Source organism: Rhodococcus sp. PvR044, assembly GCF_040548995.1.
GTDB lineage: Bacteria > Actinomycetota > Actinomycetes > Mycobacteriales > Mycobacteriaceae > Rhodococcus_G > Rhodococcus_G oryzae.
Genome location: NZ_JBEPSX010000001.1, coordinates 1,261,808 through 1,317,335, shown reverse-complemented (window position 1 = coordinate 1,317,335; position 55,528 = coordinate 1,261,808). Strand labels below are relative to the sequence as shown.

The window sequence follows — 55,528 nt, the reverse complement described above, 5'->3', positions numbered from 1 at the left end:
GCGACCCCATGGACCGGTCTGCACACTGATCTCCGCCTGATCGGCACGCAGCGACTCGGCCAGGTCGCCCGCGACCTCGCGCCACTGTCCCGGCGACTTCGGCGCGGCGTACGCGGCGATCGTGACCCGACCGTGCTCGGTCACCAGGTGCACCGCCTGCGGGGTGCCGTCCTGGGCCATCTCCACCTGGATCTGTCCGCCCTCGGGCAGCGGGACCTGCACCGACCCGAGGTCGAGCCGCGATTGCGCGGCACCCTCCGGGTCGTCGAGTTCGTCCCGGTCGTACGGCCCGCCCTCGGGCCGCTCCTCGACATCGAACTCGTCGACCTCGAACTCGTCGCCCTCGGCCTGCGCGTCGACGTCGTCGCGGAGGTCCTCGAACTGATCGAGGTCCTCGTCCACGGCCTTCTTCTTGCGTCCGAAAATCATCGTGCCCCTTCCTCGGGGAGTGCCGACACCGCGTGCAGGCTGGCATGTCCACCACTGGATCCGTATCCACCCGCGCCCCGCGTCGTCTCGTCGAGCGACTCGACCTCCACGAACGAGACCAACTCCACCCGCTGCACCAGCAGCTGAGCGATCCGGTCACCGCGAGTGATCGCAATGGGCGTGCGCGGATCGTGATTGATCAGACACACCTTGATCTCCCCGCGGTATCCCGCGTCGACCGTCCCCGGCGTGTTCACCACGGACAGACCGGACTTGGCCGCCAGTCCCGACCTGGGGTGGATCAGCCCGACGGTGCCGACCGGGAGCGCGACGGCGATTCCGGTCCCCACCAGGGTCCGCTCCCCCGGCTCGATGGTCACGTCGACTGTGGAACAGAGGTCGACACCCGCGTCGCCCGCGTGGGCACGCTGTGGGATCGGCATGTCGGGATCAAGGCGCAGCAGCTCGATGGCTGGAAGATCGCTCACGCGCACCGAGACTACTCTGGATACGTGCCCGAGAACCCTCAACCTGCCTCGACCGCCGCCACCGGTGGCAAGACCGACCCCACCGCACCGATCTACTCGGAGCGACTGTGGGTACCGCTGTGGTGGTGGGCCGCCGGCCTCGCCGTCGCCGGTCTGCTCGCCGCGGAGGTTCACATGGGCAACCCCGGCCTGCTGGCCTGGTTGCCGTACGTGCTGCTGCTGCCCTTCCCGGTGTGGGTCCTGCTCTGGTTGAGCCGGCTCCGGATCGAGGTCGCCGACGGCCCTGGCCGCGGTGAACTGCGCGTCGGCCGGGCGAACCTGCCGCTGGACGTGATCTCCCGGGTCGCGGTGGTTCCCGCCACCGCCAAGTCGGCGGCGCTGGGCAGGCAGCTGGACCCAGCCGCCTATGTGCAGCACCGGACCTGGATCAAGACGATGGTCCTGATCGTTCTCGACGATCCGGAGGATCCCACCCCGTACTGGCTGGTCAGCACCCGCAGGCCCGCCGAGCTGGCAGCACTACTGACTCCCTGACGGGTCCGGGTGCCCCGGAAACCACTGTGCCCGGCCTGCGAACAGGCCGGGCACGACTTTTGATACCAGGCCGGGGCAACTCGGTGCCCCGGTCGGATCCACTACCTCAGTAGCGCTGTCAGGCTGCGCAATCCATGCAGATGAGCACGCCACCGGCGTCGCTGGCGAGCCTGCTCCGGTGATGCACCAGGAAGCAGCTCGAACACGTGAACTCATCGGCCTGCTTCGGAACGACCCGGACCGACAGTTCCTCGCCGGACAGATCTGCTCCGGGCAGCTCGAACGACTCCGCGGTGTCCGACTCGTCGACGTCGACGACCGCGGACTGCGCCTCATTGCGCCGGGCCTTCAACTCTTCGAGCGAATCCTCCGAAACCTCGTCGGATTCCGAACGCCTCGGTGCGTCGTAGTCGGTTGCCATCTCGTCTTCCCCTCGTCTTCTCTCGTCATCGATTCCCCCGGCCACACACCACAGCCGAATACACGAATCAACCCGTGTGGCTGCATAACGCTCGGGGGCGCCGAATAGTGCCCAAAAGTTAGCGCAGGTAATATGATCTGCACCACATTTGACCCTTCCGTCCGGTCCTCCAAACGCCTGTCGTGTACGACTGCGGCCGCCAGACAATAGCCGAACTCTGGAGAAAAGTCGCGGGCCATTCACCACACGTCGGAAACTGTCTGAAAATCGACACAAACGGCGGGTCGACCGTGACATTTCCGCGACATTCCGAGTCGCGACCGCGTCGACGACGATCCCGGCGCCGCACTCTAGAGTGGGTGCGCACCGGCGCCACAATGGCGCCGATCGGCGGGCGCGGCGGAGAGGTCGGGACGAATCGTGGTTTCACTGATCACACAGGGTCACTCCACCGATGAGCAGGGCCGTCCGTTCCGCAGGCGGCGCGCCATGCCCGTCGTCGTGCTGATCAGCATCCTCGCCCTGCTCGGCTCGGTGCTGTGGGTTCGCATCCTCACCAAGGACGAGGAGGTCTCCGCCGCGGTGACGTGCAACATCCCGAGGCCGGCCTCACAGTCCGCTGACCCGAACGACCCCGCACCGCAGCCGCTCGGCCAGAAAATGGACCCGACGACGCTGATGGACGTGGAACCCACCACCCTCGCGGCGACCAGGGTCCGCGTCTTCAATGCCAACGGCGAACGCGGCCAGGCCGCACAGGTGGCCGCGCAGCTCAGTGAGTACGGCTACGCCAGCGCCCCCGACGTCCAGGTCGGCAACGACCCCGTCTACGTCGACCAGAACATGCAGTGCCACGGCCAGATCCGTTTCGGCGCAAACGGTCTCGCCGCCGCCAGTGCCCTGTGGCTGGTTGCGCCGTGCGCGGAGCTGATCGAGGACCAGCGCCAGGATGACACCGTCGACCTGGCGCTGGGCACCTACTTCAACGAGCTGCGCCCGAACACCGACGCCGAAGAGGTGCTGGCCGTACTGAAGGAGCCCGCGCCAGGAGGCATGGCCGCAGCGCCGGTCGACATCAGCCTCCTCAAGGCCGCCCGCACCGCTCGCTGCTGACGGCTCAGTCCGGGATCGGGTCGAACACACCCGCCTCGGCGAAGACCTCGTCCAACTCCGCCGCGATCCCCGGGGCCGCCGCGACCACCACCTCGCCTTCGGCGCTCATCGAATGCGGCGCGGGCGTGCGGACCCGGGCACCAGCCTCGCTCGCTATCAGCGCTCCCGCCGCCCAGTCCCACGGGCTGAGCCCGTGCTCGAAATGCGCATCGACGCGTCCCGAGGCCACCATGCACAGGTCGAGGGCCGCGGAGCCGATCCGTCGGATGTCGCGCACCTGGGGCAGCACCCGCCCGATCAATGCGCCCTGCGCCTGCCTGCGGGCCCGTCCGTAGCCGAATCCCGTCGCGAGCAGGGCCACCGACACGTCAGACACCGGGTTACACCGCAGCGCGTGCTCGGTGCCGTCCGCCTCGAGCAGCGTCGCGCCGTGGCCGAGGGCGGCCGAGTAGACCGCATCGGCCGGGACGTCCACCACCGCACCCGCCACGGAGACACCGTCGATCTGCGCGGCGACCGACACCGCAAACGCGGGGATGCCGTACAAGAAGTTCACCGTCCCGTCGATGGGGTCGACCACCCAGCGCACGCCCCGGATCTGCTCGGCCTGTCCCCCGCCCTCCTCACCGAGGATGGCGTCGTCCGGGCGCAGGCCCGCGAGCAGTCCGCGGATCAGTTCCTCGGTCTCGGTGTCCACGACGGTGACCGGATCGGTCGGGTGGCTCTTGGTGGCGACCGAGCTGTCCTCCGCGAGGACGCCCGTCGCGGCGAACACCTCTGGGCGGCGGGCACGCACGTGCCTGGCGGCGGCGACGGCCACCCGGACCGCAACGTCGCGCAGCGTGCGCGGATCGTCAGGACCGCCGGTGGCGTCATGTTGGGGGGTGGTGGGGACAGGAGCATCTGACCGCAAAGAAGGCACGCCCCATGGTGCCTCATCTCCCCACTCCCGCGTCGTCGTCCCGACGATTAGGGTTTGCGCCATGACTGAATCGACCCCAGCCCTGCCCTCCGACGACAGCAACGGCAGCAGCCGACGCGGGTTCGGCGTCGACGTCGGCGGAAGCGGAGTCAAGGGCGGCCTGGTCGATCTGCAGACCGGCGAGCTGATCGGCGACCGGATCAAGATCGAGACCCCGAAGCCCGCCACCCCCGAGGCCATCGCGGACACCGTCGCGGAGATCGTCACCCGGGCCGGCTGGGACGGGGCGGTCGGAATCACGCTGCCCGCCGTGGTCACCGGCGGGGTCGCGCGGACCGCGGCGAACATCGACAAGTCCTGGATCGGAACGGACGCGGCGGCCCTGTTCGGGCAGGCGCTCGGCGGCAGGCCCGTCACGGTGCTCAACGACGCGGACGCCGCGGGCGTGGCCGAGGACACCTACGGCGCGGGCAAGGACGTCGACGGCGTGGTCGTGCTGCTGACGTTCGGCACCGGGATCGGATCCGCGATCCTGCACCGGGGCGTCCTGCTCCCCAACACCGAGTTCGGGCATATGGAGGTCGGCGGCAAGGAAGCCGAGCACCGCGCCGCGTCCTCGGTGAAGGAGACCAAGGATCTGTCCTACAAGCAGTGGGCAGCGGAGGTCTCCCGGGTGCTCAGCACGTTCGAGGATCTGCTCTGGCCCGACCTGTTCATCGCGGGCGGCGGGATCAGCCGCAAGAGCGAGAAATGGATCCCGTTGCTGACCAATCGCACCCCCGTCGTGCCCGCTGCGCTGCTGAACACGGCGGGCATCGTGGGCGCCGCACTCGCCGCGCAGACCAGCATCGCGTCGTAACCCCCGTTGCGATAGTTACAATGGACACGTCCGGCTCTCAGCCGGCCGAACTCAACTGACCTCTCCGCCGGAAAATCACTCTGGCGTGACGCCGCACGACACCGTCACGAAAGGGCGTACGTGGCCGCCTCCGATACAAGTCAGACCGCTGAACCGAGCACCGAATCGGCGTCCGCCGCGGCGACCAACGGCACCGCCCCCGCGAAGAAGGCCGCGGCGAAGAAGGCTCCAGCCAAGAAGGCCGCTGCTAAGAAGGCCCCGGCCAAGAAGGCCGCAGCCAAGGCCCCGGCCAAGAAGGCCGCGGCGAAGAAGTCCCCCGCCAAGAAGGCGAGCAGCAAGGCCGACGGCGTCGATCTCGAGGACGCGCCCGACGAAGCCGACATGGCCGATCTCGAGGTACCCGAGGGTGACCTCGCCGTCGACGAGGTGGTCGAGGTCGTCGCCGTCGGCGAGGACGAGGAAGAAGCCGCGGAGCCGACCGACAAGGACAAGGCCTCCGGGGACTTCGTCTGGGACGAGGAGGAGTCCGAGGCGCTCCGGCAAGCCCGCAAGGACGCCGAGCTCACCGCCTCCGCCGACTCGGTCCGCGCCTACCTCAAGCAGATCGGCAAGGTCGCCCTCCTCAACGCCGAGGAGGAGGTCGAGCTGGCCAAGCGCATCGAGGCCGGCCTCTACGCCACCCAGTTGATGGCCGAGCACGCCGAGAAGGGCGAGAAGCTCCCCGTCGCGCAGCGCCGCGACATGAACTGGATCTGCCGCGACGGCAACCGCGCGAAGAACCACCTGCTCGAGGCCAACCTGCGACTGGTCGTCTCGCTGGCCAAGCGCTACACCGGTCGTGGCATGGCGTTCCTCGACCTGATCCAGGAGGGCAACCTCGGCCTGATCCGCGCGGTCGAGAAGTTCGACTACACCAAGGGCTACAAGTTCTCCACGTACGCCACCTGGTGGATCCGCCAGGCCATCACCCGCGCGATGGCCGACCAGGCCCGCACCATCCGCATCCCGGTGCACATGGTCGAGGTCATCAACAAGCTCGGCCGCATCCAGCGCGAACTGCTCCAGGACCTGGGCCGCGAGCCCACGCCAGAAGAGCTCGCCAAGGAAATGGACATCACGCCGGAGAAGGTGCTGGAGATCCAGCAGTACGCGCGTGAGCCCATCTCCCTCGACCAGACGATCGGCGACGAGGGCGACAGCCAGCTCGGCGACTTCATCGAGGACTCCGAGGCCGTGGTGGCCGTCGACGCGGTGTCGTTCACCCTGCTGCAGGATCAGCTGCAGTCGGTGCTCGAGACGCTGTCCGAGCGCGAGGCGGGCGTGGTCCGGCTGCGCTTCGGCCTGACCGACGGCCAGCCCCGCACCCTCGACGAGATCGGCCAGGTCTACGGCGTGACGCGTGAGCGGATCCGTCAGATCGAGTCGAAGACGATGTCGAAGCTGCGGCACCCGTCGCGTTCGCAGGTGCTCCGGGACTACCTGGACTAGTCGGTCCCGACCAGACGACGAATGCCCCGTCACCTCGAAGGTGGCGGGGCATTCGTGTGTCCACCGACAGTTCACCCGGCACACGCCGGGCCGTCATCGGATCCCCACCGTGCACGCCCCGCGGTGGGCGAAACTTGCCGGATGAGTGAGCAGTCCCCTCTCGCCCCGACCTCCCCGCGCGGCCCCTCCCGCCGCACGTTCCTGCGCGGCTCCGCCCTCGGCGGCTTCGCGGTCGCCGGTCTCCGACACGCCCCGTCCGCGGCCGCCGCGGCGCCGTCCGCCGATGCCGCCCGTGTCGACTACCCCACGTGCTGCCCCGGACCGTTCGCCAACGGCGTCGCCAGCGGCGACCCGCTGCCCGACCGCGTCATCCTCTGGACCCGTCTCATGCCCGAGCGCGTGGCCGGCGCCCCCGGCCCCGTGCGGTGGGAGGTGGCCACCGACCCAGCCGTGACGGCCCTCGTCCGCTCCGGTGAGCAGACCCCGGTGGCGGAGCACGACTTCACGGTGAAGGTCGACGTCACCGGCCTGGCCCCGGCCGCGACGTACTACTACCGCTTCACGCATTCCGGCGCCCACTCGATCACCGGGCGAACGCGCACGGCGCCTGCCCCGGGTGCCGCCGTCGACCGGGTGCGCATCGCCGCGATGTCGTGCAGCTCCTACTGGTCTTCGTACTGGAGCGGGTTCGAGCACATCGCCGCCAGGGACGACCTCGATCTCGTGCTGCACGTGGGCGACTACATCTACGACTTCCCCGACAAGGACGAGCTGGTGCGCTCGCGCGTCGGCTTCGCCGACATGGACCACCCGGACAACCGGGATTGGCTCGACCTCGCCGAGGTGCGCAGGCGGTACGCGCTGTGGCGCTCGGACCCCCAGTTCATCCGGGCCCACCAGCAGCACCCGTGGATGATCGTGTGGGACAACCACGACATCGACGTCGCCTACGGCAACGAGGTGAACGCGCCCTTGACCGACCCGGCGTCGGCGACCACGACCCTCTCCGACACGGTGCGCGCGTTCCACGAGTGGACTCCGACCCGGCCCGTGCGCGCCGACGGCAGCGGCGAGTTCGTGCTCGTCGACGACGGCTCCTATCCCACACCGGAGGACCCGTTGCTCGTCTACCGGACGCTGCGTTACGGCGACCTCGTCGACATCGTCGGGATCGACGCCGAGTTGCGCGACGTGCGCGGGCAAACCGCCGACTCCTCGCATCTGCCCCCCGGGCAGCGGAGCCTCCTCGGTCGGCGGCAGTACGAGTGGCTCACGGCCACGCTCACCGACTCGTCGCACCGGAATACCCGGTGGCGGGTCATCGGGAACCAGGGGTGGTTCGCTCCGACCGACATCCCGGAGGTCGTGCAGGGGGTGAAGATGCCGAAGCTCGGCATCGGCCGCTGGGGCAAGTACGCCGCCGAGCGCGAGGCGATCGTCGACCACCTCAGGGGCGCACGCGGCGAGCGGATCTGGCGGAACGTCATGGTGACCGGCGACGCGCACGGGAATTTCGCATCCGACGTGATCTCCACGGAGTACCTCGGCGACGGGTATCTCTCGGGGATACCCGGCCGCAACACCCGTAACGGTGCCGAACCGCATAACCACGGCGCCGGGGCGCTGCGGATGAGCACCGGCAACGGTGGCCCGGTGCCCACAGGCGCGGACGACCCCGCCGACGTCCGAGGCCTGTCCGTCGGTGTCGAGTTCGCCCCCACCTCGATGGGACGCGGCGGCGCCGACGACATGATCCGCGGCGCCACCGGCCTCGGGCCGGCGGAGTCCACCGAGATCGCGCGCGCCGCCGAGGCTTCGATCCTCACGCTCAACCGCAACGCCCAGTTCGTCGAGTGGGTCGACCACGGCTACGGGATCATCGACCTCGACCGCGACCGCGCCGTGTTCGAGTTCTGGTGGCAGGACAAGCACGTGCCGCGCTCGCCGGACGTCCTCGGCCACCAGATGGTGGCGTTCGCCGAGGAGGACCGATCGGCGGTGCCGCCGCGGTTCCGGGATCAGATCGATGGCGTCGAGCTGCACGGGCTGCCGTATGCGCCGACCTCCGGGGCGCCGCACGGCCCGCCTGCGCCGTGGTTCCCGCCGGAGGCCTAGACCGACCTAGACTGGATCGCGAGGTGACCCGAGATGACGACCGAAGACCGGCGGCACGACCACCCGGACACGGTGGTGTTCGGCAACACGCGGGAGATCGCCGATCGCATCATGGCGTTGCCCGATCGGGTGGTGCGGGCGCTCACGGTCGCGAAGGACCGCTGCGCCCACGGCAGCCTGAGGCTGCAGATCTTCCACAACCTCTACAACCCCGAACTCGGCATCGGCCGCTACCTCTTCGTCCCCGGCGACGACACCGAGCCGCACTGGGTGGAGACGCTCGACGGCACCGTGACGCTCCGTTGCCCGTGCTGCCAGGACGAGGTCGCGAAGGTCGGCGACGTCGTCGAGCGGTTCCGCAACGCGCGGCACAAGCGGTGAGCCCGGCGGACGACGTCAGGTCGTGAGGTAGGGGTCGCTCGACTCCCCTGACGGCTTCTGCGGCCGCCGCAACGCACTAACGAGTGGCTCGACCACCCGCGCCGCAACCGGGCCGAGGATCGCCATCAGCAGCACGTACGCGGTCGCCAGCGCCGCGAGCTCGCCCTCGACCGCGCCCGCCGCCACCGCGAGGCCCGCGATGACGATCGAGAACTCGCCGCGGGCGACCAGGGCGGCGCCCGCCCTCGCCCGGCCCATCACGGCGACGCCCTGCCTGCGGGCGGCCCACCATCCCGTCGCGATCTTGGTCGCGGTCGTCGCCACCGCCAGCAGGACCGCCCAACCGAGGACAGGCGGAATGGTGCCCGGATCGGTGTTAAGGCCGAACACCACGAAGAACATCGCCGCGAACAGGTCCCGGAGGGGCTCGAGCACCTTCGCCGCGTTGCGGGCGGTGGACCCGGAGATCGCGATGCCGAGCAGGAACGCCCCGACCGCGGCCGACACCTGCATCGCCGAGGCGATCCCGGCGACCAACAGTGCCGCGCCCAGCAGCTTGAGGAGGAAGACCTCCTTGTCCTTGCTGTCGACGATCGCCGACACGTAGTGGCCGTAGCGCAGCGCGATCACCAGCACCAGGGTGACCACGCACAACGAGATCGCCAGCGCCTGCAGGCCGCCGAAGAAGCCGACCCCGGCCAGGATCGCCGTCAGGATCGGCAGGTAGACGGCCATGGTCAGGTCCTCGAACACGAGGATCGCCAGCACGACAGGGGTTTCGCGGTTGCCGAGCCTGCCCAGGTCGCTGAGGACCTTCGCGATGATGCCCGAGGACGAGATGTAGGTGACGCCGCCCATCACGAGGGCACCGACCGGCCCCCACCCGAGCATGAACGCGACGATCACGCCCGGCACCGCGTTGAGCACGATGTCCACCGCACCCGCCATCCACGACTTGCGCAGCCCGGTGACCAGCTCGCTCGCGGTGTACTCGAGGCCGAGCAGCAGGAGCAGCAGGACCACGCCGATCTCACCGGCGAGGTGCCCGAAGTCGCCGATGCCGTCGAGCGTGAAGAACCCACCCTCGCCGAAGCAGAGGCCACCGACCAGGTAGAGCGGGATCGGCGACATCCCGATTCGGCCCGCCAGGCGCCCGAGGACACCCAACGCGAAGAACACCGCGCCGAGCTGGATCAGCGAGAGCGCGGTGCTAGTCATGGTGCCCCGGGTGGTTGCCGGAGCTCATCCGGTTGTCTTGGTCTTCGCCGGAGCTCATCCGGTTGTCTTGGTCTTCGCCGGAGCTCATCCGTGATTCTGGGTCTTCGCCGGAGCTCATCCGTGGTGCAGGATCTTGGCCGCACCGTCGAGCCCGTCCGAGGTACCCACTGCGACCAAGAGGTCTCCCTCGGTGAGGTTGAAATCCGGATTCGGCGACGGGTACACCTGTCCGGCCCGCATCACCGCCACCACCGAGACCCCGGTCCTGGTTCGCATCGCGGTCTCCCCCAGCGTCCGGCCGTCGAAGGGCGAGTCCTCGGTGATCGGCAGTTGCCGGGTGTTGATCCCCGGCAGGTCACGGTGTTCCTCCCGCAACTGCGAGACCAGCTGCGGGGCGCCGAGCAGATTGCCCAGTACAGCGGCCTCCTCGTCGGTCAGCGGCACCGAGGCGGCACAGGCATCGGGATCGTCCTTCTTCGAGACGATGAGGTCCGTCCCGCCGTCCCGATGGGTGACCACGCCGATGCGCCTGCCGGTCGACAGCTCGAAATCCTTCCGGATGCCGATCCCAGGAAGGGGAGTCACTTCCACGTTCATGACTCAACGGTAGCGCCGCGCGCGGGATCGGTGCCGCGACGCGCGATATTCGCAGGTGATCAGCGAAAGAAGAGCTGGACGGCGGCATCGCGGGCGATCAGGAATCCCGCGATGCCGAGCACCCAGCCCAGTGCACTGTCCGCATGTCTGGACAGGAAGCCGTCCGCGCGCGCCAGCCAGGGCTCGACCCGCGTGTGCGCCACGGTCCTGGCGAGGATCAGCAGGCAGGCGGGGAGCACCATCACGACGCAATAGCCGGCCAGCAGCCCCGCCGAGACCGCTGGGGACAGCCCACTCGAGATCATCAACCCGATCGCCGCGAGGTACGGCAGCATCGTGACCAGTTCGAGGGCGCCCGCGCTCATCGCCAGGACCGCGACGCCTGATCCGGAGGACTGCGCATCCAGAGCCCTTGCCCGCCACCGGGTCACCCGACCGCCATCGCCACCGCCGGCCTTCGCCCTGGAGTCGAATCGCCAGCTGATGGCGAACAGGCCGGCACCGAGCGCCAACTGCACACCGAGCGCGACGGGTCCGCGCAGCACAGACCCTGCCGCGGCGATTCCGGTCGACGCCGTCAGCAGGACCAGCACCCCCACCGCGAAGTAGAAGCCCGCGATCGCGCCCAGGTACGCGACCATCCGGCGCACCGGCGGCCGCTCCGGGGACATCAACAGCCACAGCGGGATCACCAGCGTCCCCAGGCTGGTGCTGTCCACCAGAGCGAGCGCGACGAGCCCGAGCACGAGTGCCATCTCCATGCAGACGATCATCACCAGCGCGACACCGCCGCGACATCGCCCGTACGCCGGATCCGGCGTCCTCCCTTGGGAGGACGTCACGGGGTTCTCGGTGTGCTGTGATGATGGCGTGTCACGTTGGACCGCCCTGTCCTCATTCGCGCAGAGTGCCCTGATCGCGCTCCTCGCGTTCGCCGCGGGCACCGTGCTCTACTCGACCGCCCTGTACTCGCTCGCGCCGATCTCCGCCGGGGTCCCCGTCCCGATCAGACTGGCGCTGCTGGCCGCGATCTGCGGTGCGGCCGTGTTCCGGCGGGACCGCCCGGTGCTGGCGATCTGGCTCGCCACGATCCCCCTCGGCATCGATTTCGCGCTCGGGCCGACCCTGCCGATCTGGCTGGTCTTTTCCGACCTCGTGTACGCGGTCGTGCTGTACGGCACCGCCAGGCAGTCCCGCGCCATGGTCGGCGTGGCAGCGGCGGGCACGACCGTGTGCCTGGCCATCGTGCTGGTCCTCACCAGGAGCTGGCAGCCGTTGGTGATCGGCACGATCGCGGCCTTCGCGTTCGTCGGCACCCCGCTGTGGTGGGGGCGCGCGGTGCGGCTGCACAAGGACGTCGCCGACTCCGAGCGTGCCCGAGCCGAGGCGCTGACCACCATCGCGGCCCTGGATCGGCAGGCGGCGATCGCGGACGAGCGGAATCGGATGGCCCGGGATCTGCACGACGTCATCGCGGGCCACCTGTCCGCGATCGCCATCCAGTCCGAGGCCGCCCTCGGCATCACCGGCCAGGAGTCCGACGAGCGCCTGCTCCGGATCCTGGAATCGGTGCGCGGCAACAGCATCGACGCGCTCGAGGAGATGCGCTCGATGATCGGCCTGCTCCGGACGGACATCGTCGACGAGGCGGCGGCGCCTGGCCGTCTCCGCCAGCTCGCCAAGCTGGTCGACTCCGCACAGGCCGCGGGCACCGAGGTCGCGGTGCTCGACGACCTCGCACCCGGCCAGCTCCCCACCGCCGTGGACCACACCGCCTATCGGATCGCCCAGGAGGCCCTCACCAATGCCATCAAGCACGCACCGGGCCATCCGGTCGAGCTCACCCTTCGGTCGCAGTCCGGGCAGTTGCTGATGACGGTCAGCAATCCGCTTCCACCGCGAGGGTTCCCGTCGGATCCGCCACGCCAACGCACCGGGCTCACCAACATGCGCGAGCGCACCGAGCTGCTCGGTGGCCGGTTCAGCGCGGGACCTGCCCCCGACGGCTGGCGGGTCGCGGTGTCCATCCCGGTCGACGGACCGGCGGCGGGCGCATGATCCGGGTGGTGGTCGCCGACGACCACGCCGCGATCCGGTCCGGGTTGTCGATGATCCTCGGGTCCGCCGATGACATCGAGGTGGTCGGCGAGGCCGCCGACGGCGAGGTGGCGCTCGGCCAGGCCCGCGCGTTGCGGCCCGACGTGGTGCTGATGGACATCCGGATGCCCGGCACCGACGGCATCGCGGCGACTCGGGAGATCACCGCGGCCGGCCTGGCCCATGTTCTGGTGCTGACCACCTTCGACATCGACGAGTACGTGTTCGGGGCGCTGCAGGCGGGCGCCTCCGGGTTCCTGTTGAAATCGGCGACGGCCGCGGAGTTGACGGCGGCCGTCCGCGCGGTCGCCGCCGGGGACGGCGTGCTGGCCCCACAGGTGACGCGCACCCTGATCGACGCCTTCGCGGCGGTCCCGCCGACCCCGGCGCCCCGGCCCGCGGGCCTCGAGGACCTCACCGACCGAGAGCGGGAGGTGCTCGATTGTCTGGGCGACGGTCTGACGAACCAGCAGATCGCCGGGCGCCTGTTCATCGGGGAGACCACCGTCAAGACCCATGTGTCCCGGGTGCTCACCAAGCTCGGTGTCAGCTCACGCGTCCAGGCCGCGATCATCGCCAGGGAACTCCCCGCGTCCTGAGTCCTCCTGCGTCCCGAACCTGCCGTCGGGACCGGGTCGATACGCGCGCACCCCGATGATCGCCACCGCCGGGAGCGGCCCGTACAGATGCGGGAACCGCATCGACTCCGGGTCCGTCGGCACGCCCGGTTCCCAGCGGACCTCGGCCCCGAGTCGCTCCCGGTCCAGGTACAACAGCACGAGATCGGTGCGGCCAGCGAACAGCCGGTTGGCAGGCAGGTGCACCTGTTCGATGCTCGAGAGGTGCACGAACCCGTCGGCGTCATAGGTCTCGGGCAGCCGCGCCCCCGCCCGCTGCGCCTGCCGCCACTGTTCGGCGGTGCAGATGTGTACCAGGGTGCTGTCCGGATGAGTCACCCCCGCAGGCTATCCGGGCACCCCGGCAGTGATCTACGTCACGCGCGAGGCCCGTGTTCCCTGTTAGTGAAACCACAAAGAAACGCCGACGGGAACAACTCCTGAAGCCCAAACGTCTGACAGAGTGGATTCACCGCGCCATCCCGGTGCGGCGGACCAGGCCCCAGGCACCCGGCTTCGGCCGAACGCCAGTACGGAGGAGTCATGCCCGGAACACTGACCAGCCCCCCATTGACCGCTGCCGACCGGTGCGACCGGTGTGGTGCGGGAGCCCGCGTGCGCGCGGTCCTCTCGACTGGTGGAGAACTTCTCTTCTGCCAGCACCACGCCAATGAGCACGAGGATCGACTCCGCGCGATGAACGCCACCATCGTCTCCGATGCCGTACTCGATGAGGCGACGATCTAGGCCGTCAGCCAAACCGGGCGCCCGTTCGGGGCACCCCAGTCAGCACAGAGCCCGCACCTCCCGGTGCGGGCTCTGTCCGGTTTTCAGCGTTGCCGTCTCACCACTGGCGGAGCATCGCGATCCGTTCGGTGAGCTGCTCGACCGTGGCGATCGCCGTCGGCGGACCGCCGCAGACCCGACGCAGCTCACCGTGGATCCACCCGTGCGGCTTGCCGGTCCGATGGTGCTGCATCGCGACGAGCCCGTTGAGCTCCTTGCGCAGCTCCGCCAGCTTGCTCGCGGACGAGACCCGGTCGGCCACCGCGGCGGGCGCCTGGACCGGCGCCGGCTCCCTTGCCCCCTTGTCCAGCTGACCGGCCTGACGCTCACGCAGCAGGGCCCGCATCTGGTCGGCATCGAGCAGCCCCGGCAGGCCAAGGTAGTCCGCCTCCTCGTCGCTACCCGAGAAGGTCGCCGTCCCGAACGAGGATCCGTCGTAGATCACCTGGTCGAGCTCTGCGTCGGCACCGAGCGAGGTGAACGCCTTCTCCTCCTCGCCCGGTTCGTCCTTCTGCTTGTTGGCGTCGACGAGCAGTTCGTCGTCGAGGCCGTCCTTCTCCCTGTGCGGCTTGCCGAGCACGTGGTCGCGCTGCAGCTCGAGCTGGCTGGCGAGGTCGAGCAGCACCGGCACGGAGGGCACGAAGACGCTCGCCGTCTCGCCCTTGGCCCGCATGCGCACGAACCGGCCGATGGCCTGCGCGAAGAACAGGGGGGTCGAGGAGCTGGTGGCGTAGACGCCGACGGCCAGGCGCGGCACGTCGACACCCTCGGACACCATCCGCACCGCCACCATCCACGGCTCGGAGCTCTCGCTGAACTCGGCGATCTTCTTCGAGGCGGTCGGGTCGTCGGACAGCACGACGGTCGGCGCCCGCCCGGTGCCTGCCTCGAGGATCTTCGCGTACGCCCGCGCCACCGTCTGGTCCGTCGCGATGACCAGACCGCCCGCATCGGGCATGCCACCGGCGCGCAGCTGCTGCAGCCGGGTGTTGGCGGCGGTGAGCACCGACGGGATCCAGTCGCCGTTCGGGTCGAGAGCGGTCCGCCACGCACGCGCGGTCTGCTCGGCGGACAGCGGCTCGCCGAGCCGGGCCGCGAACTCCTCACCGGCGTTGTTGCGCCAGCGCGCCTCCCCCGAGTACGCCAGGAAGACCACGGGCCGCACGACGCCGTCGGCGAGGGCGTCCGAGTAGCCGTAGGAATGGTCGGCCTTCGACCGCATCAGACCCTCGCGGTCCGGCTCGTACTGCACGAACGGGATCGCGCTGTCGTCGCTGCGGAACGGGGTACCGGTCAGGGCCAGCCGGCGGGTGGCGGGCTCGTACGCCTCCCGGATCGCGTCGCCCCAGCTCTTGGCGTCGCCGCCGTGGTGGATCTCGTCGAGGATCACCAGGGTGCGCCGGTTCTCGGTACGCACCCGATGCTTGGTCGGATGCGAGGCCACCTGCGCGTAGGTGACGACCACGCCGTGATACTCGGCGGACGTCTGCCCCGTCGAGTTGGTGAAGTTCGAGTCCAGCGCGATGCCAACCCGGGCGGCGGCCCCCGACCACTGGTGCTTGAGGTGCTCGGTGGGTGCGACGACGGTCACCTGGTCGATGGTGCGGTCGCGCAGCAGCTCCGCGGCGACCCGGAGCGCGAATGTCGTCTTGCCTGCGCCGGGCGTCGCCACCGCGAGGAAGTCGCGGGGCCCGGTGGCCAGGTATTTGGTCAGCGCGCGACGCTGCCACGCTCGGAGGGTGGCGACGGGTGCGGGTGGTGTCGATTCGGTACTACCCGTGAGCACTGTCGCTGCCGCTCCTTCTGCACTGTGTCCGTGATGCGATCGGTCGCCGTGATTCGATCCTGGAGGAGCCTAACGCCGACCACCGACGTTCCCCGCATCACCGGCGACCGCGCGTCGCGGCGTGGTCATGGACCGGCGGCGATCTCTGGTAGCGGCAGATTTCTCCCGACACGAGGGGCCTCAATGCGCGGCGATGTGGCCGCGTCGGGAATGCTGGAACCATCATGGACGAGCCGAGCAACGGAGAGCCGGGCGGCGACCAGCCTGCCGGGCGTGCCGATGCGCGCTCGGGATTCCATCCGTTCCACCGGGCCTGGCAGGTCATCGCGAGAACCGCGACGAAGGCCTGGGGCGACTCGATCTTCGGCAAGGCCGCGACGGCCGCCTTCTGGCAGACCCTGTCGCTGCCTCCCCTGCTGCTCGGACTGCTCGGCAGCATCGGCTACGTGGGCGGCTGGTTCGGCCCCGACACGGTCGAGATCATCGAGTCGAAGATCATCACCTTCAGCCGCACGGCCTTCAGCGAGAGCGTCGTCGACCAGCTCATCAGCCCGACGGTGAACGATGTCCTCGGCCAGGGCCGCCCCGAGATCGTCTCGGCCGGTTTCCTGCTGTCGCTGTGGGCGGGCTCGTCGGCGATCTCCACGTTCGTCGACTCCATCGTCGAGGCGCATGGTCAGAAGGACGTGAGACACCCCGTCTGGCAACGTATCTTCGCGCTGCTGCTCTATGTGATGTTTCTCATCGTCGCGGTGTTCGTGCTGCCGCTCGTCGCACTGGGACCCACCCTGATCGGGCAGGTGCTGCCACGATCCTGGTACTCGTTCGGGACCGAGGCGGTGGATGCCTTCTACTACCCGGCCGTCGGCCTGCTCCTGATCATCGGCCTGACCACCCTGTACAAGGTGGCGCTGGCCAAGTCCCTGCCCTGGCACCGACTACTCGGCGGATCGCTGCTCGCGGGCGTCTTCTTCATGGGCGCGAGCACCGTCCTGCGCTGGTATCTCTCCTGGATCACCCAGACCGGCTACACCTACGGCGCGCTGGCTGCGCCGATCGCCTTCTTGCTGTTCACGTTCTTCCTCGGCTTCGCGGTGGTCCTCGGCGCCGAGTTCAACGCGACCATCCAGGAGTTCTGGCCGGCCAGGGCCACCCGGATGGAGCAGATGCGGGAGTGGCTCGCCGCACAGGCCGCGGCGGCCGCACGGGCGCCAGACGGCGCGTCCGTCGGGCCCGTCACGAATCTCACCAGGCGCCTCGCCGGCGGCCCGATGCGGATCACCGGACCGGACCGGGGCAAGCACGAGGCCGCCGAGGACGCGCCCACCGTCGACGAGGCCGAGGGCACCGACGGCGGCCGCTGTCCGGTCGTGGCGGCTCAGTCGCCCGCGCGCAACCCGTCGTAGATCTTCTTGCATTCGGGGCACACCGGCGAGCCGGGCTTGGCCGATTTGGTCACCGGGAAGACCTCACCGCACAACGCGACGACGTGGGTACCCATCACCGCGCTCTCGGCGATCTTGTTCTTCTTCACATAGTGGAAGAACTTGGGGCGGTCGTCATCGGTGGACTCGTCGGTGGTGGTGTCGGGACGTTCCTTGGTCTGAGTGCTCACCCGTCCATGATGACGCACTCCCGCGCGGTGGGCGAGCCCCCGGTAGTGCATTCGACTGCGGAGAGTGGGAAGGTGGACAGATGGCATCGAGTTCGGATTTCGACCGCGCGAAGGGCAACGACGACGCGTCGGGAAACCCGGTTCTCATCACCGATGCGGCCCAGTCGTTCTACGACGAACAGCGCATCCGGGTCCGCAAGTACACGATCCTGATGGCGATCCGGATCCCGGCACTGGTGCTGGCCGCGCTGGCCTACAGCGAATGGGCCAACCCCTGGATCAGCCTCGCCATCATCGGCATCTCCGTCCCGTTGCCGTGGATCGCGGTGCTGGTCGCGAACGACCGCCCGCCGCGCAAGTCCGACGAGCCGCGCCGCTACGACCACCAGGCCCCGACCCCGCCCGCGATCGAATCACAGCAGCACCCCACGATCGAGGGCTGACGTTTCGGCGTCGACCGCCGACCCCGCCGCCACGAGCTGACAAACTGTGGCGGTGAACCGAGAACTGCTCTCCGCCTGCGCTCCGCTCCGCGAGGCCCTGCACCGCACCGAGTACACCGCCGACGCCCTGCTGGAGATGCTCGGCTCCGACGCCCACGACGCGCTCGGCCGCAGCGAGCCCGTTCCTGTCCGCCTGGCCAGCCGCAGCGCGGGCGATCTCGGGGTACTGACGAGGCTCTTCCTTTTGACCGATCCCTGCCCCGCGGCGGAGGTCGCGCACGCGCTGCGGCCGCTCGATCTGGACCGGGCAGTGGCGGTGGGACTGCTCGAGCGCTCGGGCGACGAGGTCCGGGCGGCGCTCGACCTGCGGCCGCTCGATCTCGGCGCGGGCAACCGATGGGTGCTCTCCGACCTGGACGGCAGCATGGGTCCGCGGACCACGGCGCCCGATCACGTCCTCGGCGTCGGGCACGCATCGCTGTCCCTGCTCCGCGCCACCCCGACGACCCCGACCGGGTCGGTGCTGGACCTGGGCACCGGCTGCGGCATCCAGGCGCTGCACGCCGCCGGGTACGCGCGGTCGGTCACGGCCACCGACATCAACCTGCGCGCGCTCGACCTGTCGGCTGCGACGTTCGCGCTCAACGAGATCGACGTCGAGGTGCTCGGCGGTCCGTGGTTCGAGCCGGTCGACGGCCGCCGATTCGACCGGGTGGTCGCCAACCCGCCGTTCGTGGTCGGCCGCGGCCGGGTCGAGCACACCTACCGCGATTCCGGGCTCGATCTCGACGGCGCAAGCGAGCTGATGGTCTCGAACGTGCTCGACCACCTCGAGCCGGGCGGCACCGCCTCCATGCTGGCGTCCTGGGTGCACGTGCACGGCGAGGACTGGCGGTCGCGGATCGCGTCCTGGCTGCCCGCGCACGGCGTGGACGCCTGGATCGTGCAGCGCGACGTCGCCGACCCCGCACTGTACGTGGGCACGTGGATGCGCGACGGCGGCCTGGATCCGCGGGATCCGGCGACCGCGGCGCAGGCCGAGGCATGGTTGGCCCATTTCGAGGCGGCCGACGTCGAGGGCATCGGCTTCGGCTTCGTCTACCTGCGCCGCACGGACGAGCCGAGCGATGTGCTCGCGGAGGACCTGCGGCACGGCTTCACCGATCCGCTCGGCGGCGAGGCGCTCGGCTATTTCGACCGGCTGGCCTGGTTGCGCGAGCGTGACGTGCTCGAACGGCGCTTCAGGCTCGAGCCGACGACCGCCCTCGAACGGGTGTCGCTGCCGGGCGAGGAGGGCTGGCAGCAGGTCGTGGCCCGCGTGCACCGCGGCAGTGGGCCGAACTGGCAGCACGAGGTGGACGACCTGACCGCCGCTCTGCTCGGCGGAATGCGGCCGGACTCGCTGGCGTTGAACGAGCTGCTCGAACTGCTGGCGGCCGCGAACGGCGAGGATCCCGACGAACTCGCCGCCGCCGCCATCCCGCTGGTGCACTCGCTGGTTCGGCACGGGCTGGTGCTGCCCGCGGAGTTCCCGCGGTAGTTCCCGGCCGGTTCCCCCGGCCCGTCTTCTCAGCAACTTCTCAGGACCGCCGGCGCAAAAATGCAGGTCAGAAGGAATTCCGTGGATCACACGCGGGAACTTTGCACGGTGGCGCGGCGTTGAGCCATATGAGACACCACCGATGAGGAGGCAGGTCATGACAAGCCCCACCACCACCCGCCGGCTGCGCCCCAGCGCCGAGGATCTGGACGCCCAGAGCCCCGCTGCGGACCTGGTTCGCGTCTATCTGAACGGGATCGGCCGCACCGCGCTGCTGACCGCCGCGGATGAGGTCGAGCTGGCCAAGCGGATCGAGGCGGGTCTGTACGCCGCACACGTGCTCGAGACCGGTAAGAGGCTGACCGCCGCCAAGAAGCGTGACCTCGCCACCATCGTCCGCGAAGGCCAGTCGGCGCGCAGCCACCTCCTCGAAGCGAACCTGCGGCTCGTGGTGTCGCTGGCCAAGCGGTACACCGGGCGCGGAATGCCGCTGCTGGACCTGATCCAGGAGGGCAACCTGGGCCTGATCCGCGCGATGGAGAAGTTCGACTACGCCAAGGGCTTCAAGTTCTCCACCTATGCGACCTGGTGGATCCGCCAGGCCATCACCCGTGGCATGGCCGATCAGAGCCGCACGATCCGGCTGCCAGTGCACCTGGTGGAGCAGGTCAACAAGCTGGCCAGGATCAAGCGTGAACTGCATCAGCAGCTCGGCCGCGAGGCCACCGACGAGGAGCTCTCGAACGAATCGGGCATCGCGGTCGCGAAGATCGCGGACCTGCTCGACCACAGCCGGGACCCGGTCAGCCTCGACATGCCGGTCGGCAGCGACGAGGAGGCGCCGCTCGGCGACTTCATCGAGGACGCCGAGGCCACGTCTGCCGAGAATGCGGTGATCGCGGGGCTGTTGCACAGCGACATCCGGTCCGTACTCGCCACCCTCGACGAGCGCGAGCAGCAGGTGATCCGGTTCCGGTACGGTCTCGACGACGGCCAGCCCCGCACCCTCGATCAGATCGGCAAGATCTTCGGGCTCTCGCGCGAGCGCGTCCGCCAGATCGAGCGTGAGGTGATGGGCAAGCTCCGCGAGGGCGACCGCGCCGAGCGGCTGCGCTCCTACGCGAGCTGATCCCCACCCGGGCACTCACAGTCCGGTGCGCTGACCATCCCCCTGAGTGTCAGCGCACCCCGCGCCGGTCGATCCGACCCGCTCCTCCCCCTCGGAGCGCAAGGATCGGCCGGCGCGACTACGTTGCGGCGCTGTCGGTTGCGGGGCCCTATCGGTCGCGGGGCCCTAGCGCAGCCGGCGCGGACCCAGGTCGGCCCGGCTCGGCTCCGGGCCGATCCGAACCCGGGTGTCGGTGATCTCGGCCCCCATCGCACTGGCCAGCACCGGCTCGCAGACGAGCTCGCGCACCTCGGGCAGGTCGTCGGCGAGCGCGGAGACCCGCTGCACCAGATCCACAAGGGCGCTCTTGTCGACCGGCGCCGCGTTCCGGTAGCCGGACAGCAGCGGCGCCGCCTTCGGGGCGTCGATCAGTTCGGTCGCCTCGTCCTCCGTCAGCGGCAGCACGCGGTAGGCGCGGTCACCGAGAAGATCCGAGATCACCCCCGCGAGTCCGAACGAGATCAGCGAACCGAAGGACGGGTCGTCCTGCACCCCGACGACGCAGCCGATTCCCTTGGTCGCCATCTTCTGCACGTGCAGGAGCGGTTCCGCCGACGCCACCGAGAGCGCGCGATAGGCGTCGCGCACCGCGTCTGGGGTGCTGACGTCCAACCGCACCCCGCTGAGGTCGGGGCGGTGCCGCCACCCCTCGCGGGTCGCCTTGACCGCGACGGGGAAGCCGAGCGCCTGCGCCGCGGCGACCGCCTCGTCCTCGGACCGTGCCAGCGTGAAATCCACCACCCGCAGGCCGTAGCAGGCCAGCAACTCCGACGCCTCGAAATCGGTCAGCCAGCGCCCCTCGCCCGCGCCAAGCCACGACTGCACCAACGCCTCCGCGCGGTCGGAGTCGATACCGCTGGGGCGGACCACCTTCGAGGCAGGCCGCGACTTCCACTGGGCGTAACGCCAGGCGCGTGAGAGCGCCAGGGCGGCACGCTCCGGCCCGGGATACGACGGGACCGATCCCCTGGTGGGATGACCGTCCTCCCCTCGGACCGCCAGCACATCCGGGATACCCTCCGCGGCAAGAAATGTCGTCACGATCGGCTTGCTGCTGTCCCGGGCGGCATCGCGCAGCGCCTTCGCGTACGGCTCGACGTCCACGCTCACCGGCGGCACGAACACCGCGAAGACCGAGTCCACCTCGGCCGACTCCAGCGCGGCGCTCACCGCACCGGCGAACTCCGCCGGCGTGGACTGCGCGGCCAGGTCGACGGGCTTCGCAGGCTCGAGTCCCTCGCTGCGCGCCGCTCCCGCGGCCAGCACACCGAGCGCCGACGAGTTGCCCACCACCGCGACCCTCGGCCCCGCGGGCAAAGGCTGGTAGCCGAGCAGCACCGCGCAGTCGAAGAGCTGGGCGATCGAGCCGACCTGCACGACACCCGCCTGGTCGAACAGTGCCGACACCACCGAGTCGTCGATCTCGACCCCGTTCGCGGCGAGCGCCTCGGGCACGGCATGCCTGCCGGACTTCACCGCCACGATCGGCTTGTTCCTGCCGACCCGGCGCGCGATCCGGGAGAACTTGCGCGGGTTGCCGAAGCTCTCCAGGTACAGCAGCACCACCTCGGTCTCGGGGTCCGAGTCCCAGTACTGCAGTAGATCGTTGCCGGAGACGTCTGCGCGGTTGCCCGCCGAGACGAAGGTGGACAGACCGAGCTGACGGCGCGCCGCCTCGTCGAGGATCGCGATGCCGAGCGCGCCGGACTGGCAGAAGAACCCGACCCGGCCCGGCGGCGGCAGCTCGGGCGCGAGGGTGGCGTTGAGCCGTACGGCCGCGCTGGTGTTCGCGACGCCGAGTGCGTTGGGACCGACCAGTCGCATCCCGTGCGCTCGTGCGGCGTGCACCAGCCGTCGCTCGGACTGGCGTCCGTCCGGTCCCGCGTCGCTGAACCCACCGGACACCACGACCAGCGCCTTGACGCCCTTCGCGAGGCAGTCGTCCAGGACCGAGTCGATGGCCTCCGCAGGAACCGCCACCACCGCGAGGTCCACGTCGTCGGGAATGTCGTGCACCGTCGGGTAGGCCCGCACCCCCCGCACGGAGCGGTTCTCGGCATTGACCGGGTAGACCGGACCGGTGAACCCGGCCCCGAGCAGGTTGCGCAGCACCGCGTTGCCCACCTTCGCAGCGTCGGTCGACGCGCCGATCAGTGCGACCGACTGCGGGCTCAGCAGGTTGCGGACGCTCCGGGCCTCCGTGGCCCGCTCGCGAGAGTTACGAACCGCGACAAGGGTTTCAGTCGGATCGATGGCGAACTCGAGCCGCAGCACTCCCCCCTCGTAGGTCCGGCTGACCTGATACCCGGCCTCCCGGAACACGGTCACCATGTTCCGGTTCTCGGCGAGCACCTCGGCCACGAACATGGTCAGGCCGTTCTCGGCGGCGGCCGCGGCCAGATGCTCGAGCAGGATCGGTCCGAGCCCGCGCCCCTGGTGCGCGTCGGCGACCACGAACGCGACCTCCGCGGACCTGCCGTCACCGACGTCGAGCAGCCGCTCGTACCGGCCGACCGCGATGATCTCGTCGCCGAGCACGGCCACGAACGCGACCCGGTCCTTGTGGTCGACGGTGGTGAACCGCTTGAGGTCACGCTGCGACATCGTCGGGTACGGACCGAAATAGCGCAGGTAACGGGTGCGCTCGGACAACTTGGCGTGGAACGCGATCAGCCGGTCTGCGTCGTCCGGCGAGATCGGCCGCAGGGCCGCGACTCCGCCGTCGGTGAGCAGCACGTCCGCCAGCCAGTGCTTGGGGAACGGTGCACGCGGTTCGGCGTCGGTACCCCCGGTCGCGGGCTCAGTCACGGGGATCCTCCGGGTCGAGGCCGAGCAGCGGGAAGGCAGCGCGACGGGTTGCGGCGATCGCCGAATCCACCCGGACCAGAGCGCGATCCATCGATTCGACGCCGGTCTCCGGGGTGCCGCCGGGTCCGTCCCAGGACAGGTAGGTCGCCTCGCTGCCGTCGCCCATCGTCTCCGGCAGCTCGACGCTCGGCGCCAGCGTCGAGACCCGGTCGCGCCAGGACTGCGGCACCGCGAGCGCGGGATCGATGTCGCGGTCGAGCGCCGCGGCGATCAGGTGCGTCCACGCGCGCGGGACCACCCGCACCAGCCCGTAGCCGCCGCCGCCGACGGCCAGCCAGCGACCCTCCGCGTACCGATCCGCGAGCTGCCGCATCGCCAGGAACGCCGCCCGCTGCCCGTCGACCGTCAGCGAGAGGTCCGCCAGCGGGTCCTCCCTGTGGCTGTCCACGCCGCACTGGCTGATCACGATCTGGGGCTTGAATGCCGCCATCGCCGCCGGAACGACGGCGTGAAAACCCCTCAGCCACACCGAGTCCACGGTTCCGGGCAGTACCGGCAGGTTGATCGTCGCACCCTCGGCCGCGCCCGATCCGACCTCGCTCGACCATCCGGTGTTCGGCCACAGCGTGGCCGGGTGCTGATGGATGGACACGGTCAGGACCCTGGGGTCACCGAGGAAGGCATGCTGGACGCCGTCCCCGTGATGGGCGTCCACGTCGATATAGGCGATGCGATCGAAACCGTTGTCGAGCAACCAGGAGATCGCGATCGCGGCGTCGTTGTAGACGCAGAATCCGGAGGCCCAGTCGGACATCGCGTGGTGCATCCCGCCGCCGATGCTGACGGCCCTGCGGGCCCGGCCCGACGCGATCTCCTTCGCCGCGGTGAGCGTTCCACCTGCGAGAATCGCGCTCGCCTCGTGCATTCTGGGGAAGATCGGGTTGTCCTCGGTACCCAGTCCGTGCGGGGCCACATCGCCGTCCGCGCGGGCGTCCGCCAGTCCCTGCAGCGGCCCGGCTCCTGCTGCCTTGACCGCGGCGACATAGGCGGGGGTGTGGATCCGCAGCAGGTCCGCGTCGGTGGCGGCGGCGGGGCGGACCAGCTCGGCACCCTCGATGAGACCCAGGCTCCGCGCGAGGTTCATCGTCAGCTCGAGTCGGGTGGGGTTCATCGGGTGGTCGGCGCTCCACCGGTAACTGAGATAGTCCGGACTCCAGACCACGGCCCGGTCCGAATTCGGGTGCGCATGCCCCACCGGGGGGCTGGAGGTCGAGGCCATACGATCCACGCTACTTGCGCGCCGCGGGAAGAGGCGAGGGGCGGGTGGCGTTGCGTCAGAGTGAGTGCAACGCCGATTCCCGCACGCATGCCGGTAGAATCGGCCACAGACGAAGGGGCGTGCAGGTGAAGGATCTTGTCGACACGACGGAGATGTACCTCCGTACCATCTACGACCTTGAAGAGGAAGGCGTGGTGCCGCTGCGGGCACGTATTGCCGAGCGGCTCGAGCAGAGCGGTCCCACGGTGAGCCAGACGGTCGCCAGGATGGAACGCGACGGTCTCCTACTGGTGGCCGGTGACCGCCATCTCGAGTTGACCGACAAGGGTCGTGGACTCGCGATCGCCGTGATGCGCAAGCACCGGCTCGCCGAGCGACTGCTCGTCGATGTCATCGGACTCGACTGGGACCAGGTGCATGCCGAGGCCTGCCGCTGGGAGCACGTGATGAGCGAGGAGGTCGAGCGCCGTCTGGTCGAGGTGCTCAACAACCCCACCACCTCGCCCTATGGCAACCCGATCCCCGGCCTGGACGAACTCGGGCTGAACCGGCCCGCCGACAACGGCGAAACCCTGATCCGCCTGACCGATGTGCCGCCCGGGCAGCCCACCGCCGTGGTGGTGCGCAGGCTGGCCGAGCACGTGCAGTCCGATCCGGAGGTGATCGGCCGCCTCCGCGAGGCGGGCGTCGTCCCCGACGCACGCGTGACGGTGGAGACCAAGCCGGGTTCGGTGACGATCACCGTTCCTGGACACGAGGGTTTCGACCTGTCCGAGGAGATGGCGCACGCAGTCCAGGTCAAGCAGGTCTAGCGGCGTGCGACTCCTGGTCACCGGCGGTGCCGGCTATGTCGGCAGCGTGTGTGCCACCGTCCTGCTCGAACGCGGCCACGAGGTGGTCGTCGTCGACGATCTGTCCACCGGGAACGCGGATGCGGTACCGACCGGGGCCGAGTTCGTCGAGGGCGACGTCGCCGAGGTCGCCTCGTCCGTTCTCGGCGACGGGTCGACGGAGCCCCGCTTCGACGGCGTGCTGCACTTCGCGGCGCAGTCGCTCGTCGGCGAATCGGTCGTCGCGCCCGAAAAGTACTGGCGCGGAAACGTCGTCGCCACGATCGAACTCCTCGAGGCGATCCGGGTCTCCCGCACACCGAAGCTGGTCTTCTCCTCGACGGCCGCCACGTACGGCGAACCGGAGCGCTCCCCGATCACCGAGACGGATCCGACGAGGCCGACGAACCCCTACGGTGCCACGAAGCTGGCGATCGACCACGCGATCACCTCGTATGCCAACGCGTACGGGCTCGCCGCAACCAGCCTTCGCTACTTCAATGTCGCGGGAGCGTACCGAGGCGCCGGCGAAAACCGGTTGGTGGAAACACATCTCATCCCGCTCGTGCTGCAGGTTGCCCTCGGTCAGCGGGACAAGATCTCGGTCTTCGGCACCGACTGGCCGACCCAGGACGGCACCGCGGTCCGCGATTACATCCACGTCCTGGACCTCGCCGAGGCGCACCTGCTGGCGCTGGGGGCCGCGACCCCGGGCACACACAGCATCTACAACCTCGGCAGTGGGGCCGGTTTCAGTGTCCGCGAGGTGATCTCGGCCTGCCAGCGCGTCACCGGACTGCCGATCACCGTGGAGGACGCCCCGCGCCGTGCGGGCGATCCGGCGGTCCTCATCGCCTCCAGCGAGCGGGCCATCGCCGACCTCGGCTGGCAGCCGAAGCACACCGACCTCGACGAGATCGTCGCGGATGCCTGGGAGTTCTTGCAGCAGTTGGGCGACAGGTCGCACGCACACCGCGGCTGACCCACCCGTTCGACCTCCGATCACGCCGATACCACCCCACGGGCGGTATCGGCGTGCCAGGCTGCCACGATGAGTTTCTCCGTCCGCAGGCGCGGGTTCGTCCGCGCCCTGGTGGGTATCGCGATCGCGACCGTGGTGCTGCCGGCCCCGCTCGCGTCCGCGACCACCGGATCCGATGCCGGATCGACCACCGGATCGCTGCAATCGAGCGGGCTGGCCGAGGCCGTCCACCCGGACTGGATGGCCGGACTACCCGACGGGGCCGGGCTCGCGGATTTGTCGCTCCCCGGCACCCACGACACGATGGCCTCCGGGGCCTCCGTCTTCGCCCTCACCCAGGACGCCGATCTGCCGACCCAGCTGAGCGCCGGGGTCCGCGTCGTCGACATCCGCACCCGGCATTTCCGGAATGTCTTCCCCATCCATCACGGGATCGAGTACCTGAACTCGAACTTCACCGACGTGGTGGTCGCGCTCACCGACTTCCTGCGCGCCCATCCCTCCGAGGCGATCGTCATGCGACTCAAGGAGGAGGACACCCCGGCGGAGAACACTCGTAGCTATGAGGACACGCTGAACTGGTACATCGACGAGAACCCCGGGACCCGGGATCGGTTGCGCGAGCATCTGTGGCGCCCGTCCGATGGATACAGCGGAGGCCTGCCCGGCCTCGGCGAGGCCCGCGGCAAGCTCGTCGTGCTCCGGGACTTCGACGCGGTCGCGTGGCCAGGGCCGCGGTTCGGCGATGCGAGCATGGCGATCCAGGACACCTACGAGCTGACCGGCCTGGGCGACGTCGGCCGCAAGTGGGACCTGATCCGCGCACAGTTCGAACGAGCCCGCACCGGGTCCCCCGACCTCCTCTTCATCAACCACCTCAGCGCCACCGGGAACCCCGCCGCCCTGGTGACAGGCACGGTCCCGGTCACGGTCGCGCGCGGCATCCCCGGCGTCGTCGGGATCCTCCCCCGCACCCAGGAGTACCTGGAGACCGTCGGCCCCGGACGGCTGGGCGCGGTGATGGCCGACTTCCCGACCGCCGCACTTGTGACCGAGATCATCGAGCACAACTTCCGCTGACCTGCCACGACACTCAACCGCCGTCGATCGGCGGCGGCATCTGCACCCCGATCCTCGCCGCCTCCTCGAACCCGGTCACCGCGAGCCCCGAGATGGTCTCCGGCCGCATGCCGGACTGCAACGCGGCGTCGAGCATGCCCGCCAGCCGGTGCCGCGGGTTCGCCTCCAGCGCCGCGACGAGGGCCACCCCCGCCATCGGCCCGTCCCCGCGCGCGTAGGCGCTGTAGCCGAGCAGCGCCGCGGGCTCGGCCCGCTCCGGATCGGGCAGCGCCCGTGCCAGCAGGATCCACAGCTGCTCGGCCGCGTCGGCCTCGGCGGTCACCGCGAGCGACAGCAAGGCGTCGCGCACCCGCGGGTCCGACAGCGCCCTGGCCAGGTCCGCGAGGTCGTCGAGGTGCGGCGCCTGTCCGGAGGCCAGCTCCGCGATCCGGGTGAGCACCAGCCGCAGCGCGTCGCGCGGGCGCGAACGGCCGGTGGGCCGGCCGCGCAGCAGCTCCGCGACACGGGCGCGCTCCGACTCCGGCCGCGGGGCCACGACCGCCTCCAGTTCCTCGCGCGAGGACCGGATCGCGCGCCCGCCGAGCACCTGGGCGAGCGCGACGCCGGACGCGGCCGGGTCCGGGAGCCGTCCGCGACGGGGGTCGCCGCACAGCCCTCGCCATGGGCGTCCCGCCACGATCTCGGGGACGACGAGTGCTCCCACCAGAACGACGCCGCGAGCGCTCAGGTACAGCTCGAGTTCACCGACCACGGCGCGGTGCACGCCGGTCACCCGCCGCTCGTCGATGATCACCGCGATGACCGAGCCGATGTCCTCTCGCGCGCAGACGAGGGACATCCGTTCGATGGCCTCCCGGTCGAGCGGGCCGACCGCGCAGTCCGGCAGGTCGTGCCGCATCACCGCCCGCACCCTGGCAGGCCCGTCGCCGCCGTCGAGGCAGACGAGGACCAGCGAATGTGCGGGCCGAAAGCCCAGCATCGCGGGGATCGCCGCGATCAGGTCACCGGGGTCGCCGATTCGGACCGGCTGGCCCGGATGCATGGTTGTCATGGCCAGGACCATGCCGCCCCGATCCGACCGGGCCGCGGTCGCGACCTGCGGCTTCGCCGGGCCTGTGGACGGAAACCGGACTATCCACAGGCGCGGCCGGTCAGGCCGCGTTGACCCGCTGCACAGCCTCCGTGAACACCTGGTCCAGCACCACCGTGTCGGGCTTGCCGTCGCCGAACGACATGTAGGTCGCCGAAACCCGCACGTCATCGATCTGCGCGACGAGCGTGAGCATCGACTGGGTCACCTTCCCGGCACCCTTGCCCGAGGTCACGGTCTGTCGCATGGCGATGGTGTCGTCCGCGTTCAGCGGCGGCGCGGGCAGGATCTCGGTCCGCACGACCGCCTCGGCGCCGTCCTTGGTGGTGGTCACCTCCAGGCACCGCTCGATCTCCGTGGTGCGCTTGTCGAGCGGCAGATCCGATCGCATCAGCTCCACCGAGATGGTGGACCGGTTCGCGTTGTCGGTGCCGACGATCATCGCGGTACCGTCCGGGCCGTAGTCCTGGGCGGGCGGCTTGCACCCGGGCGGGTCGACCTTCGCACCCGGCGGGATCCCATCCAGGTCCGCGGCGGCCTGCGAGACTGCGTGTGGCGGCAACACGATCGCCTGGTAAGGCGCCGGAAAATCGGTGGGGGTCAACAACATCGACTCCAGGGTCGCATCCACCCGGCCGTCCTCGCCGGTCCCGTCGGCACCCGCCGACGACGAGGGGCCGGATGCGGACGAGGGGCCGGCGGCGGCCACCGGGCTCGCCATGCCGTCCACCGTGGACGAACACCCGGCGACACCCAGGCATGCGCCCATGGCGAGGCCCGCGATCAGGATGCGGCGCTTCAACGGAAAGTCCTCCAGTACTCGCGGGACACTGCCCCACCACTGTGCCACCTCCGCAGGCCGGGCCGCCGCAGGCCGGCTGCGGTGTCGTCGAACGGCAGTTCGCTGTCAGCACAAAACGCACACAAAATGCCGGTTCCGGGAATGAATGTGACGCCACGGCACGTTTTTCCGATATCGGATGTGGGTGCTCGCAGCCGGGTGGGGGACACTGAGAGTGAACGAAACGCGAAGGGATCACTGATGGACGATCAGTCGAGGATGTACGAGCTGGAATTCCCGGCGCCCCAGGTGTCCGCGGGCGACGGCCGAGGGCCGGTGCTGGTGCATGGTCTCGAGGGATTCTCCGACGCGGGACACGCGGTGAAGATCGCCACCACCCACCTGCGCGAGAGCCTGGAGACCGAACTCGTCGCGTCGTTCTCCGTGGATGAGCTGATCGATTATCGATCCCGTCGACCCACGATGACCTTCAAGGCGGATCACTTCTCCGACTACGACCAGCCGGAGCTCAACCTGTACGCGCTCCGCGACACCGCCGGAACGCCGTTTCTGCTGCTCGCGGGCCTGGAGCCCGATCTGAAGTGGGAACGGTTCACGACGGCGGTGCGGCTGCTCGCCGAGCAGCTCGGGGTGCGGCGCACCATCTCCCTCGGCGCGATCCCGATGGCGATCCCGCACACCCGCCCGCTCGGGGTGACGGCACATTCGACGAACAAGGACCTGATCGGCGAGAACCAGAGCTGGTCAGGGGAACTGCAGATCCCGGGCAGCGCCTCCGCGCTGCTGGAGCTGCGGATGGCTCAGCACGGTCACGAGTCGATGGGCTACTCGGTGCACGTGCCGCACTACCTGGCACAGACGGACTATCCGGCGGCCGCGGAGACGCTGCTGGAGAACCTCGGCGAGATCGCCGACCTGGAGCTGCCGCTGGCCGCCCTCGGCGAGGCGGCCGCCCGCGTCCGCGAGCAGGTCGACGCGCAGATCACCGGCAATGACGAGGTCCAGTCCGTCGTCTCCGCCCTCGAACGCCAGTACGACTCGTTCGTCGCGGCGCAGGAGCGCCAGTCCACCCTGCTCGCCGGGGAGGCCGACCTGCCCAGCGGCGACGAACTCGGCGCGGAATTCGAGAAATTCCTCGCTGAACAGGCCGGACTGGACGAGAAGACCGACCGAGACGAGCCTGATCTGTGACTCGGTTGCACAGTTACCCGGCGGGCCGACCCCCTGAACTATACGATCGCCCAAGTCAGTGACTTAGGGGTCGGCACAGCCGGCGACAGAGGAGGCGACATGAGTGAACGCAAGGGCCGCGCCTTGCGGCCGGTTCCGAACACCGAACCGCGCCTCGTCTTCCGGACCGTGCACGGGTACCGGCGGGCCTTCCGGATGGCGGGCGAGGGTCCGCCGATCCTGCTGATCCACGGCATCGGCGACAACTCGTCGACCTGGAACGACATCATCCCGCACCTCGCCAAGCACTTCACGGTGATCGCGCCCGACCTGCTCGGCCACGGTCGTTCGGACAAGCCGCGTGCCGACTACTCCATCGCGGCCTACGCGAACGGGATGCGGGATCTGCTCACCGTGCTCGGCTACGACCGCGTCACGGTCATCGGCCATTCGCTTGGCGGCGGCGTCGCGCTGCAGTTCGCCTACCAGTTCCCGCAGATGATCGAACGCCTCGTGGTGGTCTCCACCGGGGGCGTGACCAAGGACGTCAACCCCGCGCTGCGCTTCGCCTCGCTGCCGATCGCGAACCAGTCGCTGCGCCTGCTGCAGGTCCCCGGCACCATCTCCGCCCTCGGGGTGCTCGGCAAGATCGCCGACCAGTTGTACCGCGGGCCCTTCAAGGCGGTGCGGGTCTTCCACGACGCACCCGACCTGGTGCGGGTACTCAGCGACCTGCCCGATCCCACCGCACGGGAGGCCTTCCTGCGCACCCTGCGCGCGGCCGTGGACTGGCGGGGACAGGCGATCACCATGTTGGATCGCTGTTACCTGACGGCCGACCTGCCGGTGCAGATCATCTGGGGCGACGTCGACTCGGTGATCCCGGTCAGCCACGCCCACCTCGCCCACTCCGCGATGCCGGGCTCACGCCTGGAGATCTTCCGCGGTAGCGGCCATTTCCCGTACCACGACGATCCCATCCGGTTCCTGCAGGTGGTCGAGGACTTCATCGCGAGCACCGCGCCGCTGGAGTTCGATCCGGCAAAGTGGCGGCAGATGCTCGTCGACGGCGTCGGCGAATCGCAGATCACCGGCACCGATTCCACCCGCGAGGCCGTGCTGGAGGCGATGGGCTCGGACGAGCGCAGCGCGACCTGACTCCGGCCAGGCCGTAACCTGGGTCGGTGCTGCTCTCCGACCTGGTCCCCACGAGTCCCGATGCCGACTCGCTCTTCGACGCCTTCTCACGGTGGACTGCCGAACAGGGCCTGACCCTGTATCCGGCGCAGGAGGAGTCGCTGATCGAGGTCGTCTCGGGCGCGAACGTCATCCTGTCGACACCGACGGGGTCCGGCAAGTCGATGGTCGCGATCGGCGCCCATTTCGCGGCGCTCGCCGAGGGCAGGCGGACCTACTACACCGCACCGATCAAGGCGCTGGTGAGCGAGAAGTTCTTCGCCCTCTGCGAGGTGTTCGGCGCCGAGAACGTGGGCATGATGACCGGCGACGCCTCGGTCAACGCAGGCGCGCCGATCATCTGCGCCACCGCGGAGATCGTGGCGAACCTGGCGCTGCGGCAGGGCGCCGACTCCGACATCGGCCAGGTCGTGATGGACGAGTTCCACTACTACTCCGAGCCGGACCGCGGATGGGCCTGGCAGGTCCCGCTGATCGAACTCCCGCACGCCCAGTTCCTGCTGATGTCCGCGACGCTCGGTGACGTCTCGTTCTTCCAGGAGGACCTGACCCGCCGGACCGGGCGCCCGACAACGCTGGTCGGCGGCACCGAACGGCCGGTGCCGCTGTCCTTCTCGTATGCCCGCTCCCCCATCGGCGAGACCATCGAGGAGCTGGCCACCACCAACCAGGCGCCCGTGTACGTGGTGCACTTCACCCAGGCCGCGGCGCTCGAACGGGCGCAGGCGTTGACCAGTGTCAACATGAGCAGCCGGGAGGAAAAGGACGCCATCGCGGAGGCGATCGGGAGTTTCCGGTTCAGCACCGGCTTCGGAAAGACGTTGTCCCGCTTGGTCCGGCACGGCATCGGCGTGCACCACGCAGGCATGCTGCCCAAGTACCGCCGACTCATCGAGAAGCTCGCACAGGACGGGCTGCTCAAGGTCATCTGCGGAACCGACACCCTCGGCGTCGGCATCAACGTGCCGATCCGGACCGTGCTGCTGACCGGGCTCACCAAGTACGACGGCACCCGGACGCGGCACCTGCGGGCCCGCGAGTTCCATCAGATCGCGGGCCGGGCGGGCCGGGCCGGCTACGACACCATGGGCACCGTGGTGGTGCAGGCCCCGGAGTACGAGATCGAGAACCACCGGCTCGTGGCGCGGGCGGGCGACGACCCGAAGAAGCTCAAGAAGATCCAGCGCAAGAAGCCGCCGGAGGGCTTTGTGTCCTGGGGAGAACCGACGTTCGAGCGACTCGTCTCCGCGTCCCCCGAGCAGCTCACGTCCCGGTTCCGGGTCTCGAACTCGATGCTGCTCAACGTGATCGCCCGCCCGGGCAACTGCTTCGACGCGATGCGTCACCTCCTCGAGGACAGCCACGAGACCCGTCCCCAGCAGCGCAAGCACATCCTCCGGGCGATCGCGCTGTACCGGGGGCTGCTCCAGGCCGGCATCGTCGAGCAACTCGATGCGCCGGACCCGGACGGGTCATGGGCCAGGCTGACGGTGGACCTGCAGCGCGACTTCGCACTCAACCAGCCGCTGTCGCCCTTCGCGCTTGCCGCGATCGAACTGCTCGACCAGGAGTCGGTGACCTACGCCCTCGACGTGGTGTCGGTGATCGAGTCCACCCTGGACGACCCCCGCCAGATCCTGATGGGCCAGCAGCACCACGCCCGCGGCGAGGCGGTCGCGCAGATGAAGGCCGACGGCATCGAGTACGACGAGCGGATGGAGCTGCTCGAGGAGATCACCTGGCCGAAACCGTTGGAGGAACTGCTCTATCCCGCGTTCGAGATGTACCGCGGCGGGCACCCATGGGTCTCCGAGTTCTCCCTCTCCCCCAAGTCGGTGGTGCGGGACATGGTGGAGAACGTGATGACCTTCGCAGAGCTGGTCAGCCACTACGGGCTTGCCCGCTCCGAGGGCCTGGTGCTGCGCTATCTCGCCGACGCCTACCGGGCGCTGCGTCAGACCGTGCCCGACGCGGCCCGCACCGAGGAACTCGAGGACATCACCGAATGGCTGGGCGAGCTGATCCGCCAAGTCGACTCCTCGCTGCTGGACGAGTGGGAGCAGCTCACCAATCCGGGCGTGGAGTCCGACGATCAGCAGATCGCGTTCGGCGCCGACATCCCGCGCCCGGTCTCCGCGAACACCAGGGCCTTCAAGGTGATGATCCGCAACGCGATGTTCAAGCGGATCGAGCTGGCCTCGCGCAAGCGCTGGGACGCGCTCGCCGAACTCGGCGACGGACTGGAGTCGGAGGACTGGTCCGATCTCATGGAGCTGTACTTCGACGAGTACGACGAGATCGGCACCGGACCCGATGCCAGAGGCCCGCAACTGTTCTCGGTCCAGGTGGAGCCGGAGCTGTGGCGGGTGCGCCAGACCATCGCCGATCCGCAGGGCGATCACGGTTGGGCTCTGGTCGGCGAGGTGAACCTGGCGGAGTCGGACGCGGCAGGCGAGGTGGTGTTCGACGAGTTCGAGGTCGTCGAGGGGTGAGCGTGATGCTGCTGCGGGGGGCTCGGTTGGCGCCCGGCGAGGCGCCGACGGATCTGATGGTCACCGGCGACCGGATCGGCGGCGACGGCTCCGCCGCGTCGGACGTCGTCGATCTCGGTGGGCGGCTGGTGCTCCCGGGTCTGTGGGACGCGCACGTGCACCTCGACCAGTGGGCACTCTCGCGCGCCGCACTCGACCTGTCGGGGGCGACCTCGGCCGCGCACGCCGTTCGGCTGATCGCGGAGCATCTGCCGTCCGCCGACACCGACGTCGTCGTCGCGCACGGGTTCCGGGACGGCCTGTGGCCGGACTCCCCCACCGCCGCGCTACTGGACGCGGCCACCGCGGACCGCCCGGTCGTCGCGTTGAGCGGCGACCTGCACAGCGGCTGGTTCAACACCGCTGCGCTGCGGCGCTTCTCGCTCGCGCCGCACCCGAGCGGCCTGCTCACCGAGACCGAGTTCATGCCCATCATGAACGACGTGCAGCGCGTCGACCCGGCGGTGCTCGATCGCCGGGTCGACGCGGCGGTACGGGCCGCGGCCGCGCGGGGGGTGGTCGGGGTGACGGACTTCGAGATCGCCGACAACCGCGCGGTGTGGGCGCGGCGGATCGCCGCGGGCACCGACCTCCTGCGGGTTCGGTGCGGCGTCTGGCCGCGGTGGCTCGACCAGGCGATCGCCGACGGTGCGGGCACCGGGGACCCGGTGCCGGGCACCCGCGGGCTGGCGACGGTCGGGCCGCTGAAGGTGATCGTGGACGGATCGCTCGGCACCAGGACCGCGTACTGCCACGACCCGTATCCGGGCGGCGGGCACGGGGTGCTGTCGGTCCCGCCGCGCGAGTTGATCGGGCTGATGTCGCGGGCCACCGGTCACGGGCTCGAGTGCGCGATCCACGCGATCGGCGACCAGGCCTGCGAGCACGTACTCGACGCCTTCGCGGCCACGGGTGCACGCGGGTCCGTCGAGCACGCGCAACTGGTGGCGGAGAAGGACTTTCGGCGCTTCGCCGAACTGGGCGTGACCGCGAGCGTCCAGCCCGCCCACGTACACGACGACGCGGACCTGGCCGAACGCTACTGGCCCGGCCGCACCGGCCGGGCGTTCCCGTACGGCACGCTGCTGTCCTCGGGCGTGCGGTTGGCGCTGGGCTCGGATGCCCCGGTGGCGCCGCTGGACCCGTGGCTGACCCTCGCCGCCGCGGTGGACCGCACCCTGCCGGACGGCCGGGCGTGGCACCGCGAGCACGAGATCCCGTGGGAGGTTGCCCTCGCCGCCTCGACCGGCGGCCGCGTGCGGGTCACGACCGGCGACCTCGCGGACCTGGTGGTGCTGGACACCGACGATCTTCCGACCACCGGCGCCCGCCTGGCCTCGATGCCCGTGTGGGGCACGATGCTCGGCGGGCGGTGGACCTACGAACCGGCGGCCTAGCCCTCGTTCGGGTGGTGGATCGGCTTCGCGAACCGCTGCTTGCGGTTCGACTGCTCGCGCCGGGTCGCCTGCTGCTCCTTGATCCGCTTCTCGTCCTTGCGGACCTCCACCAGCGACTTGCGCTCGGCCTGCAGCCAGTCCGGCTGATCGGCGAGCAGCGCCTCGATCTGAGCGGTGGTCAGCGCCTCCTCCACGCCGCCGCGGGCCAGTCCGGCGATCGAGACACCGAGCTTGTCGGCGACCACGGACTTCGGGTGCGGGCCCTCGGCGCGCAGGTCGATCAGCCACTGCGGCGGGTTGGTACGCAGCTCGGCGAGCTCGTCGCGAGTCACCACACCGTCGCGGAACTCGGCGGGGGTTGCCTCGAGGTAGACGTCCAGCTTCTTCGCGGCGGTCGCCGGCTTCATCGTCTGGGGTGTCTTCTGCGCGCTCATGGGGTTCAGCCTATCGAGCTGCCACCCGAGCTCCCCGCCCCGGTAGCCTGGCGGAATGACCGAGCCCGATGCGCCCACCCCGTTCCGGCTCGCCTATGTGCCCGGCGTCACGCCGTCCAAGTGGGTGCGGATCTGGGGCGAACGCCACCCCGACGTCCGGCTGGAGCTGGTCGTCACCACCGCGGCCGACGCGCCGACCCTGCTGCGTGACGGCCTCGCGGACGCCGGCCTGGTGCGGCTGCCGATCGACAGCGGCGGCCTGAGCGTGATCGCGCTCTACGAGGAGACCCCGGTCGTGGTGGTGCCGAAGGACCACGTGGTCACCGCTGCCGACGCCGTGTCGACGGCGGACCTGGAGGGCGAGATCGTGCTGCACCCGCTCGACGACGCCCTGGACTGGGAGTCGCTGCCGGGGACGCCCGCGGCCCAGCGGCCCGCCACCACCGCCGACGCGATCGAGCTGGTCGCGGCCGGGATCGGGGTGCTGGTGCTGCCGCAGTCGCTGGCCCGGCTGCACCACCGCAAGGATCTCACCTACCGCACCGTCACCGATGCGCCGGAGTCGCCCGTCGCGCTGGCCTGGCCGCAGGACGCGACCACGGACCGGGTTGAGGAGTTCGTCGGGATCGTGCGCGGGCGCAGCGTCAACAGCTCCCGCGGTCGCGACGCGCAGGAGCCCGCCCCCAAGCGCACCGCCTCCCAGAAGGCCGCCGCGAAACAAGCCGCGCGCGTCAAGGCGGGCAAGAACCCGACCCCCCGGAACACCAAGGGCGGCAAGCCCGCCAAGCGCGGCAGGCGCTGACGCGCCCGTGCGCGGTTGACGAGTCCTGACACTCGTCAACCGCGCACAGGCGGCGCAGCCGCCTAGACCTCGATGATCATCGCGATGCCCTGGCCACCGCCGCCACAGAGGGCCGCCGCGCCCTTGCCGCCGCCGCGCGCCTTGAGCGAATGCGCCAGGGAGAGGACGATCCGCGCGCCGGACATGCCGACCGGGTGCCCGACCGCGATGGCACCGCCGTGGATGTTGACCTTGTCCGCGGCGACGCCGAGCTGACGCATCGACGCGATCGCGACACCGGCGAAGGCCTCGTTGATCTCGAGCAGGTCGAGGTCGGCGACGGTGGTCTCGCCGTCACGCTTCAGCGCCGCCTCGATGGCGTTGGCGGGCTGGTGCAGCAGGGAGGTGTCGGGGCCCGCGACGAGGGCGTGCGCCTTGATCTCCGCGATCCACTCGATGCCGCGGGCCTCCGCGACGTCCTTGCGCATCACGATGACCGCGGCTGCGCCGTCAGACAGCTGCGAGGACGCGCCCGCGGTGATGGTGCCGTCCTTCGCGAACGCCGGACGGAGCTTGCCAAGGGAGTCCACGGTGGTCCCCGCGCGGATGCCCTCGTCGTCGGCGACGGTGACGGCGCCCTTGCGGGACGCGATCTCCACCGGCGCGATCTCGGCCGCGAACGCGCCCGACTCGGTCGCGGCGGCGGCGAGGCGGTGCGACCGGGCCGCGAACTCGTCCTGCTCGGCGCGGCTGATGTTCTCCGAGGCCTGGTAGCTCTCGGTGGACGCGCCCATCGACACGCCGTCGAACGCGCACACCAGAGCGTCGCGGTCGAGGGCGTCCTCGAAGCCGGTGGTGCCGTACTTCAGTCCGGTCCTTGCGCCGCGCACCAGGTACGGCGCGTTCGTCATCGACTCCATGCCGCCCGCGACCACGACATCGGCGGCGCCGGTGGCGATCAGCCGGTCGGCCTGCATGATCGCCTCGAGGCCGGACAGGCAGAGGTTGTTCACGGTGGTGGCGGGCACCGTCATCGGCAGGCCTGCTGCGACCGCCGCCTGCCGCGCCGGGTTCGGGCCGACACCGGCCTGCACCACGGTGCCCATCACCACTGCGTCGACACCGTCGGTACCGAGGCCGCTGCGTTCGAGGGCGGCGGCGATCGCCCGCCCACCCAACTCCGCCGCCGTCAGCGACGCCAGCGCGCCGGAGAGCTTGCCGATCGGGGTCCTGGCCCCTGCCACGATGACACTGGTGCTCACGCCTGAATCTCCTTCGTCGTTCGATCACCGCACACGGGTGCGGGTTCGATCCATCGTCCCATCCGCTCCCCTGGGCGACCGTCGTGGGCGGTGACGGCCTCAGCGTTCCCCGTCGACGCGGTAGCGGATCAGGCGGGAACTGTTGGCGACCACGGCGACCGAGGACGCGTTGTGCAGGATCGCCGCGAACACCGGGGACAACGCGCCGCCCGCCCCGACCAGCAGGCCGAGCGCGTTGACGGCGATGGACATCGAGTAGTTCTGCCGGATCAGGCGGACCGCGTGACCGCCGAGGTCGCGGACCTCGAGCAGTCGGGTCAGATCGTCGCTCGCGAGCGCGACGTCGGCGGTCTCGACGGCGACGTCCGTACCCGCCAGGCCCATCGCTATCCCGATGTCGGCCGCGGCGAGCGCCGGTGCGTCATTGGTGCCGTCGCCGACCATCGCGACCACATGGCCCTCCGCCCGCAGCCGCTGCACGACCTCGAGCTTGTCGTCGGGGAGCACCTCGGCCCGCCACTCCTCGATACCCAGCTCCGTGGCGACCGCGGCGGCCGTCTCCGGATGGTCGCCGGTGAGCATGATCACCCGCCGCGCCCCGGTGGCCCGCAATCGGTCCAGGACCGACTGCGCCTCCGGTCGCAGCTCGTCGCGCAGGCTGATCAGGCCGACCAGCCTGCCGTCGACGGCCAGCAGCAGCGGAGTCTCCGCCCGGCGACGTAACCTGCCGACCCAGTCGGCGGCCCGTTTCGACACCCGCACGTTCTCCGATTCGAGCAGCGACACGCTGCCGAGCAGCAGTGTCCTGCCGTCGGCCCAGGTGCGCATGCCCAGCCCGACGAGCACCTCGCACTCCTGGTGCGGCGGGATCTCGATGTGCCGTTCCGCCGTCGATCGCAGCACCGCCTCGGCCAGCGGATGCCGCGAGTGGATCTCGGAGCTCGCGGCGTAGGCCAGCACCTGATCGGGTCGCCAGTCCCTCGCCAACGCGACGATATTGGTCACCACGGGCCTGCCGACGGTCAGGGTTCCCGTCTTGTCGAAGACGAACGCGTCCACCCGGCCTGCGTCCTCGAGGTGCGAGCCGCCCTTGATGAGGATCCCCCGCCGGGCGCCGTTGCCGATGGCCGCGCTGATCGCCGTCGGCGTCGCGAGCCCGACCGCGCACGGGCAGGCGACCAGCAGCATGGTCATCGCCCGGCGTACGTCCCGCGTCACCGCCAGTGTCAGCGCGGAGAGTACGAAGGAGGCGGGGACGAACCGGCGCGAGAAGTTCTCCCCCACCGTCTGGATCGCGGCCCGGTCCTCCTGCGCCGCCTCGACGCGGGTGATGATCCGACCGATGGTGGTGTCGTCACCGACCGCGTCCGCACGCACCACCAGCCTGCCCCGCATCACGACCGAGCCGGCGTGCACCCTGGCCCCCGCGACGATGCTCGCGGGCAGCGTCTCGCCGGTGATCGCGGACCGGTCGACGATGGCCTCACCCTCGATCACGATCCCGTCGACCGCGAGGGCGACGTGCTCGTGCACGATCACCTCGTCGCCGATCTCCAGTGCGTCGATCCCGACCTGGACCTCGCTCCCGTCGGCGGTCCGGACCCAGGCGGTGTCCTGGGTGCCCTTGAGCAGGTCCGAGATGGCGCGTCGGGTGCGGCGCAGGGTCAGATCCTGAAGGTACTCACCGATGTTCAGGAGCCACAGCACGGTGAGGGCGACGACGTTCTCGCGGAGCACGAGGCTGGCGACGGTCGCGGCCGAGACCAGCGCGTCGGTGCCGGGCGCCCTGCTGCCGCGCAGCGCCCGCAGCGCCCCACGCAGGAAGGGGTATCCCGTGAACACCGTCGCCCCGGTGGCCACGGCGCGTCCGGTGGGGCCGAGCAGCGCGGGCCTCCCGAGTGCGTACCTGCGGAAACCGAGCAGCACCAGCGCCACCCCGCCGACCGCCATCCGCACGACGTCGGCGTTGCCGATGTCGGCGGAGGTGGGCGCCCGATCCGGCACCAGGGCGTCGGGGATGAGCCTGCTGTCGCGGATGGCCGCCGCGAATCCGTCCCGGTCGGCGGTGCGGGGCGAGTACCAGATGACAATCGAGGCGGTGCGCGGATAGGCGTGCACGGCCCGCACCCCGGTCAGGGCGCCGACGGCGTCCTCGACTGCGACCGCCCGTGGCCTGCTGCCCCGCAGCCACGGCGCGTGCATCCGCACCCGCCCACCGGCATCGGAGAGGACGGTCAGGTCTCCGACCGCGGTCGGAACCTGATGCAGGACTGCCGGTTCCGCGGACATCTCACCCTAGTGAGCGTGCCCGTGGCCCACGTCCGCAACCCCTGGCGGCGGCACCTCTTCGCCGAGCCGCTCGCGCGCTTCGGCCACCACGTCTGCCATCGTGAGGCGGGCGGACTCCGCGCCTTCCTCCGCCTTGCGCGCTCCGCGCAGGCCCCACTCGGTGGCCGTCACGGCGGCTTCCCGCAACGGCGCCCTCGCGACGATCCGCCGCGCCCCGTTGTAGGCGGCGACCCCCACGGCCCCGGTGACCACCGTCGAGGCGGCCTTGATGATCAGTCCGTGCAGAGGCATCGTCGTTCCTCCTGCTGGTGCGGCGTACGTCCATTGTGACGCACCGACCCGCGATCGCGGAGCCCTATCGGGAACCCACGGACGGCGTCGCGGCAGCGCCCGGCGCGACCGACCGCACCACATCGGCGAGCCTGCGGTAGCCGTCGACGCGCCCGCTGGAGGAGCGGAACACCAGGCCGATCGTCCGGCCCGGCGCCGGGCTCGCGAACCGGGCGGTGGCGAGGTCGCCGCGGCGGGTCTCCACCGGGACCGCCGAGTCCGGCACCAGGGTCACCCCGAGGCCGCCGGCGACGCACTGCACCACGGTCGCGAGCGAGGTAGCCCTTGTGTCCCCGGACGACGGGTGCGCGTCCACCGAGCGGCACAGGTCGAGGGTCTGGTCGCGGAGGCAGTGCCCCTCGTCGAGCAGCAGCAGCGGCAGGTCGTCGAGCACCTGTGGCGACAGGTCGACCCGACCGGCCAGCTCGTGGTCACCGGGCACCACCATCACGAAATCCTCTGTGTAGAGGGGGATCTCCACCAACCCGGTCGCCTCCGACGGGAGGGCAAGGACCGCGACGTCCAGCACGCCCGCGCGCAGCGAATCCAACAGCCGGGCGGTCTGGTCCTCGATCACCTGGGGCACCACGGCCGGCAGCTCCGCACGCATCGCAGGCAGCAGGGCGGGCAGGACGTACGGCGCGACGGTCGGGATCAGACCCATGCGAAGCGGGCCGCCGAGCCGGTCCCCCACGCCGGCCGCTGTGGCGACGAACCCGTCCGCGGCCTCGAGGATCATCTTCGCCTGCGCGAGCAGCTGGGTGCCGGCGTCCGTCACGAGCACCCGACGGGTGCTGCGCTCGATCAGCTGCACCCCGAGCCCGTTCTCGAGCGCCGCCAGCGCCTGCGACAACGTGGGCTGGCTCACATTCAATCGCGCTGCCGCGGTACCGAAGTGGCGGTATTCGGCCACCGCGACGAAGGCACGCAGCTGCGACAGTGTGGGTTGATAAGTCTGATCAGCCATACCTATCAGTGTAGTGGCATATATCGCCTTTACCTTTTGAAAGGTTTCGGGCACTATGGACTCATACCAAAGAGCGCAGGTCAGCGGGGAACCGCGAGACCCGCTCCCGGTATCGAAATCACCCCGGCGCAGCCACCAGTGTGGTTGCCCGTGCCCGAAGATCCATCACAAGTAGGAGGACGAGACATATGGCTCTGCTGACCATCGGCGACCAGTTCCCGGCGTACAACCTCAAGGCCGTCATCGGCGGGGACCTGTCCAAGGTCGACGCCCAGCAGCCCGACGACTACTTCACCCAGGTCACCAGCGACGACTACGCGGGCAAGTGGCGGATCGTGTTCTTCTGGCCCAAGGACTTCACCTTCGTGTGCCCCACCGAGATCGCCGCGTTCGGCAAGCTGAACGAGGAGTTCGCGGATCGCGACGCCCAGGTGCTCGGCGCCTCGGTCGACAACGAGTTCGTGCACTTCCAGTGGCGCGCACAGCACGACGAGCTCAAGACCCTCCCCTTCCCGATGCTCTCGGACCTCAAGCGTGAGCTGGCCGAGGCCACCGGCGTCCTCAACGCCGACGGTGTCGCGGACCGCGCCACCTTCATCGTGGACCCGAACAACGAGATCCAGTTCGTCTCCGTGACCGCCGGTTCCGTCGGCCGCAACGTCGACGAGGTGCTGCGCGTGCTCGACGCACTGCAGTCCGACGAGCTGTGCGCCTGCAACTGGAAGAAGGGCGACCCGACCATCAACGCCGGCGAGCTGCTGGCCGAGAGCGTCTAGTCATGAGCGTCGAGAACCTGAAGAACTCGCTGCCCGAGTACGCCAAGGACCTCAAGCTGAACCTCAGCTCGCTGTCCCGGTCCACCGAGCTGAACGAGCAGCAGCTCTGGGGCACGTTCCTCGCCGCAGCGGCCGCCACCCGGTCCGCGACCGTGTTGCGGGAGATCGCGGAAGAGGCCGCCGACAACCTGTCGGCGGAGGCATACAACGCCGCCCTCGGCGCCGCGTCGATCATGGGCATGAACAACGTCGCGTACCGCGCAAAGGGCTACCTCGGTGAGGATTACACCCAGGTGCGCATGGGCCTTCGCATGAACATCATCGGCAGCCCCGGCGTCGAGAAGGCCGACTTCGAGCTGTGGTCGCTCGCCGTGTCGACCATCAACGGCTGCGACCATTGCACCGGCGCCCACGACGCGGTCGTCCGCAAGGAGGGCCTGACCAAGGAACAGGTCTGGGAAGCCGTCAAGGTCGCCGCGACCCTCCAGGGCGTGGCCCAGGCGGTCACCGCCAGCGAGGCCCTCGCGGGCGCGAGCGTTTAGCCCGGCTTCACCCGTCACATCCCGAAGGTGTCTTTTGTGCGATCGGATAGCACAAAAGGCACCTTCGGTCGTTACCGGCGGTATCGTTTAACGATGAGTATCGAGGTTGACGTCGTCAGGGTCTTCACCGATGCGAACGGCCACCACGGCAACGCATTGGGCATCGTGGATGCGGCACTGGTGCCGGCGGATCGCAGGCAGGGCCTGGCCGCCGAACTCGGGTTCAGCGAGACGATTTTCGTCGAGCTGCCCGGCCCGGGCGCCGCGAGCACGCGGGCGCAGATCTTCACCCCAGCCACCGAACTGCCCTTCGCCGGGCACCCGACGGTGGGCCTGTCCTGGTGGCTGCGCGAACGGGGCGCGGCGGTCGACGTCCTCGAGGTCCCGGCGGGCCCGGTCACGACCTACGTCGATCACGGGATGACCTGGGTACGCGCCAAACCCGACTGGGCGCCCGAGTTCACCCTGCACCCGAAACCCGACTCCGCCGCGGTGGTCTCCACCAGGGCGGACTCGTTCGACTCCGGACACCACTACGTCTGGGCCTGGGCCGGCGAGGGTGCGATCAGATCCCGAATGTTCGCCCCGCTCATGGGGATTCCGGAGGACGAGGCCACCGGTGCGGCTGCGGTCCGGATCACCGAGCACCTGCGTCGAAGCCTGCACATCACCCAGGGGCGCGGCTCGCAGATCTACACCGTCTACTCGAAGGACGGATGGGTCGACGTCGGTGGACGCGTACACCCGGACCGCACGCTGAGCGCGTAGACCGACCGGCTACCCGGACAACGCGCGATCGACCGCGGCCTCGATGAGTTCGTCGATCTCGCTCTCCGAGAACAACTCCGGCAGCGTCAGCCGATCGACGATCAGCCAGTTCAGCGCGAGGTAGAGCAGGCGGACCGTGGTGGCGTCGCCCGGCATGCCCGCCTGCAGGTGGTTGGTGACGTTGAAGTCCAGGTCGGCCCGGATCCGTTCGGTCAGCACCGCGCGCAACTCGGGTCGCCGGGTCGCCTCGAGCCTGAGCTCGAGCAGGGCGAGGAAGCCCGTGCGGAACTCGGTGATCCTGCCGACGACCTCGCGCATCAGCCCGACCAGATGATCACGGTCGTGCGGACCCCCGAGGCTCTGCGCCAAGGACTCGTCGTCGGGGGTCAGCCGCTCGTAGAACCGGCCTCCCGCCTGAGCCAACAGGTCGTCGCGGTTGGCGAAGTAGTTCGACGCCGTACCCGGCGGCACCCCCGCTCGCGAATCGACGGCCCGGAAGGTGAGCCCGCGCGCACCCAGTTCCGCCAGGACCTCTATCGCGGCGTCGACCAATGCCGCTCGTCTCTCCGGATTACTCCGCACTTGACACCACTCCATCCGTAGTACTACGTTCAGACCACTTCAAACAGAGTACTACGGACGGAGCAGCTGTATGCGCAAGCTTGTGTACTACGTGGGAATCTCGCTCGACGGTTACATCGCCGGCCCGGGCGGCGAGTGGGACTTCATGCTCTTGGACGACGTGACCACATGGATCACCCAGCGATACCCGGACACCGTCCCCACCCACATCCGCCCGCACGTCGGCCTCGAGGGCACCGACCGCCAGGCGTTCGACACGGTGGTCATGGGCCTCGGGACCTATCAGCCAGGACTCGACGTCGGAGTCACCAGCCCCTACGCCCACCTGAAGCAGCATGTGGTCTCGACCACCCTCGGCGAGATCGCCGACCCGGCGGTCGAGCTGGTCACCGGCGACCCGCTCGGCCTCGTCCGCGAGCTCAAGGCCCAGGAGGGGATGGACATCTGGCTCGCGGGCGGCGGAAAGCTGGCGGGCACCCTGCTGCCCGAGATCGACGAGCTCGTCATCAAGCGCTACCCCGTGATCGCGGGGGCAGGCATCCCGGCGTTCGACGGAGCGTTCCTGCCGACGCGGTTCACCCCGACCCGCACCGAGTCCTTCGACAGCGGCGCCTCGGTCACCTGGTTCTCCCGGACCCCGGCGGCCTGACCCGACACGGGGCCGGTCGCCGTCAGCTCTCCGGCGACCGGCCCGCCGCCAGATCGGCATCGCTGAGCAGCACCTCGATCTCCCCGCCCAGCGTCACCCCCGGGGCCAGCGGCAACCGGTCGCCGCTCCAGAATCGGCCCGGGTCATACCAATTCGTCTTGCGGCGCTCGGTGAGCAGCCCCATGGACTCGTAGGTCTGCGCGACCACCTCGGCGCAGTACGCGCTCTCGAGCCCGGCCGAAGCCTCCGCGGAATCCCGGGCCGAACTGCGCCGCAGCGACGGCAGCCGGCCGCCGAACCAACGGGTGACCAGCTTGGCCGTGGACGGGAACGGCGTGCCGTCCAGCCGCGCGACGGTGCGCATCAACGCGTCCTCCTGCTCCCGGGTCACCGGCTCCTCGAGCTGCCGCAGCCAGCCGCGCTGACCGTACTTCGCACCCCACACCTGAACCGCCTGCCGCAGGTCGTGCAGCTGTACCCCGCGCTGGAACCGTCCGGTCCACATGTCCTGCAAGGAATGTCCGAGCTCCGCGTGCCACATCAGCGGCGGCATGTCGTCGAGAACCACCGACATCCCGACGTGGTTCACCGGGCTGTTCGTCAGCGTCTGGATCGCCCGATCGGCGCCCGAGTGCCCGCGGAAGATCCAGATGTCCCCGGTTCGGGTGGCATCCACGGCCTCGTCGAGGCTCACCTGCGATTCGTGCATCCGGCGACTCATGCACCTAGCCTAGAGCGATGCGCATGGACGGCAGGAACGTGTGGAAGCTCGTCGGACTCGCGGGCGTCGTCGGGGTCGCGGCAACGGGGGCACTCGCCGCGCGCGCCGAACGCAAGCGCCGCGCCTACACCCCCGACGAGGTCCGGTCCCAGCTGCACGCCCGTTTCGCGCAGGCCACCGCCGCGGCCGACCTCCCACGGGTGGATCTGATCGAGGTGAAACCCACTCTGCGCGAACGCCTGTCGGGCCTCTTCCGGCGCGTTCCCCGACCAGGCGGGAAATGACATGACCGATCGTATGGCCCGAACGCCGCAGGTTTCCGACGCGGTCTGGGATAGATCGGACTTCCCCGACAGTTCGACATGGACCGTGGTCCTCACCGGAACCGAGCGGTCGGAGATCGTCGGGGCGGCCAGATCCGGCGCCGCCGACGCCTCGCGCCTGTTCCCCACTCTTCGGGCCCGGTGCGCCCAGTGGGCGCACACGCTGAACTCGGGATGCGGATTCGTACTGCTGCGCGGATTCCCGCTCGACGAACTCGGAACCGACGAGGTCGAGCGGGCCCACCTCGCGCTGGGGTCCATGCTCGGAGATCCGGTGAGTCAGGATCGCGACGGCTCGGTGCTCACCCACATCCGCGACGAGCGGATCGAGAGAACCGATCCCACCGTCAGGCTCTACCGGACCAGGGAGCGCCAGGATTTCCACACCGACGGTTCCGATCTCGTCGCGCTGCTGTGCCTGGCCAAGGCGGCCACCGGAGGTGAGAGCTGGATCGCCAGCTCGGCAGCGATCTACAACGAGGTGCTGCGGCGGCGGCCGGATCTGCTCGAGGTCCTCTACTCCCCCATGCCCTGGGATCGCAACGGCGAGGAGGCCGCGGGCGACCCCCAGTACTTCGAACTCGCCCCACTCAATGACATCGGCGGATCACCCCGCCTGTTCTACATCAGCTGGTACATCCGCGACTCCCAACGGCACCCGCAGGCCCCACGCCTGACGGCCGAGCAATACGAGGCCATCGAACTCATCGAGGCCATCGCCAACGAGCCGCGCTTCCACGTCGAGATGGTCTTCGAACCCGGCGACGTCCAGATCCTGAACAACGGGCGCATCCTGCACGCCCGCAACACCTACCAGGACCATCCCGATCTCGACAGGCGCAGGCACCTGCTGCGATTGTGGCTGTCGGCCGCCAGCGCACACAGCGTCGCGGAACCGCTGCGATCGGGCATCCCGCGGCGCTGACCCAGGCGGCGATCCCGGCAGTGGGGTCGTAAGGCCCTAGCCGTGCCCGATCCCCGGGCAGATAATTGGCTGCATGGACTACGCGGTACCGGACACCGGCGTCATTCAGAGCGCGGTCGATCTTGCGTGCCGCGCGCCATCGGTGCACAACAGCCAGCCCTGGCGGTGGCGATACTCCGCGGGTCGGCTCGACCTGTTCAGCGAGCGCACCCGGCTCCTGCCCTCCGCCGATCCGTCCGGACGCCAGCTGCACATCAGCTGCGGCGCCGCGCTCCATCACGTGGAGGTCGCCCTCACCTCGCTGCGCTGGCGATCGGACATCGACCTCCTGCCGGAGCCCAGCCTGCCCCGGCTCGTCGCCGCCATCCACTGTCACAGGGACGCGACCCCGCGCTCACACGACTTCGACCTGGTCACCGCCATCCGCCACCGCCGCACCGATCGCAGACCCTTCGGCCCACTCGCCCCGGAGACGGGGCCGGCCGCGCGGCTGGGCGATCAGGCGGGCAGGTTCGGCATCACGCTGACGGTCCTCGCGCCCGAGGCGAGGACAGCGCTGGCCGCCGCGACCGATGCCAGCTCCGCGGCCAGGCGCTACGACGCCGATTACCAGGCCGAACTGCACTGGTGGGCCGGGCACTCCCTCACCGGTGAGGGGATACCTCCCGAGTCGCTGGCGACCACCGGCGAGAGCGCACACGTCCCGATCGGACGAGCGTTCCCTCGCCCCGGCAGGCAGGAGTCGACGCCCCGGCCGGGTGTCGACGAGTCCACCGTGCTGATGCTGAGCACCGATTCCGACTCACCTGCGTCCTGGACGCGGTGCGGGCAGGCGCTGTCCGCGGTCCTGCTCGAGGCGACATCGAGAGGGATCGCGACCTGCCCGCTGACGCACCTCACCGAGGTCGGTCGGAGCCGGGACATGATCGCGGCGCTTGCGCCCGGCGCCGGACTCCCCCAGGTCCTGCTGCGGATCGGCTCGGTCACCGGCTCGCCCCCGGCGGGGCGCACGCCGCGCCGATCGACCGCAGAGGTTCTCACCCTGCACTGAACCGTCGACCGGCCGGCGCGAGCGCTCAGCCGAGCGCCTTGAGGACCCCCGCCGCCATCTCGGCCACCTCGTCGTCGGTCATCACGAAGGACGGCGAGAACTGCATGGCGCCGACGCCCGCCGCGCGACCCGAGATGCCGTGCTCCCGAAGGGTCTTGACGAACGGCAACGCCTCCGCGGGGTCCGCGAGCTGCACCGCCGCCACCGCACCGAGACCGCTGCGCACCTCCGCGACCCGCGGGTGTTCGGCCAGCGGGGACAGGTGCTCGTGCAGCGAACGCTCGAGCCGGGCGGACTCCTCGAGGAGGTTCTCCCGCTCGAGGATGTCGAGGTTCGCCAGCGCCGCGGCTGCCGCGCCCGCGTGCCCGCCATAGGTGTACCCGTGCCGCCACCACACGCCACCGGAGAAGAAGGGCTCGGCGACCCGGGGCGCGATGAAAACCGCACCCATCGGGACGTATCCGGAGGTGAGGCCCTTCGCCGTGGTCACCATGTCCGGCTGCAGGTCGAAACGCGTCGAGGCGAACCACGACCCACCGATCCGGCCGAAGCCCGTGACCACCTCGTCGACGACGAACAGGATGTCGTGCTCGCGGCAGATCTGCCGAACCTCGGAGAGGTAGCCCTCCGGCGGCAGGTAGATCCCCCCCGCGCCGATGATCGGCTCGACGAAGAAGGCCGCGATCGTGTCCGCGCCCTCCCTCTCGATGAGTTCGAGCAGGCTCTTGCCGTTGTCCCACTCCACCGTCCTGGCATCCGGCATCAGCTCGCCGTAGCCTTCCCGGTTCACCGGGATGCCTGCCAGCGCGGTGCCTGCAACGTGCATGCCGTGGTAGGCCTTCTGCCGCCCGACCACGATCCGCTTGTTCGGCTTGCCCATCTCGTGCCAGTAGCGCCGGGCCAGCTTTGCCGCGGTGTCGACGGAGTCCGAGCCGCCCGAGGTGAAGAAGATCTTGCTACCGGGCACCGGCGCGATCGCGGACAGGCGCTCGGCGAGCGCGAATGTGGTCTCAGGCGCGAAGTCGCCGAAGTTGGAGAAGTGCGCGATCGACCGGAGCTGCGTCGCAACCGCGTCCGCGATCTCGGCGCGGCCGTGCCCGACGTTGGTGAACCACAGGCCCGCTGTCGCGTCCAGGTAGCGGTTGCCTTTGTCGTCCCAGATGTACGCGCCCTCGCCGCGGCTGACGACAAACGGACCGCCCTCGCTCACCGCGCCCATGTCCGCGAATCCGTGCCACAGTGCCTGGGTGTTCGTCACGCCATCTCCTCGCTCTCGCCGGTGGCGATCCCTTCCGCCGCCATCCGGCGCTCGGTTCCACCGTATCGCCACCGCTGGGCGAGCCTGCCCGCGGCGTTGACCGCGAACGACATCAGCACCATGGCCAACAGCAGCACCACCAGCCCGATGGACATCTGCAGGTAGCCCTGCACGCGGGGATCGATGAACGGATACGGGTACCAGTCGACGATCGGGCCGCGGACGAGTGTGTAGACGCCGTAGACGACCGGGAACGTCAGCCAGGTCATCGACTGCCCGTCGGTGATCCGCATCCGCGGCGGGTTGATCAGCCAATCGAGGAAGATCGCGAGCGGCAGGATCTCGTGAAGGAGGACGTTGATCCATTTGTCCTGCAGCATCACATCGACGTTGGCGAGCAGGACCGCGTAGATGATCCCGGTGATGACCATGTACACGGTGGTCGCGCCGCGAAAGAGCTGCCAATTCCGCGACTGCGGGTCCCCGAACGCCCCGACGAGGAACACGATCACCGTCAACACGTTGCTGAGGATGGTGAAGTAGCTGAAGTAATTGGTGGTCGAGAACGTCTCGCTGTCGATGTTGCGCAGCGGGATCCAGACCAGCGCGAGGATCCCGAGACCGGCGAACACCAGCCGCAGCGCCCGCCAGACCGGATTCGTGTGTGGGTAGACCGGGGTATCCGTGGCAGCAGTCACCCGCAGATGTTCGCACAGGGCAACAACGGGCTGCGGTATTTGAGTGGCGGCCTTTCGATAGGCTGGTCCGAGCATGTCCACCACACCTTCGCCCGAGCTGCCCGACGTCGACCGGCGCGAGCTCAAGCGCCGCCTGGCCCACCTCTCCCTCCGAGACGAGCACCGACTCCGACGCCGTCTCGACCGCGCCTCGAACCCCGAGGCCCTCACCGGGGTCCTCCGGGAGGTGTCGCAGGCGGAGGCGCGCATCGCCACTCGCCGCGCCAACACCCCGAAGACCAGCTACCCGGACAACCTTCCGGTCAGCCTGCGCCGTGACGACATCGCCGCCGCGATCGCGGCGAACCAGGTCGTCATCGTGGCCGGCGAGACCGGATCCGGTAAGACAACCCAGATCCCGAAGATCTGTCTCGACCTCGGGCGTGGGGTGCGCGGGCTGATCGGGCACACCCAGCCGCGCCGGATCGCGGCGCGCACCGTCGCTGAGCGCATCGCCGAGGAGTTGGACACCCCGCTCGGCGGGGCCGTGGGGTACACGGTCCGCTTCACCGACCAGGTGTCGGACGGCACCCTGATCAAGCTGATGACCGACGGCATCCTGCTCGCCGAGATCCAGCGCGACCGGATGCTGCGCCGGTACGACACCCTCATCATCGACGAGGCGCACGAACGCAGCCTCAACATCGACTTCATCCTCGGCTACCTCAGGGAACTGTTGCCGCGGCGGCCCGACCTGAAGGTGATCATCACCTCCGCGACGATCGACCCGGAGCGCTTCGCACAGCATTTCGCCGTGAACGGGGTGCCCGCACCGATCGTGGAGGTCTCGGGACGCACCTTCCCGGTCGAGGTCCGGTACCGGCCCCTGAGCGTCGACGTCGGCGAGCAGACCATCGATCGCGACCCCGTCGACGCGGTCGGCGAGGCGGTCGAGGAACTGCTCGGTGAAGGCGACGGCGACATCCTGGTGTTCCTCTCCGGCGAACGCGAGATCCGCGACACCGCCGACGCGCTGCGGGACCGCAAGCTGCGCGGCACAGAGATCCTGCCCCTGTACGCCCGGCTGTCCGCGGCCGAGCAGCACCGGGTCTTCGAGCGGCACACGGGCCGCCGGGTGGTGCTCTCGACCAACGTCGCGGAGACCTCGCTGACGGTCCCCGGCATCCGGTATGTCATCGATCCCGGCACCGCCCGCATCTCCCGGTACTCCGTGCGCACCAAGGTCCAGCGGCTGCCGATCGAGGAGATCTCGCAGGCCTCGGCCCGCCAGCGGGCCGGACGCTGTGGCCGTGTCGCAGACGGCATCTGCATCCGCCTCTACTCCGAGGACGACTTCGAGTCACGTCCGGCCTTCACCGAACCCGAGATCCTGCGCACCAACCTGGCGTCGGTGGTGCTGCAGATGACCGCCCTCGGCCTCGGCGACATCGCCGCCTTCCCGTTCGTGGAGGCGCCGGATCCGCGCGCCATCCGTGATGGCGTCGCGTTGCTCGAGGAACTCGGGGCGATCAAGCCGGGCGCCAAGGACGGCGTCACCGAGCTGACACCGGTGGGGCGGGAGCTCGCCCAGTTGCCGGTGGACCCCCGGATGGCCCGGATGCTCGCTCATGCGCACAACACCGGGTGCCTGCGCGAGACCCTCATCATCGTCGCCGCGCTGTCGATCCAAGACGTGCGCGAGCGGCCGGCCGAACACCAGCAGGCCGCCGACGAGAAGCACGCCAGGTTCACCGTGGGCGGCTCCGATTTCCTCGCCTACCTGAAGCTGTGGGAATACCTCGGCGAGCAGCGGAAGGAGCTGTCCTCCAACCAGTTCCGGAAGATGTGCAAGAACGAGTTCTTGCACTGGCTGCGGATCAGGGAGTGGCAGGACCTGCACGGCCAGCTCGCGCAGATCACCCGTGGGCTCGGCTGGACCGGCAACGACCAGCCCGCCGGCGAGGCCTCGGTGCACCAGGCGCTCCTGTCCGGGCTGCTCTCCCACATCGGCCTGCGCGAGGGCGACAAGCGAGACTTCCTCGGCGCCCGTGGCGCCCGGTTCGCGGTGTTCCCCGGTTCCTCGCTGTTCAAGAAGCCGCCACGCTGGGTGATGGCCGCCGAACTGGTGGAAACCTCCAGGCTCTGGGGCCGGATGGCGGCCGGCATCGAGCCCGAGTGGGCGGAGAAGCTGGCGCCGCACCTGATCAAGCGCACCTACTCCGAGCCGCACTGGTCGACCAAGCGCGCCTGCGCGATGGCGTACGAGCGGGTCACGCTGTACGGCATCCCGCTGGTCGCCAAGCGGGCGGTCACCTACAGCTCGATCGACCCAGAGACCTCGCGGGAGCTGTTCATCCGGCACGCGCTGGTCCAGGGCGAATGGCAGACCCAGCACAAGTTCTTCCATCAGAACCGGGCCCTGCTCGAGGACGTCGAGGAGATGGAGACCAGGGCACGCAGGCGCGACATCCTGGTCGACGACGAGGCCCTCTACGAGTTCTACGACCAACGCGTCGGCCAGGAAGCCGTGTCCGCCAGGCACTTCGACACCTGGTGGAAGCGCGCCAGGCGCACGGAACCGGACCTGCTGAACTTCACCGCGTCGACCATCGTGAACGCCGATGCCGCCGGGGTGCTCGGCGGTGATTATCCGAACACCTGGCGCCAGGGCGAGATCTCGTTCCCGCTGACCTACCAGTTCGAACCCGGGACCGAGGACGACGGCGTCACCGCACGCATCCCCGTCGCGCTGCTCGCCCAGGTCCGCCCGGTCGGCTTCGACTGGCTGGTGCCCGGCATGCGCGAGGACCTGGTCACCGCGCTCATCAAGACGCTGCCGAAACCGTTGCGCCGCACCGTGGTCCCCGCGCCCGACTACGCCAGGGCGGCGCTGTCGGCCGTCAAACCGCGATCCGAGGCGTTGACCATGGCGATCGCCAGGGAACTGTCCCGAATGGCAGGCGTCCCGATCTCGCCCCGCGACTTCGACCTGAGCGCGGTCCCCGATCACCTGCGGATGACCTTCGCCGCGGTCGACGGTTCGGGCAAGGTACTGGGCCGGAGCAAGAGCCTGACCGGGCTCTCCGCCTCGCTCTCGCCCCGCGTCGACGTCGAGGTGGCCAAGGCCGCCTCGAGCACCGAGCGTCCGGCCGCCGCGGTCTGGACGTCGGAGACACTCGGCACCCTGCCGGACAGCGTGACCCGCACCATCGCGGGCCAGAAGGTGGTCGGATACCCGGCGCTCGTCCCCGAGAAGGAGGGCGTCGCGGTCCGGGTCCTCAGCACCCCGCTCGCGCAGCGCCAGGCGATGCGCGAGGGCACAAGGGCCCTGCTGCTGAGCGCCATCGTCACCCCGACCAAGTCCGCGATCTCCGGCCTCGGCACCCGGGATCGGCTGGCCCTGAGCCAGAATCCGCACGGCAGCGTGGAGGCCCTCGTCGAGGACTGCCGGGCCTGCGCGGTGAATGAGCTCATGGACGCGAACGGCGGGCCGACCCGTACCCCGGAGGCGTTCGAGAAGCTGCAGGCCGCGGTGCGAGCCCAGCTCGCCACCCGGGTGGCGGTACTGGTCCGGTTGGTGGTCCCCGCGCTGTCCCGTGCCCAGGAGCTGCGCGTGATCCTCGATCGCGCCACGGGAGAGGCCGCCGACGATGTGCGCGAGCAGCTCGAGACGCTGATGTATGCCGGATTCGTCACCGACACCGGCACCGACCGGCTGCGGGAGCTGCCCCGGTACCTGGAGGGCGCCATCCGCCGTCTCGAGGCGCTCCCCGCGAGCGCGGGGCGCGACAGCCAGGGCTTGGTGGTGCTGGACGCGGTGTACGAGGACTATGGCCGGTTGCTCGCCCGTCTGGACGAGCGCAGACACCACGACCCGGATGTGGACGCGGTCCGCTGGATGATCGAGGAACTGAGGGTCGGCCTGTTCGCGCAGTCGCTCGGTACCCCGTACCCCGTGTCCGAGAAGCGGATCCGAAAGGCGATCGCCGCGATCACCAGGTGACGGTCAGTCGGTCGCGGATTCTTCGCGATGCACGCGCAGGTCCTTGATCTCGCGCTCGAAATCCTCGGCGGAGCTGAAAGAGCGGTACACCGAGGCGAATCGCAGGTAGGCCACCTCGTCGAGGTCGCGGAGCGGACCGAGGATCGCCAACCCGACCTCGTTGCTGGGGATCTCGGCCGATCCGGCCGCGCGCACGGCCTCCTCGACCTTCTGGGCGAGCTTGTAGAGCGCGTCCTCGTCCACCGCCCGGCCCTGGCAGGCGCGCCGGACGCCGCGGACCACCTTCTCGCGGCTGAACGGCTCGGTCACGCCGCTGCGCTTGACCACCGAGAGCACCGCGGTCTCGACGGTGGTGAACCGCCGACCGCATTCCGGGCACGATCGCCGCCTGCGAATGGCGTTGCCCTCGTCGGCTTCACGAGAGTCGACCACGCGCGAATCGGGATGCCTACAGAACGGGCAATGCATGGCGAATCCTTCGTCGGAACCGAGGAGCCCTGTACGACCACTGGATGTGGTGGGGCTGACAGGGTTCGAGGATACCGCCGCCGGGCGCCCGAGGGCGCGCATCGGGGTTCAGTCCACCGGTCCGACGGGCACCACCAGCGATTGTCCCGCCTGCACCGAGGCTCCTGACGTGGCGTTCAGGTCGAGAATCCGCGCCACGACCTGCTCGACACGGCCCTCCGGTGCGACGCGCGACGCGACGTCGCTGAGCGTCTCTCCGCCCTGCACCTGCACCACCGCGGTCTCGCCGAGGGCGAACTGCGGGTTCGACCGGGCCTGCGCGATCCCGAGCAGGCCGGCCACGGCGACCGCCGACAGCAGCATCCCCACGACCAGCGCGCCGAGTCCGCTCTCCCGCTCGCTCTTGCCGTGAACCGCCCTCGACACCGGCATCGGCGCCCGGCCGTATTCGACGAAGCCGTCCACCCGGCGCCTGCGTGCGACCACCTGTCGCGACCTGCCGCCGTTCGGGACCGTGTTCTTCGGGACCGCCCTGCTCGTGGGAACTGCCATGCTCATGGGGACTGCCATGCTCATCGGAACCTCCGCCGGTGATGGTTTCGCTTCATTCGTTCACACGTTCGAGTGAACGCATGTTCGATTTCTACCACGACGGTCCGACAAAGTCTCGACTTGACGCGACACATCTCGAACAGATGTTTGAAACATGCTGGAATCCGGTCTAGATTCGTGTCAGAACCCACATCGACACGGGAGGCCCTCCATGAAGGACGACAGCTCCAACGACGGCTCGGCCGCCACCCCAGGCGGAACCGATCTCGCGGCGGGGCTCACGGATCGACAGCGCCGGGTGCTGGAGGTGATCCGCGCCTCGGTCAGCGAACGCGGCTACCCGCCGAGCATCCGCGAGATCGGCGACGCGGTCGGGCTCACCTCGAC

Annotated in this window: 55 protein-coding genes (2 of these 55 cut by a window edge); 30 read left to right on the top strand and 25 right to left on the bottom strand. The window is 69.8% G+C overall.

All coding sequences use genetic code 11. The features are described 5' to 3' along the window. Both ABIC28_RS06030 and dut read right to left on the bottom strand, forming a co-directional pair. Positions 1-426 carry the start of a DUF3710 domain-containing protein gene (locus ABIC28_RS06030; RefSeq protein WP_257017386.1) on the bottom strand. Its footprint begins 432 nt before the window's first position, so only the first 426 of its 858 coding nucleotides appear in the window; its start codon is at positions 424-426; its stop codon lies beyond the left edge, outside the window. Further along, positions 426-917: a dUTP diphosphatase gene (gene dut / locus ABIC28_RS06025; RefSeq protein ID WP_097211344.1), complete on the bottom strand. Its 492-nt coding sequence runs from the start codon at positions 915-917 to the stop codon at positions 426-428. The genes ABIC28_RS06030 and dut overlap by 1 nt, the downstream gene beginning before the upstream one ends. A gap of 90 nt (positions 918-1,007) precedes the next feature. Here dut and ABIC28_RS06020 point away from each other — a divergent pair, with 90 nt between their 5' ends. Continuing rightward, positions 1,008-1,451 (top strand): DUF3093 domain-containing protein, encoded by a 444-nt coding sequence (locus ABIC28_RS06020; protein ID WP_097211345.1) that lies wholly within the window; start codon positions 1,008-1,010, stop codon positions 1,449-1,451. A gap of 118 nt (positions 1,452-1,569) precedes the next feature. Here ABIC28_RS06020 and ABIC28_RS06015 read toward each other — a convergent pair whose 3' ends face one another. Beyond that, positions 1,570-1,872 carry a DUF4193 domain-containing protein gene (locus ABIC28_RS06015; RefSeq protein ID WP_027499550.1) on the bottom strand — a complete coding sequence of 101 codons (303 nt, stop codon included), beginning with the start codon at positions 1,870-1,872 and terminating at the stop codon, positions 1,570-1,572. Positions 1,873-2,292: 420 nt separating this feature from the next. On the opposite strand from ABIC28_RS06015, the gene cei reads away from it, so the two are divergent. Then, entirely contained in the window at positions 2,293-2,985 is a 693-nt protein-coding gene (cei, locus tag ABIC28_RS06010; protein ID WP_097211269.1) for an envelope integrity protein Cei, read from the top strand. 4 nt (positions 2,986-2,989) lie between these two features. Here cei and ABIC28_RS06005 read toward each other — a convergent pair whose 3' ends face one another. Then, positions 2,990-3,898 carry an inositol monophosphatase family protein gene (locus ABIC28_RS06005; protein WP_373560243.1) on the bottom strand — a complete coding sequence of 303 codons (909 nt, stop codon included), beginning with the start codon at positions 3,896-3,898 and terminating at the stop codon, positions 2,990-2,992. A 70-nt stretch (positions 3,899-3,968) separates the two neighbouring features. On the opposite strand from ABIC28_RS06005, the gene ppgK reads away from it, so the two are divergent. From ppgK to ABIC28_RS05985, 4 genes are all read left to right on the top strand, one after another. After that, the gene (gene ppgK / locus ABIC28_RS06000) at positions 3,969-4,766 is read left to right on the top strand and encodes a polyphosphate--glucose phosphotransferase (protein ID WP_097211267.1); all 798 of its coding nucleotides are present in this window, start codon (positions 3,969-3,971) and stop codon (positions 4,764-4,766) included. 120 nt (positions 4,767-4,886) lie between these two features. Next, positions 4,887-6,254, top strand: a complete 1,368-nt coding sequence (locus tag ABIC28_RS05995) for an RNA polymerase sigma factor (RefSeq protein ID WP_097211266.1) — start codon at positions 4,887-4,889, stop codon at positions 6,252-6,254. Positions 6,255-6,395: 141 nt separating this feature from the next. Continuing rightward, positions 6,396-8,369: an alkaline phosphatase D family protein gene (locus ABIC28_RS05990; protein WP_097211265.1), complete on the top strand. Its 1,974-nt coding sequence runs from the start codon at positions 6,396-6,398 to the stop codon at positions 8,367-8,369. Positions 8,370-8,402: 33 nt separating this feature from the next. Beyond that, positions 8,403-8,750, top strand: a complete 348-nt coding sequence (locus ABIC28_RS05985) for a hypothetical protein (RefSeq protein ID WP_097211264.1) — start codon at positions 8,403-8,405, stop codon at positions 8,748-8,750. 15 nt (positions 8,751-8,765) lie between these two features. Here the strand turns inward: ABIC28_RS05985 and ABIC28_RS05980 are convergent, their stop codons facing one another. The 3 genes from ABIC28_RS05980 to ABIC28_RS05970 form a co-directional block, all read right to left on the bottom strand. Continuing rightward, on the bottom strand, positions 8,766-9,968 hold the full coding sequence (locus ABIC28_RS05980) for a cation:proton antiporter (RefSeq protein WP_097211263.1): 1,203 nt from the start codon (positions 9,966-9,968) through the stop codon (positions 8,766-8,768). Positions 9,969-10,082: 114 nt separating this feature from the next. After that, on the bottom strand, positions 10,083-10,565 hold the full coding sequence (locus tag ABIC28_RS05975) for a cation:proton antiporter regulatory subunit (protein WP_077041413.1): 483 nt from the start codon (positions 10,563-10,565) through the stop codon (positions 10,083-10,085). A 59-nt stretch (positions 10,566-10,624) separates the two neighbouring features. After that, a complete protein-coding gene (locus ABIC28_RS05970; RefSeq protein WP_097211262.1) occupies positions 10,625-11,326 on the bottom strand; it encodes a GAP family protein in 702 nt (233 codons plus the stop codon). 109 nt (positions 11,327-11,435) lie between these two features. Here ABIC28_RS05970 and ABIC28_RS05965 point away from each other — a divergent pair, with 109 nt between their 5' ends. Further along, positions 11,436-12,623 carry a sensor histidine kinase gene (locus ABIC28_RS05965; RefSeq protein WP_179800507.1) on the top strand — a complete coding sequence of 396 codons (1,188 nt, stop codon included), beginning with the start codon at positions 11,436-11,438 and terminating at the stop codon, positions 12,621-12,623. Further along, positions 12,620-13,261 (top strand): response regulator, encoded by a 642-nt coding sequence (locus ABIC28_RS05960; RefSeq protein WP_097211260.1) that lies wholly within the window; start codon positions 12,620-12,622, stop codon positions 13,259-13,261. Before ABIC28_RS05965 ends, ABIC28_RS05960 begins: the two co-directional genes overlap by 4 nt. On the opposite strand, the gene ABIC28_RS05955 is transcribed toward ABIC28_RS05960, so the two are convergent. After that, positions 13,214-13,618 carry a DUF952 domain-containing protein gene (locus tag ABIC28_RS05955; protein WP_097211259.1) on the bottom strand — a complete coding sequence of 135 codons (405 nt, stop codon included), beginning with the start codon at positions 13,616-13,618 and terminating at the stop codon, positions 13,214-13,216. The genes ABIC28_RS05960 and ABIC28_RS05955 overlap by 48 nt on opposite strands. Before the next feature lie 204 nt (positions 13,619-13,822). Between ABIC28_RS05955 and ABIC28_RS05950 the strand changes: the two genes are divergently transcribed. Further along, on the top strand, positions 13,823-14,026 hold the full coding sequence (locus tag ABIC28_RS05950) for a DUF7455 domain-containing protein (protein ID WP_097211258.1): 204 nt from the start codon (positions 13,823-13,825) through the stop codon (positions 14,024-14,026). A gap of 97 nt (positions 14,027-14,123) precedes the next feature. On the opposite strand, the gene ABIC28_RS05945 is transcribed toward ABIC28_RS05950, so the two are convergent. Continuing rightward, entirely contained in the window at positions 14,124-15,851 is a 1,728-nt protein-coding gene (locus tag ABIC28_RS05945) for a DEAD/DEAH box helicase (protein WP_097211257.1), read from the bottom strand. Positions 15,852-16,075: 224 nt separating this feature from the next. On the opposite strand from ABIC28_RS05945, the gene ABIC28_RS05940 reads away from it, so the two are divergent. Next, on the top strand, positions 16,076-17,257 hold the full coding sequence (locus ABIC28_RS05940; RefSeq protein ID WP_097211256.1) for a YihY/virulence factor BrkB family protein: 1,182 nt from the start codon (positions 16,076-16,078) through the stop codon (positions 17,255-17,257). Here ABIC28_RS05940 and ABIC28_RS05935 read toward each other — a convergent pair. Then, positions 17,230-17,466, bottom strand: a complete 237-nt coding sequence (locus ABIC28_RS05935; protein ID WP_077041408.1) for a DUF3039 domain-containing protein — start codon at positions 17,464-17,466, stop codon at positions 17,230-17,232. The genes ABIC28_RS05940 and ABIC28_RS05935 overlap by 28 nt on opposite strands. A gap of 80 nt (positions 17,467-17,546) precedes the next feature. Here ABIC28_RS05935 and ABIC28_RS05930 point away from each other — a divergent pair, with 80 nt between their 5' ends. The 3 genes from ABIC28_RS05930 (at position 17,547) to ABIC28_RS05920 (ending at position 20,578) form a co-directional block, all read left to right on the top strand. Continuing rightward, entirely contained in the window at positions 17,547-17,909 is a 363-nt protein-coding gene (locus tag ABIC28_RS05930) for a DUF3099 domain-containing protein (RefSeq protein ID WP_097211255.1), read from the top strand. Positions 17,910-17,961: 52 nt separating this feature from the next. Then, complete coding sequence (locus ABIC28_RS05925) at positions 17,962-19,449, top strand: DUF7782 domain-containing protein (RefSeq protein WP_269588098.1); 1,488 nt, start codon at positions 17,962-17,964, stop codon at positions 19,447-19,449. A gap of 157 nt (positions 19,450-19,606) precedes the next feature. Next, positions 19,607-20,578, top strand: a complete 972-nt coding sequence (locus ABIC28_RS05920) for a sigma-70 family RNA polymerase sigma factor (protein ID WP_077041406.1) — start codon at positions 19,607-19,609, stop codon at positions 20,576-20,578. Between the two features lie 165 nt (positions 20,579-20,743). Here ABIC28_RS05920 and ABIC28_RS05915 read toward each other — a convergent pair whose 3' ends face one another. Next, complete coding sequence (locus ABIC28_RS05915) at positions 20,744-23,425, bottom strand: bifunctional acetate--CoA ligase family protein/GNAT family N-acetyltransferase (protein ID WP_209926175.1); 2,682 nt, start codon at positions 23,423-23,425, stop codon at positions 20,744-20,746. Next, positions 23,418-24,704: an acetoin utilization protein AcuC gene (locus tag ABIC28_RS05910; protein ID WP_097211253.1), complete on the bottom strand. Its 1,287-nt coding sequence runs from the start codon at positions 24,702-24,704 to the stop codon at positions 23,418-23,420. The genes ABIC28_RS05915 and ABIC28_RS05910 overlap by 8 nt, the downstream gene beginning before the upstream one ends. Before the next feature lie 125 nt (positions 24,705-24,829). Between ABIC28_RS05910 and ABIC28_RS05905 the strand changes: the two genes are divergently transcribed. From ABIC28_RS05905 to ABIC28_RS05895, 3 genes are all read left to right on the top strand, one after another. Beyond that, positions 24,830-25,516 (top strand): iron-dependent transcriptional repressor DtxR, encoded by a 687-nt coding sequence (locus tag ABIC28_RS05905; protein WP_077043633.1) that lies wholly within the window; start codon positions 24,830-24,832, stop codon positions 25,514-25,516. A gap of 4 nt (positions 25,517-25,520) precedes the next feature. After that, positions 25,521-26,516 carry a UDP-glucose 4-epimerase GalE gene (gene galE / locus ABIC28_RS05900; RefSeq protein WP_097211252.1) on the top strand — a complete coding sequence of 332 codons (996 nt, stop codon included), beginning with the start codon at positions 25,521-25,523 and terminating at the stop codon, positions 26,514-26,516. A 69-nt stretch (positions 26,517-26,585) separates the two neighbouring features. Continuing rightward, entirely contained in the window at positions 26,586-27,596 is a 1,011-nt protein-coding gene (locus ABIC28_RS05895; protein ID WP_354577902.1) for a phosphatidylinositol-specific phospholipase C, read from the top strand. Positions 27,597-27,609: 13 nt separating this feature from the next. Here the strand turns inward: ABIC28_RS05895 and ABIC28_RS05890 are convergent, their stop codons facing one another. Then, on the bottom strand, positions 27,610-28,647 hold the full coding sequence (locus ABIC28_RS05890; protein ID WP_097211341.1) for a DUF4192 domain-containing protein: 1,038 nt from the start codon (positions 28,645-28,647) through the stop codon (positions 27,610-27,612). A 100-nt stretch (positions 28,648-28,747) separates the two neighbouring features. Then, the gene (locus ABIC28_RS05885; protein ID WP_097211340.1) at positions 28,748-29,455 is read right to left on the bottom strand and encodes a DUF5642 family protein; all 708 of its coding nucleotides are present in this window, start codon (positions 29,453-29,455) and stop codon (positions 28,748-28,750) included. A 273-nt stretch (positions 29,456-29,728) separates the two neighbouring features. Between ABIC28_RS05885 and ABIC28_RS05880 the strand changes: the two genes are divergently transcribed. The 4 genes from ABIC28_RS05880 (at position 29,729) to ABIC28_RS05865 (ending at position 35,783) form a co-directional block, all read left to right on the top strand. Then, the gene (locus tag ABIC28_RS05880; RefSeq protein WP_097211251.1) at positions 29,729-30,679 is read left to right on the top strand and encodes a proteasome assembly chaperone family protein; all 951 of its coding nucleotides are present in this window, start codon (positions 29,729-29,731) and stop codon (positions 30,677-30,679) included. Between the two features lie 99 nt (positions 30,680-30,778). Then, positions 30,779-31,816, top strand: a complete 1,038-nt coding sequence (locus ABIC28_RS05875) for an alpha/beta fold hydrolase (RefSeq protein ID WP_097211250.1) — start codon at positions 30,779-30,781, stop codon at positions 31,814-31,816. Between the two features lie 26 nt (positions 31,817-31,842). After that, positions 31,843-34,347 carry a DEAD/DEAH box helicase gene (locus ABIC28_RS05870; RefSeq protein WP_269588101.1) on the top strand — a complete coding sequence of 835 codons (2,505 nt, stop codon included), beginning with the start codon at positions 31,843-31,845 and terminating at the stop codon, positions 34,345-34,347. 5 nt (positions 34,348-34,352) lie between these two features. Next, positions 34,353-35,783 (top strand): amidohydrolase, encoded by a 1,431-nt coding sequence (locus ABIC28_RS05865; protein ID WP_269588418.1) that lies wholly within the window; start codon positions 34,353-34,355, stop codon positions 35,781-35,783. Here ABIC28_RS05865 and ABIC28_RS05860 read toward each other — a convergent pair. Then, complete coding sequence (locus tag ABIC28_RS05860) at positions 35,780-36,217, bottom strand: DUF5997 family protein (RefSeq protein ID WP_354577899.1); 438 nt, start codon at positions 36,215-36,217, stop codon at positions 35,780-35,782. The genes ABIC28_RS05865 and ABIC28_RS05860 overlap by 4 nt on opposite strands. Before the next feature lie 55 nt (positions 36,218-36,272). Here ABIC28_RS05860 and ABIC28_RS05855 point away from each other — a divergent pair, with 55 nt between their 5' ends. After that, positions 36,273-37,019: a LysR substrate-binding domain-containing protein gene (locus tag ABIC28_RS05855; protein ID WP_097211247.1), complete on the top strand. Its 747-nt coding sequence runs from the start codon at positions 36,273-36,275 to the stop codon at positions 37,017-37,019. 62 nt (positions 37,020-37,081) lie between these two features. Here ABIC28_RS05855 and ABIC28_RS05850 read toward each other — a convergent pair whose 3' ends face one another. From ABIC28_RS05850 to ABIC28_RS05835, 4 genes are all read right to left on the bottom strand, one after another. Beyond that, entirely contained in the window at positions 37,082-38,260 is a 1,179-nt protein-coding gene (locus ABIC28_RS05850) for an acetyl-CoA C-acyltransferase (RefSeq protein ID WP_097211246.1), read from the bottom strand. Positions 38,261-38,359: 99 nt separating this feature from the next. Further along, entirely contained in the window at positions 38,360-40,549 is a 2,190-nt protein-coding gene (locus tag ABIC28_RS05845) for a heavy metal translocating P-type ATPase (RefSeq protein WP_209926169.1), read from the bottom strand. 6 nt (positions 40,550-40,555) lie between these two features. Then, complete coding sequence (locus tag ABIC28_RS05840; RefSeq protein WP_209926167.1) at positions 40,556-40,840, bottom strand: DUF1490 family protein; 285 nt, start codon at positions 40,838-40,840, stop codon at positions 40,556-40,558. A 64-nt stretch (positions 40,841-40,904) separates the two neighbouring features. Further along, positions 40,905-41,846: a LysR substrate-binding domain-containing protein gene (locus ABIC28_RS05835; RefSeq protein WP_097211244.1), complete on the bottom strand. Its 942-nt coding sequence runs from the start codon at positions 41,844-41,846 to the stop codon at positions 40,905-40,907. Positions 41,847-42,034: 188 nt separating this feature from the next. Between ABIC28_RS05835 and ABIC28_RS05830 the strand changes: the two genes are divergently transcribed. From ABIC28_RS05830 to ABIC28_RS05820, 3 genes are all read left to right on the top strand, one after another. Next, on the top strand, positions 42,035-42,622 hold the full coding sequence (locus ABIC28_RS05830) for a peroxiredoxin (protein ID WP_077041398.1): 588 nt from the start codon (positions 42,035-42,037) through the stop codon (positions 42,620-42,622). Positions 42,623-42,624: 2 nt separating this feature from the next. Then, positions 42,625-43,164 (top strand): alkylhydroperoxidase, AhpD family, encoded by a 540-nt coding sequence (gene ahpD / locus ABIC28_RS05825; protein ID WP_097211243.1) that lies wholly within the window; start codon positions 42,625-42,627, stop codon positions 43,162-43,164. 93 nt (positions 43,165-43,257) lie between these two features. Continuing rightward, on the top strand, positions 43,258-43,932 hold the full coding sequence (locus ABIC28_RS05820; RefSeq protein WP_097211242.1) for a PhzF family phenazine biosynthesis protein: 675 nt from the start codon (positions 43,258-43,260) through the stop codon (positions 43,930-43,932). Positions 43,933-43,941: 9 nt separating this feature from the next. Here the strand turns inward: ABIC28_RS05820 and ABIC28_RS05815 are convergent, their stop codons facing one another. Further along, positions 43,942-44,514, bottom strand: coding sequence for a TetR/AcrR family transcriptional regulator (locus ABIC28_RS05815; protein ID WP_097211241.1), 573 nt, complete (start codon positions 44,512-44,514; stop codon positions 43,942-43,944). Positions 44,515-44,584: 70 nt separating this feature from the next. Here ABIC28_RS05815 and ABIC28_RS05810 point away from each other — a divergent pair, with 70 nt between their 5' ends. Beyond that, positions 44,585-45,163 (top strand): dihydrofolate reductase family protein, encoded by a 579-nt coding sequence (locus ABIC28_RS05810; protein ID WP_209926155.1) that lies wholly within the window; start codon positions 44,585-44,587, stop codon positions 45,161-45,163. Between the two features lie 22 nt (positions 45,164-45,185). Here ABIC28_RS05810 and ABIC28_RS05805 read toward each other — a convergent pair whose 3' ends face one another. Then, a complete protein-coding gene (locus ABIC28_RS05805) occupies positions 45,186-45,884 on the bottom strand; it encodes a hypothetical protein (protein WP_097211239.1) in 699 nt (232 codons plus the stop codon). A 17-nt stretch (positions 45,885-45,901) separates the two neighbouring features. Between ABIC28_RS05805 and ABIC28_RS05800 the strand changes: the two genes are divergently transcribed. From ABIC28_RS05800 to ABIC28_RS05790, 3 genes are all read left to right on the top strand, one after another. Continuing rightward, positions 45,902-46,168 carry a hypothetical protein gene (locus tag ABIC28_RS05800; RefSeq protein WP_097211238.1) on the top strand — a complete coding sequence of 89 codons (267 nt, stop codon included), beginning with the start codon at positions 45,902-45,904 and terminating at the stop codon, positions 46,166-46,168. Between the two features lies 1 nt (position 46,169). Beyond that, positions 46,170-47,132: a TauD/TfdA family dioxygenase gene (locus tag ABIC28_RS05795; protein WP_245220905.1), complete on the top strand. Its 963-nt coding sequence runs from the start codon at positions 46,170-46,172 to the stop codon at positions 47,130-47,132. A gap of 73 nt (positions 47,133-47,205) precedes the next feature. Next, positions 47,206-48,183 carry an Acg family FMN-binding oxidoreductase gene (locus ABIC28_RS05790; protein WP_209926153.1) on the top strand — a complete coding sequence of 326 codons (978 nt, stop codon included), beginning with the start codon at positions 47,206-47,208 and terminating at the stop codon, positions 48,181-48,183. A gap of 25 nt (positions 48,184-48,208) precedes the next feature. Here the strand turns inward: ABIC28_RS05790 and ABIC28_RS05785 are convergent, their stop codons facing one another. Both ABIC28_RS05785 and ABIC28_RS05780 read right to left on the bottom strand, forming a co-directional pair. Beyond that, positions 48,209-49,402, bottom strand: coding sequence for an aminotransferase family protein (locus tag ABIC28_RS05785; protein ID WP_097211338.1), 1,194 nt, complete (start codon positions 49,400-49,402; stop codon positions 48,209-48,211). 35 nt (positions 49,403-49,437) lie between these two features. Next, positions 49,438-50,139 carry a Pr6Pr family membrane protein gene (locus ABIC28_RS05780; protein WP_269588119.1) on the bottom strand — a complete coding sequence of 234 codons (702 nt, stop codon included), beginning with the start codon at positions 50,137-50,139 and terminating at the stop codon, positions 49,438-49,440. A 73-nt stretch (positions 50,140-50,212) separates the two neighbouring features. On the opposite strand from ABIC28_RS05780, the gene hrpA reads away from it, so the two are divergent. After that, positions 50,213-54,121, top strand: coding sequence for an ATP-dependent RNA helicase HrpA (hrpA, locus tag ABIC28_RS05775; RefSeq protein ID WP_269588120.1), 3,909 nt, complete (start codon positions 50,213-50,215; stop codon positions 54,119-54,121). Between the two features lie 3 nt (positions 54,122-54,124). On the opposite strand, the gene nrdR is transcribed toward hrpA, so the two are convergent. After that, complete coding sequence (gene nrdR / locus ABIC28_RS05770) at positions 54,125-54,589, bottom strand: transcriptional regulator NrdR (RefSeq protein WP_077041388.1); 465 nt, start codon at positions 54,587-54,589, stop codon at positions 54,125-54,127. Between the two features lie 108 nt (positions 54,590-54,697). Beyond that, positions 54,698-55,165 (bottom strand): LysM peptidoglycan-binding domain-containing protein, encoded by a 468-nt coding sequence (locus tag ABIC28_RS05765; RefSeq protein ID WP_354577890.1) that lies wholly within the window; start codon positions 55,163-55,165, stop codon positions 54,698-54,700. Positions 55,166-55,352: 187 nt separating this feature from the next. Between ABIC28_RS05765 and lexA the strand changes: the two genes are divergently transcribed. Beyond that, positions 55,353-55,528: the 5' portion of a transcriptional repressor LexA gene (gene lexA, locus ABIC28_RS05760; protein WP_097211233.1), read on the top strand. Its footprint extends 556 nt past the window's final position; the window shows 176 of its 732 coding nt (coding positions 1-176); its start codon is at positions 55,353-55,355; its stop codon lies beyond the right edge, outside the window.

Excerpts from the sequence above, each read along its gene's own strand:
- ABIC28_RS06015 (WP_027499550.1), bottom strand. The coding sequence starts at position 1,872 with ATGGCAACCGACTACGACGCACCGAGGCGTTCGGAATCCGACGAGGTT.
- ppgK (WP_097211267.1), top strand. The coding sequence starts at position 3,969 with ATGACTGAATCGACCCCAGCCCTGCCCTCCGACGACAGCAACGGCAGC.
- ABIC28_RS05990 (WP_097211265.1), top strand. The coding sequence starts at position 6,396 with ATGAGTGAGCAGTCCCCTCTCGCCCCGACCTCCCCGCGCGGCCCCTCC.
- ABIC28_RS05985 (WP_097211264.1), top strand. The coding sequence starts at position 8,403 with ATGACGACCGAAGACCGGCGGCACGACCACCCGGACACGGTGGTGTTC.
- ABIC28_RS05980 (WP_097211263.1), bottom strand. The coding sequence starts at position 9,968 with ATGACTAGCACCGCGCTCTCGCTGATCCAGCTCGGCGCGGTGTTCTTC.
- ABIC28_RS05975 (WP_077041413.1), bottom strand. The coding sequence starts at position 10,565 with ATGAACGTGGAAGTGACTCCCCTTCCTGGGATCGGCATCCGGAAGGAT.
- ABIC28_RS05970 (WP_097211262.1), bottom strand. The coding sequence starts at position 11,326 with ATGGAGATGGCACTCGTGCTCGGGCTCGTCGCGCTCGCTCTGGTGGAC.
- ABIC28_RS05960 (WP_097211260.1), top strand. The coding sequence starts at position 12,620 with ATGATCCGGGTGGTGGTCGCCGACGACCACGCCGCGATCCGGTCCGGG.
- ABIC28_RS05950 (WP_097211258.1), top strand. The coding sequence starts at position 13,823 with ATGCCCGGAACACTGACCAGCCCCCCATTGACCGCTGCCGACCGGTGC.
- ABIC28_RS05940 (WP_097211256.1), top strand. The coding sequence starts at position 16,076 with ATGGACGAGCCGAGCAACGGAGAGCCGGGCGGCGACCAGCCTGCCGGG.
- ABIC28_RS05930 (WP_097211255.1), top strand. The coding sequence starts at position 17,547 with ATGGCATCGAGTTCGGATTTCGACCGCGCGAAGGGCAACGACGACGCG.
- ABIC28_RS05920 (WP_077041406.1), top strand. The coding sequence starts at position 19,607 with ATGACAAGCCCCACCACCACCCGCCGGCTGCGCCCCAGCGCCGAGGAT.
- ABIC28_RS05910 (WP_097211253.1), bottom strand. The coding sequence starts at position 24,704 with ATGGCCTCGACCTCCAGCCCCCCGGTGGGGCATGCGCACCCGAATTCG.
- ABIC28_RS05895 (WP_354577902.1), top strand. The coding sequence starts at position 26,586 with ATGAGTTTCTCCGTCCGCAGGCGCGGGTTCGTCCGCGCCCTGGTGGGT.
- ABIC28_RS05890 (WP_097211341.1), bottom strand. The coding sequence starts at position 28,647 with ATGACAACCATGCATCCGGGCCAGCCGGTCCGAATCGGCGACCCCGGT.
- ABIC28_RS05885 (WP_097211340.1), bottom strand. The coding sequence starts at position 29,455 with ATGGGCGCATGCCTGGGTGTCGCCGGGTGTTCGTCCACGGTGGACGGC.
- ABIC28_RS05880 (WP_097211251.1), top strand. The coding sequence starts at position 29,729 with ATGGACGATCAGTCGAGGATGTACGAGCTGGAATTCCCGGCGCCCCAG.
- ABIC28_RS05875 (WP_097211250.1), top strand. The coding sequence starts at position 30,779 with ATGAGTGAACGCAAGGGCCGCGCCTTGCGGCCGGTTCCGAACACCGAA.
- ABIC28_RS05865 (WP_269588418.1), top strand. The coding sequence starts at position 34,353 with ATGCTGCTGCGGGGGGCTCGGTTGGCGCCCGGCGAGGCGCCGACGGAT.
- ABIC28_RS05860 (WP_354577899.1), bottom strand. The coding sequence starts at position 36,217 with ATGAGCGCGCAGAAGACACCCCAGACGATGAAGCCGGCGACCGCCGCG.
- ABIC28_RS05855 (WP_097211247.1), top strand. The coding sequence starts at position 36,273 with ATGACCGAGCCCGATGCGCCCACCCCGTTCCGGCTCGCCTATGTGCCC.
- ABIC28_RS05845 (WP_209926169.1), bottom strand. The coding sequence starts at position 40,549 with ATGTCCGCGGAACCGGCAGTCCTGCATCAGGTTCCGACCGCGGTCGGA.
- ABIC28_RS05840 (WP_209926167.1), bottom strand. The coding sequence starts at position 40,840 with ATGCCTCTGCACGGACTGATCATCAAGGCCGCCTCGACGGTGGTCACC.
- ABIC28_RS05835 (WP_097211244.1), bottom strand. The coding sequence starts at position 41,846 with ATGGCTGATCAGACTTATCAACCCACACTGTCGCAGCTGCGTGCCTTC.
- ABIC28_RS05830 (WP_077041398.1), top strand. The coding sequence starts at position 42,035 with ATGGCTCTGCTGACCATCGGCGACCAGTTCCCGGCGTACAACCTCAAG.
- ahpD (WP_097211243.1), top strand. The coding sequence starts at position 42,625 with ATGAGCGTCGAGAACCTGAAGAACTCGCTGCCCGAGTACGCCAAGGAC.
- ABIC28_RS05820 (WP_097211242.1), top strand. The coding sequence starts at position 43,258 with ATGAGTATCGAGGTTGACGTCGTCAGGGTCTTCACCGATGCGAACGGC.
- ABIC28_RS05810 (WP_209926155.1), top strand. The coding sequence starts at position 44,585 with ATGCGCAAGCTTGTGTACTACGTGGGAATCTCGCTCGACGGTTACATC.
- ABIC28_RS05805 (WP_097211239.1), bottom strand. The coding sequence starts at position 45,884 with ATGAGTCGCCGGATGCACGAATCGCAGGTGAGCCTCGACGAGGCCGTG.
- ABIC28_RS05800 (WP_097211238.1), top strand. The coding sequence starts at position 45,902 with ATGCGCATGGACGGCAGGAACGTGTGGAAGCTCGTCGGACTCGCGGGC.
- ABIC28_RS05795 (WP_245220905.1), top strand. The coding sequence starts at position 46,170 with ATGACCGATCGTATGGCCCGAACGCCGCAGGTTTCCGACGCGGTCTGG.
- ABIC28_RS05790 (WP_209926153.1), top strand. The coding sequence starts at position 47,206 with ATGGACTACGCGGTACCGGACACCGGCGTCATTCAGAGCGCGGTCGAT.
- ABIC28_RS05785 (WP_097211338.1), bottom strand. The coding sequence starts at position 49,402 with ATGGGCGCGGTGAGCGAGGGCGGTCCGTTTGTCGTCAGCCGCGGCGAG.
- hrpA (WP_269588120.1), top strand. The coding sequence starts at position 50,213 with ATGTCCACCACACCTTCGCCCGAGCTGCCCGACGTCGACCGGCGCGAG.
- nrdR (WP_077041388.1), bottom strand. The coding sequence starts at position 54,589 with ATGCATTGCCCGTTCTGTAGGCATCCCGATTCGCGCGTGGTCGACTCT.
- ABIC28_RS05765 (WP_354577890.1), bottom strand. The coding sequence starts at position 55,165 with ATGAGCATGGCAGTCCCCATGAGCATGGCAGTTCCCACGAGCAGGGCG.